The sequence below is a fragment of the Bordetella petrii genome, from assembly GCF_017356245.1.
In the GTDB taxonomy this organism is placed as follows: Bacteria; Pseudomonadota; Gammaproteobacteria; order Burkholderiales; family Burkholderiaceae_B; genus Bordetella_A; species Bordetella_A petrii_D.
On the sequence record NZ_JAFMZZ010000001.1, the window covers coordinates 3,355,128 to 3,412,415 of the forward strand.

Annotated in this window: 49 protein-coding genes and 1 pseudogene (2 of these 50 running past the window's edge); 27 read left to right on the top strand and 23 right to left on the bottom strand. The window is 67.0% G+C overall.

Annotated elements, in window-relative coordinates; all coding sequences use genetic code 11:
* Positions 1-555: the 3' portion of a phosphopyruvate hydratase gene (gene eno, locus J2P76_RS16095; RefSeq protein WP_207408684.1), read on the top strand. The gene continues 732 nt to the left of window position 1, outside the view; the window shows 555 of its 1,287 coding nt (coding positions 733-1,287); its start codon lies off the left edge, out of view; it ends in the stop codon at positions 553-555.
* A 66-nt stretch (positions 556-621) separates the two neighbouring features.
* The gene (gene ftsB / locus J2P76_RS16100) at positions 622-957 is read left to right on the top strand and encodes a cell division protein FtsB (protein ID WP_207408685.1); all 336 of its coding nucleotides are present in this window, start codon (positions 622-624) and stop codon (positions 955-957) included.
* Positions 958-970: 13 nt separating this feature from the next.
* Here ftsB and J2P76_RS16105 read toward each other — a convergent pair whose 3' ends face one another.
* The 10 genes from J2P76_RS16105 to J2P76_RS16150 all read right to left on the bottom strand — a co-directional run bounded on the left by J2P76_RS16105 (position 971) and on the right by J2P76_RS16150 (position 10,678).
* Entirely contained in the window at positions 971-1,672 is a 702-nt protein-coding gene (locus J2P76_RS16105; protein ID WP_207408686.1) for a TadE/TadG family type IV pilus assembly protein, read from the bottom strand.
* A 67-nt stretch (positions 1,673-1,739) separates the two neighbouring features.
* Positions 1,740-2,657: an Hsp33 family molecular chaperone HslO gene (gene hslO / locus J2P76_RS16110; protein WP_207408687.1), complete on the bottom strand. Its 918-nt coding sequence runs from the start codon at positions 2,655-2,657 to the stop codon at positions 1,740-1,742.
* Positions 2,658-2,692: 35 nt separating this feature from the next.
* The gene (locus J2P76_RS16115) at positions 2,693-3,214 is read right to left on the bottom strand and encodes a gamma carbonic anhydrase family protein (protein WP_207408688.1); all 522 of its coding nucleotides are present in this window, start codon (positions 3,212-3,214) and stop codon (positions 2,693-2,695) included.
* Between the two features lie 21 nt (positions 3,215-3,235).
* Complete coding sequence (locus J2P76_RS16120; protein WP_207408689.1) at positions 3,236-4,900, bottom strand: acyl-CoA synthetase; 1,665 nt, start codon at positions 4,898-4,900, stop codon at positions 3,236-3,238.
* 137 nt (positions 4,901-5,037) lie between these two features.
* Positions 5,038-5,913, bottom strand: coding sequence for a UDP-2,3-diacylglucosamine diphosphatase (locus J2P76_RS16125; RefSeq protein WP_207408690.1), 876 nt, complete (start codon positions 5,911-5,913; stop codon positions 5,038-5,040).
* Between the two features lie 83 nt (positions 5,914-5,996).
* Positions 5,997-6,506: an RDD family protein gene (locus J2P76_RS16130; RefSeq protein WP_207408691.1), complete on the bottom strand. Its 510-nt coding sequence runs from the start codon at positions 6,504-6,506 to the stop codon at positions 5,997-5,999.
* Positions 6,507-6,629: 123 nt separating this feature from the next.
* The gene (locus tag J2P76_RS16135; RefSeq protein WP_207409264.1) at positions 6,630-6,824 is read right to left on the bottom strand and encodes a hypothetical protein; all 195 of its coding nucleotides are present in this window, start codon (positions 6,822-6,824) and stop codon (positions 6,630-6,632) included.
* Positions 6,825-6,999: 175 nt separating this feature from the next.
* Positions 7,000-8,454 carry a THUMP domain-containing class I SAM-dependent RNA methyltransferase gene (locus tag J2P76_RS16140; protein WP_207408692.1) on the bottom strand — a complete coding sequence of 485 codons (1,455 nt, stop codon included), beginning with the start codon at positions 8,452-8,454 and terminating at the stop codon, positions 7,000-7,002.
* Positions 8,455-8,485: 31 nt separating this feature from the next.
* Positions 8,486-8,908, bottom strand: coding sequence for a CopD family protein (locus tag J2P76_RS16145; protein WP_207408693.1), 423 nt, complete (start codon positions 8,906-8,908; stop codon positions 8,486-8,488).
* Positions 8,909-9,226: 318 nt separating this feature from the next.
* Complete coding sequence (locus tag J2P76_RS16150) at positions 9,227-10,678, bottom strand: bifunctional 2-methylcitrate dehydratase/aconitate hydratase (RefSeq protein WP_207408694.1); 1,452 nt, start codon at positions 10,676-10,678, stop codon at positions 9,227-9,229.
* Positions 10,679-10,835: 157 nt separating this feature from the next.
* On the opposite strand from J2P76_RS16150, the gene J2P76_RS16155 reads away from it, so the two are divergent.
* The 3 genes from J2P76_RS16155 to prpF all read left to right on the top strand — a co-directional run bounded on the left by J2P76_RS16155 (position 10,836) and on the right by prpF (position 15,416).
* Positions 10,836-11,549 carry a GntR family transcriptional regulator gene (locus J2P76_RS16155; RefSeq protein ID WP_207408695.1) on the top strand — a complete coding sequence of 238 codons (714 nt, stop codon included), beginning with the start codon at positions 10,836-10,838 and terminating at the stop codon, positions 11,547-11,549.
* Positions 11,546-14,161 (top strand): Fe/S-dependent 2-methylisocitrate dehydratase AcnD, encoded by a 2,616-nt coding sequence (acnD, locus tag J2P76_RS16160; protein WP_207408696.1) that lies wholly within the window; start codon positions 11,546-11,548, stop codon positions 14,159-14,161. Before J2P76_RS16155 ends, acnD begins: the two co-directional genes overlap by 4 nt.
* A 73-nt stretch (positions 14,162-14,234) precedes the next feature.
* Positions 14,235-15,416 carry a 2-methylaconitate cis-trans isomerase PrpF gene (gene prpF / locus J2P76_RS16165; RefSeq protein ID WP_207408697.1) on the top strand — a complete coding sequence of 394 codons (1,182 nt, stop codon included), beginning with the start codon at positions 14,235-14,237 and terminating at the stop codon, positions 15,414-15,416.
* Positions 15,417-15,601: 185 nt separating this feature from the next.
* Here prpF and prpC read toward each other — a convergent pair whose 3' ends face one another.
* The 3 genes from prpC to J2P76_RS16180 form a co-directional block, all read right to left on the bottom strand.
* Entirely contained in the window at positions 15,602-16,798 is a 1,197-nt protein-coding gene (gene prpC / locus J2P76_RS16170; RefSeq protein WP_207408698.1) for a bifunctional 2-methylcitrate synthase/citrate synthase, read from the bottom strand.
* Between the two features lie 62 nt (positions 16,799-16,860).
* Positions 16,861-17,754 carry a methylisocitrate lyase gene (gene prpB, locus J2P76_RS16175; protein ID WP_207408699.1) on the bottom strand — a complete coding sequence of 298 codons (894 nt, stop codon included), beginning with the start codon at positions 17,752-17,754 and terminating at the stop codon, positions 16,861-16,863.
* Between the two features lie 218 nt (positions 17,755-17,972).
* A complete protein-coding gene (locus tag J2P76_RS16180; protein WP_207408700.1) occupies positions 17,973-18,962 on the bottom strand; it encodes a malate dehydrogenase in 990 nt (329 codons plus the stop codon).
* A gap of 298 nt (positions 18,963-19,260) precedes the next feature.
* On the opposite strand from J2P76_RS16180, the gene J2P76_RS16185 reads away from it, so the two are divergent.
* From J2P76_RS16185 to J2P76_RS16215, 7 genes are all read left to right on the top strand, one after another.
* Complete coding sequence (locus J2P76_RS16185) at positions 19,261-20,040, top strand: GntR family transcriptional regulator (RefSeq protein WP_207408701.1); 780 nt, start codon at positions 19,261-19,263, stop codon at positions 20,038-20,040.
* A 121-nt stretch (positions 20,041-20,161) separates the two neighbouring features.
* A complete protein-coding gene (sdhC, locus tag J2P76_RS16190) occupies positions 20,162-20,575 on the top strand; it encodes a succinate dehydrogenase, cytochrome b556 subunit (protein WP_012248742.1) in 414 nt (137 codons plus the stop codon).
* Entirely contained in the window at positions 20,576-20,959 is a 384-nt protein-coding gene (gene sdhD, locus J2P76_RS16195; protein WP_207408702.1) for a succinate dehydrogenase, hydrophobic membrane anchor protein, read from the top strand.
* 3 nt (positions 20,960-20,962) lie between these two features.
* Entirely contained in the window at positions 20,963-22,741 is a 1,779-nt protein-coding gene (gene sdhA, locus J2P76_RS16200) for a succinate dehydrogenase flavoprotein subunit (RefSeq protein WP_207408703.1), read from the top strand.
* A gap of 13 nt (positions 22,742-22,754) precedes the next feature.
* On the top strand, positions 22,755-23,471 hold the full coding sequence (locus J2P76_RS16205) for a succinate dehydrogenase iron-sulfur subunit (RefSeq protein WP_012248745.1): 717 nt from the start codon (positions 22,755-22,757) through the stop codon (positions 23,469-23,471).
* A gap of 21 nt (positions 23,472-23,492) precedes the next feature.
* Positions 23,493-23,753 carry a succinate dehydrogenase assembly factor 2 gene (locus J2P76_RS16210; RefSeq protein WP_207408704.1) on the top strand — a complete coding sequence of 87 codons (261 nt, stop codon included), beginning with the start codon at positions 23,493-23,495 and terminating at the stop codon, positions 23,751-23,753.
* A 20-nt stretch (positions 23,754-23,773) separates the two neighbouring features.
* Positions 23,774-25,084, top strand: coding sequence for a citrate synthase (locus J2P76_RS16215; RefSeq protein WP_207408705.1), 1,311 nt, complete (start codon positions 23,774-23,776; stop codon positions 25,082-25,084).
* A 122-nt stretch (positions 25,085-25,206) separates the two neighbouring features.
* Here J2P76_RS16215 and J2P76_RS16220 read toward each other — a convergent pair whose 3' ends face one another.
* The gene (locus J2P76_RS16220) at positions 25,207-26,121 is read right to left on the bottom strand and encodes a LysR family transcriptional regulator (RefSeq protein ID WP_207408706.1); all 915 of its coding nucleotides are present in this window, start codon (positions 26,119-26,121) and stop codon (positions 25,207-25,209) included.
* A 135-nt stretch (positions 26,122-26,256) separates the two neighbouring features.
* On the opposite strand from J2P76_RS16220, the gene J2P76_RS16225 reads away from it, so the two are divergent.
* Genes J2P76_RS16225 through J2P76_RS16240 form a run of 4 tightly spaced genes read left to right on the top strand, consistent with a single transcriptional unit; the run spans position 26,257 to position 30,983 of the window.
* Positions 26,257-27,228, top strand: a complete 972-nt coding sequence (locus J2P76_RS16225) for a Bug family tripartite tricarboxylate transporter substrate binding protein (protein WP_242697390.1) — start codon at positions 26,257-26,259, stop codon at positions 27,226-27,228.
* A 14-nt stretch (positions 27,229-27,242) separates the two neighbouring features.
* Positions 27,243-28,793, top strand: a complete 1,551-nt coding sequence (locus J2P76_RS16230) for a M81 family metallopeptidase (RefSeq protein WP_207408708.1) — start codon at positions 27,243-27,245, stop codon at positions 28,791-28,793.
* Between the two features lie 32 nt (positions 28,794-28,825).
* Positions 28,826-29,989, top strand: coding sequence for a DSD1 family PLP-dependent enzyme (locus J2P76_RS16235; RefSeq protein ID WP_207408709.1), 1,164 nt, complete (start codon positions 28,826-28,828; stop codon positions 29,987-29,989).
* 10 nt (positions 29,990-29,999) lie between these two features.
* Positions 30,000-30,983: an ornithine cyclodeaminase family protein gene (locus J2P76_RS16240; RefSeq protein ID WP_207408710.1), complete on the top strand. Its 984-nt coding sequence runs from the start codon at positions 30,000-30,002 to the stop codon at positions 30,981-30,983.
* A gap of 9 nt (positions 30,984-30,992) precedes the next feature.
* On the opposite strand, the gene J2P76_RS16245 is transcribed toward J2P76_RS16240, so the two are convergent.
* Positions 30,993-31,445, bottom strand: coding sequence for a DUF2214 family protein (locus tag J2P76_RS16245; RefSeq protein ID WP_207408711.1), 453 nt, complete (start codon positions 31,443-31,445; stop codon positions 30,993-30,995).
* Positions 31,446-31,628: 183 nt separating this feature from the next.
* On the opposite strand from J2P76_RS16245, the gene proP reads away from it, so the two are divergent.
* Positions 31,629-33,161: a glycine betaine/L-proline transporter ProP gene (gene proP, locus J2P76_RS16250; protein WP_207408712.1), complete on the top strand. Its 1,533-nt coding sequence runs from the start codon at positions 31,629-31,631 to the stop codon at positions 33,159-33,161.
* 79 nt (positions 33,162-33,240) lie between these two features.
* On the opposite strand, the gene J2P76_RS16255 is transcribed toward proP, so the two are convergent.
* Positions 33,241-35,529: an NADP-dependent malic enzyme gene (locus tag J2P76_RS16255; RefSeq protein ID WP_207408713.1), complete on the bottom strand. Its 2,289-nt coding sequence runs from the start codon at positions 35,527-35,529 to the stop codon at positions 33,241-33,243.
* Positions 35,530-35,797: 268 nt separating this feature from the next.
* Positions 35,798-38,461: an alpha-ketoglutarate dehydrogenase gene (gene mdeB / locus J2P76_RS16260; RefSeq protein WP_207408714.1), complete on the bottom strand. Its 2,664-nt coding sequence runs from the start codon at positions 38,459-38,461 to the stop codon at positions 35,798-35,800.
* Positions 38,462-38,587: 126 nt separating this feature from the next.
* Between mdeB and J2P76_RS16265 the strand changes: the two genes are divergently transcribed.
* From J2P76_RS16265 to odhB, 4 genes are all read left to right on the top strand, one after another.
* Positions 38,588-39,055: an Lrp/AsnC family transcriptional regulator gene (locus J2P76_RS16265; RefSeq protein WP_242697391.1), complete on the top strand. Its 468-nt coding sequence runs from the start codon at positions 38,588-38,590 to the stop codon at positions 39,053-39,055.
* Between the two features lie 61 nt (positions 39,056-39,116).
* Positions 39,117-41,183: an OPT family oligopeptide transporter gene (locus J2P76_RS16270; protein WP_207408716.1), complete on the top strand. Its 2,067-nt coding sequence runs from the start codon at positions 39,117-39,119 to the stop codon at positions 41,181-41,183.
* A gap of 359 nt (positions 41,184-41,542) precedes the next feature.
* Positions 41,543-44,416 (top strand): 2-oxoglutarate dehydrogenase E1 component, encoded by a 2,874-nt coding sequence (locus J2P76_RS16275; protein WP_207408717.1) that lies wholly within the window; start codon positions 41,543-41,545, stop codon positions 44,414-44,416.
* Between the two features lie 45 nt (positions 44,417-44,461).
* Positions 44,462-45,679: a 2-oxoglutarate dehydrogenase complex dihydrolipoyllysine-residue succinyltransferase gene (gene odhB, locus J2P76_RS16280; protein ID WP_207408718.1), complete on the top strand. Its 1,218-nt coding sequence runs from the start codon at positions 44,462-44,464 to the stop codon at positions 45,677-45,679.
* Positions 45,680-45,822: 143 nt separating this feature from the next.
* Here the strand turns inward: odhB and J2P76_RS16285 are convergent.
* From J2P76_RS16285 to J2P76_RS16310, 6 genes and pseudogenes are all read right to left on the bottom strand, one after another.
* Positions 45,823-46,449 (bottom strand): annotated as a pseudogene (locus J2P76_RS16285) (ABC transporter ATP-binding protein); the annotation flags it as partial.
* A gap of 51 nt (positions 46,450-46,500) precedes the next feature.
* Positions 46,501-47,481, bottom strand: coding sequence for an isoaspartyl peptidase/L-asparaginase family protein (locus J2P76_RS16290; RefSeq protein WP_207408719.1), 981 nt, complete (start codon positions 47,479-47,481; stop codon positions 46,501-46,503).
* The gene (locus J2P76_RS16295; protein ID WP_207408720.1) at positions 47,478-48,359 is read right to left on the bottom strand and encodes a MurR/RpiR family transcriptional regulator; all 882 of its coding nucleotides are present in this window, start codon (positions 48,357-48,359) and stop codon (positions 47,478-47,480) included. Before J2P76_RS16295 ends, J2P76_RS16290 begins: the two co-directional genes overlap by 4 nt.
* Before the next feature lie 169 nt (positions 48,360-48,528).
* Positions 48,529-49,179: a CoA transferase subunit B gene (locus J2P76_RS16300; RefSeq protein WP_207408721.1), complete on the bottom strand. Its 651-nt coding sequence runs from the start codon at positions 49,177-49,179 to the stop codon at positions 48,529-48,531.
* Positions 49,180-49,191: 12 nt separating this feature from the next.
* Positions 49,192-49,890 (bottom strand): CoA transferase subunit A, encoded by a 699-nt coding sequence (locus J2P76_RS16305; protein ID WP_207408722.1) that lies wholly within the window; start codon positions 49,888-49,890, stop codon positions 49,192-49,194.
* A gap of 72 nt (positions 49,891-49,962) precedes the next feature.
* The gene (locus tag J2P76_RS16310) at positions 49,963-50,436 is read right to left on the bottom strand and encodes an acyl-CoA thioesterase (protein ID WP_242697392.1); all 474 of its coding nucleotides are present in this window, start codon (positions 50,434-50,436) and stop codon (positions 49,963-49,965) included.
* A gap of 111 nt (positions 50,437-50,547) precedes the next feature.
* Between J2P76_RS16310 and J2P76_RS16315 the strand changes: the two genes are divergently transcribed.
* From J2P76_RS16315 to J2P76_RS16340, 6 genes are all read left to right on the top strand, one after another.
* Positions 50,548-52,194: an electron transfer flavoprotein-ubiquinone oxidoreductase gene (locus tag J2P76_RS16315; RefSeq protein ID WP_207408724.1), complete on the top strand. Its 1,647-nt coding sequence runs from the start codon at positions 50,548-50,550 to the stop codon at positions 52,192-52,194.
* A 6-nt stretch (positions 52,195-52,200) separates the two neighbouring features.
* Positions 52,201-53,031 carry an NAD-dependent epimerase/dehydratase family protein gene (locus tag J2P76_RS16320; RefSeq protein WP_207408725.1) on the top strand — a complete coding sequence of 277 codons (831 nt, stop codon included), beginning with the start codon at positions 52,201-52,203 and terminating at the stop codon, positions 53,029-53,031.
* A gap of 283 nt (positions 53,032-53,314) precedes the next feature.
* Positions 53,315-54,295 carry a tripartite tricarboxylate transporter substrate binding protein gene (locus J2P76_RS16325; RefSeq protein WP_207408726.1) on the top strand — a complete coding sequence of 327 codons (981 nt, stop codon included), beginning with the start codon at positions 53,315-53,317 and terminating at the stop codon, positions 54,293-54,295.
* A gap of 14 nt (positions 54,296-54,309) precedes the next feature.
* Entirely contained in the window at positions 54,310-55,557 is a 1,248-nt protein-coding gene (locus tag J2P76_RS16330; protein ID WP_207408727.1) for a CaiB/BaiF CoA transferase family protein, read from the top strand.
* A gap of 129 nt (positions 55,558-55,686) precedes the next feature.
* Complete coding sequence (locus J2P76_RS16335) at positions 55,687-56,574, top strand: spermidine synthase (protein ID WP_347565326.1); 888 nt, start codon at positions 55,687-55,689, stop codon at positions 56,572-56,574.
* A 74-nt stretch (positions 56,575-56,648) separates the two neighbouring features.
* Positions 56,649-57,288, top strand: partial view of a DNA/RNA non-specific endonuclease gene (locus J2P76_RS16340; RefSeq protein ID WP_207408728.1) — the 5' portion only. The gene runs 269 nt beyond the window's last position; only the first 640 of its 909 coding nucleotides appear in the window; the start codon lies at positions 56,649-56,651; the stop codon falls past the right edge of the window.

A 57,288-nucleotide genomic window follows, 5' to 3' on the forward strand; every position in this document is an offset into this window, starting at 1 on the left:
AGTTCCGAGTTCTACCGCGACGGCAAGTACACGCTGGCCGGCGAAGGCGGCCTGTCGCTGTCGTCGCAGGAATTCGCCAACCTGCTGGCCACCTGGTGCGACAAGTACCCCATCATCAGCATCGAAGACGGCATGGCCGAAAACGACTGGGATGGCTGGAAGCTGCTGACCGACCAGCTGGGCAAGAAGGTGCAGCTGGTGGGCGACGACCTGTTCGTCACCAACACGCGCATCCTGAAAGAGGGCATCCAGAAGGGCGTGGCCAACTCGATCCTCATCAAGATCAACCAGATCGGCACCCTGACCGAAACCTTCGCCGCCATCGAAATGGCCAAGCGCGCCGGCTATACCGCGGTGGTGTCGCATCGCTCGGGCGAAACCGAAGATTCCACCATTGCCGATATCGCGGTGGCGACCAACGCCATGCAGATCAAGACCGGTTCGCTGTCGCGTTCCGACCGCATGGCCAAGTACAACCAGCTGCTGCGCATCGAAGAAGAACTGGCCGAAGTGGCTTCTTACCCCGGTCTCGACGCGTTCTACAACCTGCGTTAACCACGCCGGCCGGGCGCGGCGCGCCCGGCCCTTGCGGTTGGCCGCAATCGTTCAGGGTGTTCGCATATGCGCCTGTTGTTCCTGGTGCTGCTCGTCTTGCTGGGCCTGATCCAGTATCCGCTCTGGCTGGGCAAGGGCGGCTGGTTCAAAGTATGGGACCTGCAGCGCCAGGTGGCCGCGCAACACGAAACCAATGATGGCCTGCGCGCGCGCAACGCGGCGCTCGAGGCCGAAGTGCGCGACCTCGCCACCGGCGTGGGCGCCATCGAAGAGCGGGCCCGCAGCGAACTGGGCATGATGCGCGAAGGCGAAGTCTTCGTGCAGATCGTGCCGCCCGGCACGCCCGTGCCCCAGCCGGCGCCCGGCGCCACCAGCCAGCCGGCCGCGCCGCCGCGCCGCTGAGCCGGGGCGGTTTTCACGGCCCGTCGCGGGCGCAATCCCAGGTTCCGTACACCACCGGCCCTTGCCGCGCGGCGGGCGGCGCATGCCAGTCCACCGGGTGCGACTGCATCTCGATGCGAAGTTCCAGCCGCAGGGCCAGCAGCCCGCGCTGCAGGGCGCGTTGCGCGCAAGTGCCGGCGGGGCGCCCTGCCTGCCGCAGCAGCGCGCGGGTCAGGGGCGCCAGCGGCCGGTGCAGGGCGGTCAGGCGCAGGTGCAGGGTATTGGCATCGAAAATCGTCGGCCCGCCGGTCGCCGCGCCGCGCGCCGCGTGCTGCTCGGCCTGGTAATCGTTGCTGACGGCGCGGCGGCCGGCGGCGCCTGGCACGGCCAGGCCAGAGCGGGCATGGGCCTGGAACGCCGCGGCGCCGGGCTGCAGCACCTCGATGCGCCAGGGCGCCATGCCCGCCGCGCCGCCGTCCACGGGCGCGTGGCGCGGCCGCAGGGCCTGTTCAAACGCGTGGGCGATGGCCGCGGGCCGGCCGTGCTGCGTGGCGCCGGCGCGGGCGGCATCGACCAGGGCCACGTAGGCCCGCTGCCGCGCCAGGTGCCAGTGCGCGGCTTCGGCCGCCAGCACGCCCAGCAGCAGCAGCGGCGGGGCGGCCAGGGCGAATTCAAGCAGGGTGGCGCCGCGGCTGCGGCGCGGCCGGCGCAAGCGGGGCGGAATGAAATGGCGCATGGCCGGCAGTGTGCCCGCCGCCTGCCGGCCCCGTCGATTGTGGCAACTACCCTGGGGCGCCGATGTCCTAGTGGACGGTGGGCGGGTCCTGTTCGGGCATCGGCCGGGCCGGGGCAAACAGCCCCGAGCAGTCGACCGCGTCGAACTCATACGGCTTGCCGCAGAAATCACAGGTAACGCGCACCTTGCCCTGCTCGGCCAGGATGTCTTCGACTTCGCGTTCGCCCAGGGTGCGCAGCATGGAAGATACGCGCTCGCGCGTGCATGGGCAGTGCCAGCGCACCGGGCTGGGCTCGAAGGCGATCAGGGTTTCTTCCCAGTACAGCCGGTGGATCAGCGTGTCGATATCGGTGCGCACCAGTTCGTCGGGCTCGAGCGTGTCGGCCAGCACGATGGCGCGCGCAAGCGTGTCGGCGCTGCTTTCGGCGCGCGCCGCGCCGCCCTGGTCGGGCAGGCGCTGCACCAGCAGGCCGGCCGCGTACTGTGTGTCGGCCTGCAGCCACAGGCGGGTATCGAGCTGCTCGGACGCCTTCATGTAGTGCTGCAGGGCCTGCGCCACGGTGTCGCCTTCCAGGGGCACGATGCCCTGGTAGGTTTGCTGGCCCGGCACCTTGCGGCGCGGGTCCAGCACCACGATGAAGCGGCCCTGGCCGTCGGCATTGAGCAGGCTCTGCATGTCGCCGTCGGCGGGCACTTCGTGGCCCTCGCGTATTTTCACGGTGGCGCGCAGGCTCAGGTCCGACTGGCATTCGACCACCACCAGCGCGATCGGGCCGCTGCCCTGGATCTGCAGCAGCAGCGAGCCTTCGAACTTGATATTGGCCGCCAGCAGCGCCGCCGCCGCCATCAGTTCGCCCAGCAGGCGCTGGACGGCGGGCGGGTACTGGTGGTTTTCCTGGGCGGCCTGCCAGGTATCGTGCAGCCGTACGGCCTGGACCCGCACCGAGCGGTCTTCGAACAGGTATTTCTTGAGTTGATCGGTCATGGGGGAATGTTAGCCGATCGCCTGGCCCCGCCGCTTCAGCCGATGCGCTTGAGCGCCCGTTTGTAGTGCTGCGCGCGCGTTTCGTAGTGGCGCGTGTTCTTGTGCATGGTGGCGATTTCTTCGGCCGTGAGCTCGCGCACCACCTTGCCGATGCCGATGACCAGCGAATTGTCGGGGATCACCCGGCCCTCGGGAACGATGGCGCCCGCGCCCACCAGGCAATTGCGCCCCACCACGGCGTTGTTCAGCACGATGGCCTGCATGCCGATCAGGGCGCCTTCGTGGATGGTGCAGCCATGCAGCATGGCCTGGTGGCCCACGGTGACGCGCGGGCCCACGGTCAGGGGACAGCCTTCGTCGACGTGCAGCACGCTGGATTCCTGGATGTTGCTGCCGGCCTGGACGACGATGGGCGCGTTGTCGCCGCGGATGGACACATGCGACCAGATGCTGACGCCGGCCTGCAGGGTGACATCGCCAATGATGTCGGCGCTGTCGGCGACGTAGACGCTGGGATCGATGGCGGGCGTTTGTTCGTCGAGCTGGTAAATGGGCATGCAGCGGTCTCCGGTATGCAATCAGGCCTGGGCGGCCGCGGCCCGCGCTTCTTCGCGCTGGCGCAGCACCCTGCGCTGGATTTTACCGGTGGTGGTCATGGGCAGCTCGTCGATGAACTCGATTTCCTTCGGGTATTCATAGGGCGCCAGGCGGTCGCGCACGTGGTCCTGCAGGGCCTGGATGAGCTGGGCGCGGTCATGGCCGGCGTATTCGGGGGTCAGCACCACGTAAGCCTTGACCAGCGCGCCGCGCTCGGCGTCGGGCTTGGGCACTACTGCGGCATTGGCCACGGCATCGTGCCCCAGCAGGCAGTTTTCGATCTCGCCGGGGCCGATGCGGTAGCCGGCCGACTTGAACACGTCGTCGGCGCGGCCCGCGTACCACAGGTAGCCGTCGGCATCGATACTGGCCAGATCGCCGGTGCGGCACCAGTCGCCGGTAAACTTGGCCTGGGTGGCGGCTTCGTTGCGCCAGTACCCCAGGAACAGGATGGGGTCGGGAAAGCCATGGATATCGAGCCGGTTCAGGGCGATTTCACCGGTTTCGCCCGGCGCCACCGGGCGGCCCGCGTCGTCGATCACGGCCACCTGGTGGCCCGGATAGGGGCGCCCCATGCTGCCCGGCCGGGCCGGCCAGCGCAGGTGGCTGTTGCCCACCAGGTAATTCATTTCGGTCTGGCCGAACATTTCGTTGGGCGTGATGCCCAGCGCGGTCCGGCACCACGAAAACACCGTCTCGCCCACGCTTTCGCCGGCGCTCATGACCGAGCGCAGGGCCAGCCGGTAGCGGCCGGCCGGCTCGGGCACGGCTTTCATCATCATCTTGAGCGCGGTCGGGAACAGGAAAGTGTTGGTGACCTGGTAGCGCTCCATCAGCTCGAAAGCCCGCTCGGGTGTGAAGCGCCCGCGCGTGCCCACGATAGGGTGGCCGAAATACAGGGTGGGCAGCAGGGCGTCCATCATGCCGCCGGTCCAGGCCCAGTCGGCCGGCGACCAGAACACATCGTTGGGCTTGGGAAACCAGTCTTGCGAGGCCACGAAGCCCGGCAGGTTGCCGATCAGCACGCTGTGGGGCAGCAGGGCGCCCTTGGGGGCGCCGGTGGTGCCCGAGGTATACAGCAGGATGGCCGGGTCGGACGAGCGCGTCGGCACCGGCTTGAATTCGCCGGGCTGGCGGGCCAGCAGGCTGCGCCAGGGCAGGACGCGCTCATCGGCGAAGCCGATGCCGATGATCTGGTGCAGGTTGGGGCAGCTGTCGCTGATGGCCAGCAGATTGGCGCTGGAGGCGTAGTCGACGATGGCCACCCGGGCGTCCGAGTCGCGCAGGCGGGTTTCCAGGGCCTCGGGGCCGAACAGCGACGACAGTGGCACCACCACGGCGCCGACGCTGTAGATGGCCATGTGCGCCACGGCGGTTTCCGGGCGTTGTCCCAAAACCACACCGATCCGGTCGCCGCGCTCGACGCCCATTTTCACCAAGCCATTGGCCAGCTGGTTGGCCGCCTCGGCCAGGCGCGCATAGGTCCAGACTTCGCGGTTGCCGGCTTCGTCTTCGTAATAGATGGCGATGCGGCGGGCGTCGGAACTGCTGGCCGCCCAGCGGTGGCAGCAGGCTTCCGCAATGTTGAATTGGGTCGGCACCAGCCAGCGGAATGATTGGTAGAGCGCGTGATATTGGTCGTTCATGGCCCTATGTTGTAAGCGCGCCGGCGACTGTCCCCTGGGAATGCCGCCTGGGGCCGGGATGCCCCAAGTGCAAGCATGACCTAGAGGGCCGCGAACTGCAACATTCCCGTGCCGCTAACGGGGACGTATAAGGGTTTTTACGGGTGCTTGTTCTGCCGGCGCAAGGCCGAAGGCAGCGCCGGCAGCGACAGGGGCCTGCGGTTGCGCGCCGCGGCCGGCCCGGACTCGCGCCGGGCATGCTGAGCGGCCCAGTCCACCAGCACCAGCTGGCCGTCGTGCGACTCGGCCAGGGCCGACAGGCTTTCCACCCAATCGCCGTCGTTGCAGTACAGCACGCCACCCACCTCGCGCATCTCGGGCTTGTGGATGTGGCCGCACACCACGCCGTCCAGGCCCCGCCGCCGCGCTTCGCCGGCCAGGGCTTCCTCGAAATCGGTAATGAAGGCCACGGCGTTCTTCACCTTGTGCTTCAGGTACTGCGACAGCGACCAGTAGTGCAGGCCCACGCGGTGGCGCAGGCGGTTGAAATGGTGGTTCAGCCACAGGGCCGACTGGTACAGGGTGTCGCCCAGGTGGGCCAGCCATTTGCTGTGCTGGATCACGCCGTCGAACTGGTCGCCGTGCAGCACCAGCAGCCGCTGCCCGCGCGCCGTGACATGCACGTCTTCATCCAGGATCTCGATGTCGCCGAAGGCATAGCCGATGAATTCGCGTGCGAATTCATCGTGGTTGCCGGGCACGAACACCACCCGCGTGCCGTTGCGGGCCTTGCGCAGGATGCGCTGCACCACGTCGTTGTGGGCGCGCGGCCAGTGCCAATGCTTGCGCAACTGCCAGCCATCGACAATGTCGCCCACCAGGTACAGGGTGTCGGACTCGTTCTGTTCCAGGAAGTCCAGCAGGAAGTCCGCCTTGCACCCGACCGTGCCCAGGTGCAGGTCGGAAATCCAGAGTGTGCGCCAATGAGTGGGGCGGATTTCGTTCACGTGGGCGTTCCTCGGGGCTGTCGTCATGCCCAGGGATGTAACCATCCGGCCGTGACGCCGGTGTGAACGCAGGATGACGCTGTTGTGACGGATGCGTCCCTGTTGCCGCCTCAGGCCTTGCGCGGCGGCGCGTTGCGCAGGCGCGTGCCCAGCAGCCGGTCGTGCATGAACTGGCCGTCGGGGTCGAACCATGACCAGATGAAAATGGCGAAGGGCGCGGCCACGATGAACATGTCGACCGATTTCCAGCCCGTGGCGGCCGAGGCCGCGGCCACGATGCCGGCCCCCGCCAGCACGGGCGGCCAGGCCAGCAGGTAGCGCGCCATCAGGCGCGGCACCGAAGGCGGCCGGCCGTCGCGGTCGACCAGCCGGATGTTCCAGGTTTTCATGGGCAGTGTCTGGCCCTTGCGGCGCCAGCACAGCACGAAGTAGGCGCCGATGGCCAGGAACAGCCAGGCCTGGCGGGCGTGGCGCAGCATCAGCGCGTGGCGGCTCTGGGTCAGGGTGTCGAACAGGTAGCCGGCCAGGAACACCACGCCGAACAGCAGCACGGTTTCGTACATCATGCAGGCAAAACGGCGCAGCCGGCTGGGGGTCAGTGGGGTGGGGGTGTCGGTCATGGGGGCGTATTATCCCGCATCCTCGGCACGCATCAGGGCAAAAAAAACCCACCGTTGCGGGTGGGTCTTAAAAGGGGCTGTAGCAGCCCCCAAGGGGAAATCGGTACGTTGCGCGGGCTGGCCTCAGGCGGCCGAGTGCGCGGCCTTGGCGCCAGCGGCTTCGCGGGCGACCAGGGACTTGATGCCCTTGCCCAGCTTGCGCAGGCCCGAAGCCAGTGCGCGCATGGGGCGGGGGCGGAATTGTTCTTCGATGGCTTGCAGCATCAGCTGACGCTCGAGTTCGTCGGTCAGTCGGACGGTGGGGTTGACGTGGATCACGATAATTCCAGGGCTTGCGTAAATGTAAACTGCTACGGGTTAACCCGAATTTTAGGGTTAACCCTGAATTTATGCAAGCGCCTGGTGCATCGTGCGCATTCCTGGTGCCGATAATGCGTTAATTCGGCGCCTTGTGGCTTGATCGCCACAATAGGGGGGCCATGTTGCAGCTTTTTTACAACGCGGGGTCGGAGCGCTCGCGGTACCCCGCGGCCACCAGTTCGAAGCCGAACAGGCGGCAGTCCAGCGCGCCGTTGTACAGCGGCGTGCGCCGCAGCGGTTTCAGGCGCAGCCGCTGGGGTAGGTCGCGGTCGCTCGAAATGGCGTGCACCTGCCAGCCGGCGAATTCGTGCTTCAGGTGGGCCGACCAGGCTCGCCAGAGGTCAGTGTCATCGGCCGGCAGGCGTTCGCCGTAGGGCGGGTTGGTGACGATCCAGCCGTGCCCGGCCGGCGCCGGCACCTGGCAGGCGTCGCCCACTTCGAAGCGGATGGTGTCGGCGGTCAGCCAGGCGCGTTCGGCGTTGTTGCGCGCATATTCGATAGCCAGCGGATCCAGGTCGTAGCCCACCAGCGGGGCATCCAGGCCCGGCAGGATGCGCGCGCGCGCATCGTCTTTCAGGTCGTGCCAGCGGCGCGCATCGTGGCCGCGCAGCCGCTCGAAGCCGAACGGGCGCGAAATGCCCGCCGGCACGCCCAGCGCGATCCAGGCGGCCTCGATCAGGATGGTGCCGCTGCCGCAGAACGGGTCCAGCAGCGCGGCGGCGGGATCCCAGCCGGCCAGCGCCAGCATGCCGGCGGCCAGGTTCTCGCGCAGCGGCGCTTCGCCTTTGTCCAGGCGCCAGCCGCGCTTGAACAGCGATTCGCCAGACGTGTCCAGGTAAAGGGTGGCGGTGTGGCCGGTCAGGAACAGGTGCACGCGCGCATCGGGCCGCACCGTGTCGATGCTGGGCCGCTCGCCTTCCAGGTCGCGCAGGCGGTCGCAGATGCCGTCCTTGGCGCGCAGGTTGCAGTACTGCAGGCTCTGCACGGGGCTCTTGATGGCCGAGGTATCCACCCGCAGCGTCTGCTCGGCGCCGAACCAGCGTTCCCAGGGCACGCTGCGGGCCAGGTCGAGAATGTCGTCTTCGTGCGAGATTTCCGCGTGGGCCACTTGCAGCAGAATGCGCGTGGCCAGCCGCGAGTACAGGTTGGCGCGCTGCATGCCCGCCCAGTCGGCGCTGAAGTGGCAGCCCGCGCGGCCGGCGCGGGCATCGGCGAAGCCCAGGGCCTGCATTTCGGCGGTCAGCGCCGCTTCCAGGCCCTGGGGGCAGGGGGCGAAGGCGTCGAATGTTTCGGCTTCGCGCGGGGCGCGCGGCATGCGGCGGCGCACGGCCGGCTGTTCGGCCTGCGCGGCTTCGCTTTGCGGCTCGGCGTGCCGCCGGGGCCGCTCGGCGGGCGCCGGGACGGGGGCAGCCGGGGCAGGGTCGGCCCGGCGCCGTTCGGTTTTTTCGCGCGCCAGTTCCATTTGCGCGGCCGACCGCGCCCGCGCGCCGCTGCGCACGCGCTTGTTGCCGCGCTCGGCGGCATGGGCATCGCGCGCTGTTTTCTTGACCGTCAGCGTCTTGCGGCGGTCTTGTTCATCAGAGGACATACGAATCCAGGCCAGGGGCCGGGCAGGGGGGTCAGAAGGGCTTGAGCACTACCAGCAGCACCACCGCCACGAGCAGCAGGACGGGAACTTCGTTGAACCAGCGGTAGAACTTGTGCGAGCGCGTGTTGCGGCCCTGTTCGAATTTGCGCAGCATCACGCCGCAGGCATGATGGTAGCCGATGATGAGCAGCACGAAGAGCAGCTTGGCATGCATCCAGCCGTTGCCGGGGCCCATGCCGATGCCATAGCCCACGTACAGCCACAGGCCCAGCGCCACGGCGATGATGGCGAGCATGGTGGTGAAGCGGTACAGGCGGCGCGCCATGCTGACCAGACAGGACTGCACGGCGGGGTCGGGCTGCTGGGCCAGGTTCACGTACAGGCGCGGCAGGTAGAACAGCCCGGCGAACCAGGACGCGATAAAGACAATATGAAAGGCCTTGACCCAGAGCATGGCGGGCGTCCGATGCGGCGTAGTGATGACTGCATTGTAGTCAAGGATGGTGCGGGGCTGTCTTGTTCTGTTTATTGAGTTCTTGCGTCGCCTTGCCGTGGCGGGGTGGGGGCCGGTCGAAGCCCGTCGGGCTCGGGCGCATGCAGGCGCCCTCGGCCTGCTGCGCAGGCTGCCCCGCCGGTCAACTCGCCCAGCCCCCACCCCGCCACGGCAAGGCTGGCGGGATCTCGCAATGGCACAAGCGCGCCACGCGGCTTGCGGTTATTTGTACCTGTGCCGGACGGAGCTAGAAGAAACGAAAAGGCACTTGACCTCAAATCAGATCACGTACAAATCCACATATTCATGGACGGGCATGCCCTCGAGCGTCTGCTGGTCGAGCGAGGCCGCCAGGATCCGCGCCTGCTGCCGGGCCGGGAAGACGCGGGCCAGGTTGGTGCGGAACTTGGCCTCGAGCAGCGGGATGCCTTCCTGGCGGCGCCGCTTGTGGCCGATGGGGTATTCGCACACGACCTCGTCCAGCCGCGTGCCATCGTTGAATTCCACCGTCAGCGCATTGGCGATCGACCGCTTGTCCGGGTCGTGGTAATCACGCGTGAACGCGGGATCTTCAACGCACGCGATCTTGTCGCGCAGCGCGTCGATGCGCGGGTCGCGGGCGATATCGTCTTCATAGTCGGCGGCCGTCAGGCGCCCGAACAGCACCGGCACCGCCACCATGTACTGGATGCAGTGGTCGCGGTCGGCCGGGTTGTTCAGCGGCCCCTGCTTGTCGATGATGCGGATGCAGGCCTCGTGCGTGCGGATGGTGATCCGCCTGATATCGCTCGCCGACTTGCCGGCCGCCTGCAGCCGGCCGTGGATGTCCATGGCGCATTCCACCGCCGTCTGCGCATGGAATTCGGCCGGAAACGAGATCTTGAACAGCACGTTTTCCATGACATAGCTGCCATAGGGCCGCTGGAACTTGAACGGCTGGCCCTTGAACAGCACGTCGTAAAACCCCCAGGTCCGGGCGGTCAGCACCGAGGGGTAGCCCATTTCGCCGGTGCGCGCCATCAGCGCCAGGCGCACCGCGCGGCTGGTGGCGTCGCCCGCGGCCCAGCTCTTGCGGCTGCCCGCGTTGGGCGCATGGCGATAAGTGCGCAGGCTCTGCCCGTCGACCCAGGCCAGCGACACGGCATTGATGATTTCTTCGCGGCTCAGGCCCAGCATCTGCGCCACCACCGCGGTCGAGGCCACTTTGACCAGCACCACATGGTCCAGGCCCACCTTGTTGAACGAGTTTTCCAGGGCAATGCAGCCCTGGATCTCATGCGCCTTGATCATGCCGGCAAGCACGTCGCGCATGGTGAGCGGCGTCTTGCCCGCGGCCACCGCATTGCGCGACAACCAGTCGGCCGTGGCCAGGATGCCGCCCAGGTTGTCGGATGGGTGCCCCCATTCGGCGGCCAGCCAGGTGTCGTTGAAATCCAGCCAGCGGATCATCGTGCCGATATTGAACGCGGCCTGCACCGGGTCCAGCTGGAACTGCGTGCCGGGCACCTTGGCGCCGTTGGGCACCACGGTGCCCGGCACGATGGGGCCCAGCAGCTTGCGGCAGGCCGGGTATTCCAGCGCTTCCAGGCCGCAGCCCAGGGTGTCGATCAGGCAGTTGCGGGCGGTTTCATAGGCCAGGGCGCTTTCGATTTCATAGCCCAGGACATAGTCGACGATATCGACCAGAACCTGGTCCGGATCGGGACGGACGTTCGAGACAGGGGCGGACATGGTGGGCTCCTAGGTCGGGCCGGCGCGGCGCGTGAGGTGGCGCGCGGCGCCACGGCGTGAGTCATCAACAGCCGATTGCGGTTTGATTGTCGACAATCTAGCTCGAAAATATCGAAATGGCTATAATTTCCCCAGTCATAACGCATGAATTGTCGACATGGACACCAAAATCTTGACGCTGCCAGTGGCTGCCGAAGGCGAGGCCGAAACCCTGTCGGACCACGTTTTCCGCAAGATCCAGGCGGCCATCGTCAAGGGCGAAATCGCACCCGGCAGCAAAATGTCCGAGCCTGAACTCGCGCGCACGTACGGCATCAGCCGCGGGCCGCTGCGCGAGGCCATCCACCGGCTCGAAGGCCAGCGGCTGCTGGTGCGCGTGCCGCACGTGGGGGCGCGGGTCGTGTCGCTTAGCCAGCAAGAATTGTGCGAGCTGTACCAGATTCGCGAATCCCTCGAAGGCATGGCCTGCCGCCTGGCCGCCGAACGCATGACGCCCGCCACCGCCGGCGAGCTGCGCCGCGTGCTCGAGGCGCACGAGCGCGACGAGGCCTTCCAGGCGGGGCGCGGCTACTACCTGCAGGAAGGCGACTACGATTTCCACTACCGCATCGTGCAGGCCAGCGGCAACCAGATGCTGATCCGCCTGCTCTGCGACGAGCTCTACCAACTGGCCCGCATGTACCGCATCCAGTATTCGGCCACGCCCAACCGTCCCCGCCAGGCGTATGCCGAGCATCACCGTATCCTCGACGCCATCGCCGATGGCGACGGGGAACTGGCGGAACTCCTGATGCGCAGGCACATCCGCGCATCGCGTCTCAACATTGAACACCAGATCGCGCAGGGCAACCTGGCGCGCACCGAGGCATGAACACAAAATACCGCAAGCCCCTGCCGGGCACCCGCCTGGACTACTTCGATGCGCGCGCCGCCGTAGAAGCGATCGCGCCCGGTGCCTACGATGGCCTGCCTTATACATCGCGCGTGCTGGCCGAGAACCTGGTGCGCCGCTGCGATCCGGCGCTGCTCGACGACGCCCTGCGGCAACTGGTCGAGCGCCGCCGCGATCTCGATTTTCCGTGGTTTCCGGCGCGCGTGGTGTGCCACGACATCCTGGGCCAGACCGCGCTGGTGGACCTGGCCGGCCTGCGCGACGCCATTGCCGACAAGGGCGGCGACCCGGCCAAGGTAAACCCGGTGGTGCCGGTGCAATTGATCGTCGACCACTCCCTGGCGGTCGAGCACGGCGGCTTCGAGCCCGACGCCTTCCAGAAGAACCGCGCCATCGAAGACCGCCGCAACGAAGACCGCTTCCATTTCATCGAATGGACCCGGCAGGCGTTCCGCAACGTCGATGTGGTGCCGCCGGGCAACGGCATCATGCACCAGATCAACCTCGAGCGCATGTCGCCGGTCATCCACGCGCAAGACGGCGTGGCCTATCCCGACACGCTGGTGGGCACCGACAGCCACACGCCGCATGTCGATGCGCTGGGCGTCATCGCCGTGGGCGTGGGCGGCCTGGAAGCCGAAAACGTGATGCTGGGCCGGGCCTCGTGGATGCGGCTGCCGGACATCGTCGGCGTCGAGCTCACCGGCCGCCGCCAGCCCGGCATCACCGCCACCGACATCGTGCTGACGCTGACCGAGTTCCTGCGCAAGGAACGGGTGGTGGGCGCCTACCTGGAATTCTTCGGCGCGGGCGCGTCCAGCCTCACCCTGGGCGACCGCGCCACCATTTCCAACATGGCGCCGGAATACGGCGCCACCGCCGCGATGTTCTCCATCGACGGCCAGACCATCGACTACCTGAAGCTCACCGGCCGTGACGATGCGCAGGTCAAGCTGGTGGAAACCTACGCCCGCGCCGCCGGGTTGTGGTCCGACACCCTGAAGAACGCCCAGTACGAGCGCGTGCTGCGGTTCGACCTGTCCAGCGTGGTGCGCACGCTGGCCGGTCCGTCCAATCCGCATCGCCGCCTGCCCGTGGCCGACCTGGCCGGGCGCGGCATCGCCGGCCCGGCCGAAGTCCAGCCCGGCCTGATGCCCGATGGCGCCGTCATCATCGCCGCCATCACCAGCTGCACCAATACCAGCAATCCCCGTAACGTCATCGCCGCCGGCTTGCTGGCGCGCAACGCCAACCGCGCCGGCCTGGCCCGCAAGCCCTGGGTGAAAACCTCGCTGGCGCCCGGCTCCAAGACCGTGGCCCTGTACCTGGACGAAGCCGGCCTGACGGCCGAACTCGAACAGCTGGGCTTCGGCGTGGTGGCGTTCGCCTGTACCACCTGCAACGGCATGTCGGGCGCGCTGGATCCGGCCATCCAGCAGGAAATCATCGACCGCGACCTCTATTCCACCGCCGTGCTGTCGGGCAACCGCAATTTCGACGGGCGCATCCATCCCTACGCCAAGCAGGCTTTCCTGGCGTCGCCGCCGCTGGTGGTGGCCTATGCCATCGCCGGCACCATCCGCTTCGACATCGAGCAGGACGTGCTGGGCACCGACGCCGGCGGCAAGCCGATCCGCCTGAAAGACATCTGGCCCAGCGACGAAGAAATCGACGCGGTGGTGCAGGCGGCGGTCAAGCCGGAGCAGTTCCGCAAGGTCTACGAGCCCGTGTTCGGCATCCGCGACCAGCGCCGCGAAACCGCCAGCCCGCTGTACGAATGGCGCGCCGCCAGCACGTACATCCGGCGCCCGCCGTACTGGGAAGGCGCGCTGGCCGGCGAGCGCACGATGCGCGGCATGCGCGCGCTGGCGGTGCTGGGCGACAACATCACCACCGACCATCTTTCGCCGTCCAACGCCATCCTGCCCGACAGCGCGGCCGGCGAATACCTGGCGAAAATGGGCCTGCCCGAAGAAGACTTCAACTCGTACGCCACCCACCGCGGCGACCACCTGACCGCGCAGCGCGCCACCTTCGCCAACCCCAAGCTGTACAACGAAATGGTGCGCAACGACGACGGCAGCGTGCGGCAGGGTTCGCTGGCGCGCGTCGAGCCCGAAGGCAAAGTCATGCGCATGTGGGAAGCCATCGAAACCTACATGCAGCGCAAGCAGCCGCTCATCATCGTGGCGGGCGCCGACTACGGCCAGGGCTCCTCGCGCGACTGGGCCGCCAAGGGCGTGCGGCTGGCCGGCGTGGAAGTCATCGTTGCCGAGGGCTTCGAGCGCATCCACCGCACCAACCTGCTCGGCATGGGCGTGCTGCCGCTGGAATTCAAGCCCGGCACCAACCGCGTCACGCTCGAACTGGACGGCACCGAGACCTACGACGTGGTCGGCGAGCGCCAGCCGCGCGCCGACCTGACGCTGGTCGTGCACCGCCGCAACGGGCAGACGGTGCAGGTGCCCGTCACCTGCCGCCTGGACACGGCCGAAGAAGTGTCCATCTACGAAGCCGGCGGCGTGCTGCAGCGTTTTGCGCAAGACTTCCTCGAAGCCGAGTCCGCGCAAACCGCCCGCCGCGCCAGCTGATTTTCCATACAGCCGGGGCGTCCGCCGGGCGCCCCGCGTTTTTTCTCGATACTCCGTTTTCCAGGACAGCATCATGGCCCATGCACCCCAGATCAGGATTCCCGCCACCTACATGCGCGGGGGCACCAGCAAAGGCGTGTTCTTCAAGCTGGCCGACCTGCCCCAGGCGGCCCAGGTACCCGGCCCCGAGCGCGACGCGCTGCTGCTGCGCGTGATCGGCAGCCCGGACCCCTACGGCAAGCAGATCGACGGCATGGGCGCGGCCACTTCCAGCACCAGCAAGACGGTCATCCTGGCCAAGAGCAGCCGGCCCGACCACGACGTCGACTACCTGTTCGGCCAGGTGTCCATCGACCAGCCTTTTGTCGACTGGAGCGGCAATTGCGGCAACCTGTCGGCCGCCGTCGGCCCCTTCGCCATCGCCAACGGCCTGGTCGACCCGCAGCGGGTGCCTGCTGACGGCATCGCCATCGTGCGGATCTGGCAGGCCAATATCGGCAAGACCATCATCGCCCACGTGCCCATGACCGGCGGGGCCGTGCAGGAAACCGGCGATTTCGAGCTCGACGGCGTCACTTTCCCGGCCGCCGAGGTGCAGATCGAATTCATGGATCCGGCCGACGAAGGAGACGCGGGCGGCTCGATGTTTCCCACCGGCAACCTGGTCGACGAACTCGAAGTGCCGGGCGTGGGCACCTTCAAGGCCACCTTCATCAATTCCGGCATCCCCACCATTTTTCTGGAAGCGGCGGCGCTGGGCTACACCGGCACCGAACTGCAGGACGATATCAACGGCGACGCCGCCGCGCTGGCGCGCTTCGAAACCATCCGCGCCCATGGCGCGCTGCGCATGGGCCTGATCGGTTCGCTGGAAGAGGCTGCCAGCCGCCAGCACACGCCCAAGGTGGCCTTCGTGGCCGGGCCGGCCGACTACACCGCATCCAGCGGCAAGCGGATCGGCGCCGGCGATGTCGACCTGCTGGTGCGGGCGCTGTCGATGGGCAAGCTGCACCACGCCATGATGGGCACGGCTTCGGTCGCCATCGCCACGGCGGCCGCAGTGCCCGGCACCCTGGTGAACCTGGCCGCAGGCGGCGGCGAGCGTGACGGCGTGCGCTTCGGGCACCCGTCAGGCACGCTGCGCGTGGGCGCGCAGGCCCGCCAGGTCGACGGCGAATGGACGGTGACCAAGGCCGTCATGTCGCGCAGCGCCCGCGTGCTGATGGAAGGCTGGGTGCGCGTGCCTGGCCGGTGAACGCAGTGCCGGCATGCCCAGGTGTCAGGCTCCCGGCAGGGTGCCTGACACCGCACGACTGAGACAGCCTTTGCCCACTTCGACGTCTGACACCTGTGGAGTCAGACACCTGCGAACTACACCGGCAAGCCAAAAAAAAGCCTGGGCGCGAGCCCAGGCTTTTGCATGTGCTTGCCTGCCGGCGCTTACTTGCGCTTTTCCAGGGGCACGTATTTCTGGTCTTCGGGGCCCACGTAGTTGGCGGTGGGGCGGATGATCTTGTTGTCGACGCGCTGTTCGATGATGTGCGCCGACCAGCCCGCGGTGCGCGCGATGACGAACAGCGGGGTGAACATCGCGGTGGGCACGCCCATCATGTGATAGCTGACGGCCGAGAACCAGTCCAGGTTGGGGAACATCTTCTTCACGTCCCACATCACGGTTTCCAGGCGTTCGGCGATGTCGAACATCTTGGTGCTGCCGGCCTTCTTCGACAGCTTGTGCGCGACTTCCTTGATGACCTTGTTGCGCGGGTCGGACACCGTGTATACCGGATGGCCGAAGCCGATGATGACCTCTTTGGCCTCGACGCGGCGCCGGATGTCGGCCTCGGCTTCGTCGGGGCTGTCGTAGCGCTTCTGCACTTCGAAGGCCACTTCGTTGGCGCCGCCGTGCTTGGGCCCGCGCAGCGCCCCGATGGCGCCGGTAACGGCCGAATAGATGTCGGAACCGGTGCCGGCAATGACGCGGCCGGTGAAGGTCGATGCGTTGAATTCGTGCTCGGCGTACAGGATCAGCGAGGTGTGCATGGCGCGCACCCAGTCGTCGGACGGCTTCTTGCCGTGCAGCAGGTGCAGGAAGTGGCCGCCGATGCTGTCGTCGTCGGTTTGCACGTCGATGACGCGGCCGTTGTGGCTGTAGTGATACCAGTACAGCAGCGCCGAGCCCAGGTTGGCCATCAGGCGGTCGGCGATGTCGCGCGCGTCGGGGATGTTGTGGTCGTCTTTTTCGGGCAGCACGCAGCCCAGCACGGATACGGCCGTGCGCATCACGTCCATAGGGTGGCTGGCGGCGGGCAGGCATTCCAGGGCGTCCTGCAGCTGGGCCGGCAGGCCGCGCATCGAGCGCAGCTTTTCTTTGTAGGCTTTCAGTTCGGCCTTGGTGGGCAGCTTGCCGTGCACCAGCAGGTGGGCGATTTCTTCGAACTCGGCGGTGCCGGCGAAATCCAGGATGTCATAGCCGCGGTAGTGCAGGTCGTTGCCGGTGCGGCCGACCGTGCACAGGGCCGTGTTGCCGGCCACCACGCCGGACAGCGCCACGGATTTCTTGGGCTTGAACCCGGCCTTTTCCTCGGTGGGCGCACTTGCTTTCTTGGCGGCCGGCTTCTTTTGCGAGGTGCTCATGTCTCTGACTCCTTGCCCGTCGGGGCGTAGATGGGGCGTAAACAAAAAACAGGAATGCGGGCCTACTTGCCTTTGCCCTGCTGGAACAGCGCATCCAGCTGCGATTCGAAAGCGTGGTAGCCGATGCGGTCGTAGAGTTCGTCGCGGGTCTGCATGGTGTCCAGCACGTTTTTCTGGTGGCCGTCGCGGCGGATGGCCTGGTAGACGTTTTCGGCGGCCTTGTTCATGGCGCGGAAGGCCGACAGCGGATACAGCACCATGGCCACGCCCACGCTGCCCAGCTCTTCCACCGAGAACAGCGGCGTCTTGCCGAACTCGGTAATGTTGGCCAGTACCGGCACCTTGACGGCCTTGGCGAAGCGGTCGTAGGTGGGCAGGTCGTAGGCGGCTTCGGCGAAGATGGCGTCGGCGCCGGCTTCCACGCAGGCCAGCGCGCGCTCGATGGCGGCATCGACGCCGTGCGAGGCGATGGCGTCGGTGCGGGCGATCAGGTAGAAGTCGGAGTCGGTGCGCGCGTCGGCCGCGGCCTTGACGCGGTCGGCCATTTCTTCGGTGCTGACGATTTCCTTGCCCGGCCGGTGGCCGCAGCGCTTGGCGCCGACCTGGTCTTCGATGTGGCAGGCGGCCGCGCCGAACTTGATCAGGCTTTTCACGGTGCGCGCAATGTTGAACGCCGACGGGCCGAAGCCGGTGTCGATGTCGACCAGCAGCGGCACGTCGCACACGTCGGTAATGCGGCGCACGTCGGTCAGCACGTCGTCGAGCGTGTTGATGCCCAGGTCGGGCAGGCCCAGCGAACCCGCCGCCACGCCGCCGCCCGACAGATAAATGGCGCGGTATCCGGCGCGCTTGGCCAGCAGGGCATGGTTGGCGTTGATGGCGCCGATGATCTGCAGGGGACTTTCTTCGGCCAGCGCCTGGCGGAAGAGGGCGCCGGGAGAGGCGGGTCGGGTCATGGGCGAGTCTCCGTGGAAGGCACGGGGCGCTCGCTCAGGCGCCCAGGCCAGATTGATATAGCGGCAACGAGGACAGTTCAGTTGTTCAAAGCGGCGCCACAGCACTCACGCCGCATGAACCAGGCGCCCCGCAAGCGGGGACGCGCGGATCCGGCTTCGCCGGTCCGCGGCGTCGCCCCCTTGAGGAGAAGCGCGCAGCGCTTCCGGGGCGGGTCACACTATTTCAGCAGGTCTTTCACGCCGTCGCGCTCTTCGAGCAGCTCTTTCAGCGTGAAGTCGAGGCGTTCGCGCGAGAAGGCGTCGATTTCCAGGCCTTCGATGCGTTTGTATTCGCCGTTTTCGGTGGTGACCGGCACGCCGTAGATGATGCCTTCGGGGATGCCGTAGGAGCCATCGGACGGAATGCCCATGGTGACCCACTTGCCGTTGCTGCCCAGCACCCAGTCGCGCACGTGGTCGATGGCGGCGTTGGCGGCCGAGGCGGCCGACGACAGGCCGCGCGCTTCGATGATGGCGGCGCCGCGCTTGCCCACGGTGGGGATGAACGTATCGCGGTTCCAGGCGTCGTCGTTGATCAGCTTGGACAGGCTCTGGCCGCCGACGGTGGCGAAGCGGTAGTCGGGGTACATGGTGGGCGAGTGGTTGCCCCACACGACCAGCTTTTCGATGTCGGCCACGGGCTTGCCGGACTTGGCGGCCAGTTGCGACAGCGCGCGGTTGTGGTCCAGGCGCAGCATGGCGGTGAAGTTCTTGGCGGGCAGGTCGGGCGCCGACTTCATGGCGATGTAGGCGTTGGTGTTGGCGGGGTTGCCCACCACCAGCACCTTGACGTTGCGGCTGGCCACGTCGTTCAGGGCCTTGCCCTGGGCCGTGAAGATCTGGGCGTTGACGCTGAGCAGGTCTTTGCGTTCCATGCCGGGGCCGCGCGGGCGGGCGCCCACCAGCAGGGCGACGTCGGCGTCTTTGAAGGCGGTGCGCGGATCGCTGTGGGCGGTGATTTCCTGCAGCAGCGGGAAGGCGCAGTCATCCAGTTCCATGATGACGCCCTTCAGGGCCTTTTGCGCTTTTTCGTCGGGGATTTCCAGCAGTTGCAGAATGACCGGCTGGTCTTTGCCCAGCATCTCGCCGGAGGCGATGCGAAACAGAAGGGCGTAACCGATTTGGCCGGCGGCGCCGGTGACGGCGACACGCATGGCGGGCTTGGACATGAAGGTTCTCCGTAATGAGTTCGGTGAGACAAAAATCTCGCCAATCAGTGTAATCGCTGGGCACGCTCGGGCGTGCCGCCGGACAGCCGGCAGGTAGCTTTGAATCCTAGATGGAATTTACGTATACGTCAATCGCTCTTATATCTTATATAAGACATAAGACGTTGGACAACGCCAGCCGCGTTATGCCACAATGATGCGTTTGCCCGGTACGCCCGTCCGCAGCGCGGACGCCATGGCAGCGCCAGCGCCGTTTCGCGCGGGCCGCGCCGCCGAACAAGCACATACAACGACTTCCATGGCAGACCCCAGGCCCGATCCCGCACCACGCCATCGCGCCGCCCGCACGGCGGGCGAAGGGGCCGCTTTCAGTCCGCTTTACCGCCAGATCAAGGGCCTGCTGGTGCAGAGCCTCGAGCGCGGCGAATGGAAGCCCGGCGAACTCATCCCCAGCGAAATCGACCTGGCGGCCCGTTTCCAGGTCAGCCAGGGCACGGTGCGCAAGGCGGTCGATGAGCTGGCCGCCGAACACCTCTTGCTGCGCCGGCAGGGCAAGGGCACCTTCGTGGCCACGCACCACGAGGCGCGCGTGCGCTACCGCTTCCTGCGCCTGGCCGCCGACGAAGAAGGCGAGGGCGGGCGCGCCGAAAGCCGCATCCTCGAATGCCGGCGCCTGCGCGCGCCGGCCGAGATCGCCCGCGCGCTCGAACTGCGCGCCGGCGAAACGGTGGTCACCATCCGCCGCCAGTTGTCCATGAACCACCGGCCCACTGTCATCGACGACATCTGGCTGCCCGGTTCGCTGTTTCGCAGCCTGACCCTCGAATTGCTGGCCGCCAACAAGGCGCCGCTGTATGGCCTGTTTGAAACCGAATTCGGCGTCAGCATGGTGCGCGCCGACGAAAAGCTGCGCGCCGTCGCGGCCCCGGTCGAAATCGCCGGCCTGCTGGGCGTGGAGCCCGGCGCGCCGCTGCTGCAGGTCGACCGCGTGTCCTATACCTACGGCGACCGGCCGGTAGAGATCCGCCGCGGCCTCTACCTCACCGATCGATACCACTACCGCAATAGCCTGAATTGATGAGCTTTTTTCCTACGATTTGATACCAACCCGTTCTCTGGGCGAAAATAACGCGTTTGCCTGCAAGGGCGAATCCAATTTCGCTGTCACGAATCCCTAGCACCGTAACACCGAGGCCGTCATGTCCGACACCGCTGCCAAGCCACGTCCGCAGTTCCGCAATATTGGCATTGCGCAAATTGCCCGCTACCGCCTGCCCCTGGCGGGCAAGCTGTCCATTCTGCACCGCGTCAGCGGCGCGCTGCTGTTCCTCTGTCTTCCCTTGGTCATCCTGCCGCTGTTCGCGGCCAGCGTGGCCTCGCCGGAAAGCTATGCGCAGGTGGCGCAATACGCGGGCAACCCCCTGGTGAAGCTGGTCCTGCTGGTCCTGGTGTGGGGCTACCTGCACCACTTCTGCGCCGGCATCCGCTACCTGGTGCTGGACCTGCACATCGGCATCGACAAGGTCTCGGCCCAGAAAAGCGCCGGCGTGGTTTTCGGTGTCAGCCTGGCGCTGACCCTCGTGTTCGCCCTCAAATTGTTCGGAGCTCTGTAAATGGCCGCTACCAAGAACTATGGCCCCACACGCCTGGTCGTGGGCGCCCATTACGGCGTCGTCGATTTCATCGCGCAGCGCCTTACCGCCGTCATCATGGCGGTGTACACGCTGGTGCTCATCATCGGCATGCTGGTCATGCCGTCGTTCTCGTATGAAAACTGGAAGGCGCTGTTCACCTTCCACGTCTATGCCCTTCCGCTGGGCCAGATCCTGGCCACACTGTTTTTCTTTGCGCTGGCGTGGCACGCCTGGATCGGCGTGCGCGACATCTGGATGGATTACGTCAGGCCCGCGGGCGTGCGCATGCTGCTGCAGGTGCTGACCCTCCTCTGGCTGGTCGGTTCGGTCGTCTATTTCGCGCAAATCCTCTGGAGTATCTAAGCCGTGGTCTCTGTCATGAATTCCCTGCCGCGCCGCCAGTTTGATGTGGTGGTCGTCGGCGCCGGCGGAGCCGGCATGCGCTGCTCGCTGCAACTGGCCCAGGCGGGCCTGTCGGTGGCGGTCCTGTCCAAGGTTTTCCCCACGCGCTCGCACACCGTGGCGGCCCAGGGCGGCGTCAGCGCGTCGCTGGGCAACATGAGCGAAGACAACTGGTACTGGCACATGTACGACACCGTGAAGGGGTCGGACTGGCTGGGCGACCAGGACGCCATCGAATTCATGTGCCGCGAAGCGCCCAATGCCGTGTACGAACTCGAGCATTTCGGCATGCCGTTCGACCGCAATGCCGACGGCACGATCTACCAGCGTCCATTCGGCGGACACACCGCCAACTTTGGTGAAAAACCCGTGCAGCGCGCCTGTGCGGCTGCCGACCGCACAGGCCACGCGCTGCTGCACACCCTGTATCAGCGCAACGTGGCGGCGCGCACCCAGTTCTTCGTCGAATGGATGGCGCTGGACCTGCTGCGCAACGAAGCCGGCGACGTGGTCGGCGTCACCGCGCTCGAAATGGAAACCGGCGACATCTACATCCTGGAAGCCAAGACCACGGTGCTGGCCACCGGCGGCGCGGGCCGCATCTGGGCGGCTTCCACCAACGCCTTCATCAATACCGGCGACGGCCTGGGCATGGCGGCGCGCGCGGGCATTCCGCTGCAGGACATGGAATTCTGGCAATTCCACCCCACCGGCGTGGCCGGCGCGGGCGTGCTGATCACCGAAGGCGTGCGCGGCGAAGGCGGCATTCTGCTGAACAAAGACGGCGAACGCTTCATGGAGCGCTATGCGCCCACCCTGAAAGACCTGGCGCCGCGCGACTTCGTGTCGCGCTCGATGGACCAGGAAATCAAGGAAGGCCGCGGCTGCGGCCCCGACGGCAGCTACGTGGTGCTCAAGCTCGACCACCTGGGCGCCGACGTCATCAACAAGCGCCTGCCGTCCATCCGCGAAATCGCCATCAAGTTCGGCAACGTCGACCCCATCAAAGAGCCGATCCCGGTCGTGCCCACCATCCACTACCAGATGGGCGGCATCCCGGCCAACTACCACGGCCAGGTGCTTACGCACGTCAACGGCGAAAGCAAGATCGTCAACGGCCTGTACGCCATCGGCGAATGCGCGGCGGTGTCGGTGCACGGCGCCAACCGCCTGGGCACCAACTCGCTGCTCGACCTGATCGTGTTCGGCCGGGCCACCGGCAACCACATCGTGGCCTCGCATCCCGAGCGCCAGCATGCGCACCAGCCGGTGCCCAAGGAAGCCGTAGATTTCTCGATGGACCGCGTGGCCAAGCTGGAAGCCCGCACCTCGGGCGAAAAGACGCAGGACGTCGCCAATGCCATCCGCGTGTCGATGCAGCGCCACTGCGGCGTGTTCCGCACGCTGGACCTGCTCAACGAAGGCGTGGGCCAGATCGAAGACCTGGCCAAGCAGGCCGAGCATGTCTATTTCAAGGACAAGTCCAAGGTGTTCAACACCGCCCGCATCGAGGCGCTGGAACTGACCAACATGATCGAAGTGGCGCGCGCCACGGTCAAGTCGGCCGCCAATCGCCACGAAAGCCGTGGCGCCCATGCACTGGACGACCACCCCGAGCGCGACGACGTGAACTGGCTGAAGCACACCCTCTGGTATTCCGATGGCAGCCGCCTGGATTACAAGCCCGTTCAAATGAAGCCCCTGACGGTCGAGTCCTTCCCGCCCAAGGCGCGTACTTTCTAAGCAGGATGCTGTTATGAGCACCAAGAGAATCGTCAAATTCGAGATCTACCGCTACGACCCGGACAAGGACGAGCGCCCGTACATGCAGAAGCTGGAAGTCGAACTCCAGCCCACCGACAAGATGCTGCTCGATGCGATCATCCGCATCAAGAACGACGTCGATGACAGCCTGGCCCTGCGCCGTTCGTGCCGCGAAGGCGTGTGCGGTTCCGATGCCATGAACATCAACGGCAAGAACGGCCTGGCCTGCACCACCAACCTGCGCGAGCTGAAAGAGCCCATCGTGCTCAAGCCGCTGCCCGGCCTGCCCGTGATCCGCGACCTGATCGTGGACATGACGCACTTCTTCAACCAGTACCACTCGATCCGTCCGTACCTGATCAACGACACGCCGCCGCCCGAGCGCGAACGCCTGCAGTCGCCCGAGGCCCGCGAAGAGCTCGACGGCCTGTACGAATGCATCCTGTGCGCCTGCTGCTCGACGTCGTGCCCGTCGTTCTGGTGGAACCCCGACAAGTTCGTCGGCCCGGCCGGCCTGCTCCAGGCCTACCGCTTCCTGGCCGACAGCCGCGACGAAGCCACGGGCGAACGCCTGGACAACCTGGAAGACCCGTATCGTCTGTTCCGCTGCCACACCATCATGAACTGCGTCGACGTCTGTCCGAAGGGGCTGAATCCGACCAAGGCGATTGGCAAGATCAAGGAACTGATGGTCCGCCGGACGGTCTAGTTAAACGGTGCAGAGATCGATATGGGCAGTCTGACTGAACTCGAACGGACGCGTCTGCGGTGGCGGGCGCGCCGGGGCCTGCTCGAAAACGACCTGATCATCACCCGGTACCTGGACGCATACGAAACGCAGCTCACCGATGACGATGTCGACGCTCTTGCCCAGCTTTTCGAGCTGGGCGACAACGATCTGCTCGATCTGCTGTTGGCGCGCAAAGAGCCCGAAGGGGCGCTCGATACGCCGCGGCTGCGCACTATCATCGGACAAATGCGCGAGCTCTGATTAATTGTGAGGAAATAGCGATGAACCTGTCTGACAAAAAAGCCACTCTATCGTTCTCGGACGGCTCCCAGCCTATCGAGTTTCCCGTGTACAAGGGCACGGTCGGCCCGGACGTCATCGACATCCGCAAGCTGTACGGCCAGACGGGCATGTTCACGTTCGACCCCGGTTTCATGTCGACCGCGGCGTGCGAATCGGCCATTACGTACATCGACGGCGACAAGGGCGAACTGCTGTATCGCGGCTATCCCATCGAGCAGCTGGCCGTCAATTGCGACTTTCTCGATATCTGCTACCTGATCCTGAACGGCGAGCTGCCCAATGCCGGCCAGAAAACCGATTTCGATTCGCAGGTGACGCACCACACGATGGTGAACGAGCAGCTGCATTTCCTGCTGCGCGGCTTCCGCCGCGACGCCCACCCCATGGCCGTCCTGACCGGCCTGGTGGGCGCGCTGGCGGCGTTCTACCACGACTCCACCGACATCACCAACCCGCAGCACCGCCACATTTCGGCCATCCGCCTGATCGCCAAGATGCCCACCCTGGTGGCCATGGCGTACAAGTATTCGCAAGGCCAGCCGTTCATCTATCCGCAGAACGACCTGTCGTACACCGGCAACTTCCTGCGCATGATGTTCGCCACGCCGTGCGAAGAGTACAAGGTCAATGAAGTCGTCGAGCGCGCGCTCGACCGCATCTTCATCCTGCATGCCGACCACGAACAGAACGCTTCCACCTCTACCGTGCGCCTGTGCGGCTCGTCGGGCACCAACCCGTTCGCGGCCATCTCGGCCGGCGTGGCGTGCCTGTGGGGCCCGGCCCACGGCGGCGCCAACGAAGCGTGCCTGCAGATGCTCGAAGAACTGCAAGCCAACGGCGGCGTGGCCAAGGTTGGCGAGTTCATGGAAAAGGTCAAGGACAAGAACTCGGGCGTGCGCCTGATGGGCTTCGGCCACCGCGTGTACAAGAACTACGACCCGCGCGCCAAGCTGATGCAGGAAACCTGCAAGGAAGTGCTGCAGTCGCTGGGCCTGGAAAAAGACCCGCTGTTCAAGCTGGCCATGGAACTCGAACGCATCGCCCTCGAAGACGACTACTTCGTGCAGCGCAAGCTGTACCCGAACGTCGACTTCTACTCGGGCATCGTGCAGCGCGCCATCGGCATCCCGACCTCGCTGTTCACCGCCATCTTCGCGCTGGCGCGCACGGTGGGCTGGATCGCCCAATGGAACGAAATGCTGTCCGACCCCGACTACAAGATCGGCCGTCCGCGCCAGCTGTTCACGGGCGCGGTCACGCGCGACGTGCCCCCGATGGGCAAGCGCTGATCCATTCCTTCCGCGCCGGGGCCCGACGGCCGCCGGCGCACCCGGATGGTGTTGCTGCCGCCGGTGTCCTGCGCGGCTCTCTTCGAGAGCCACGCAGGCCCGGCGGCAGTGCCGTCTGGCGCCTACGAGGCCGCCTGCATCCAGGGCGCGCGGCCGCCGAGTTCATGCAGGTGCTGAAGAAAATGCTCGGTGCGCGCGGAGCGGGCCTTGCGCGACGCCACCAGCGCCACGATGTCGGCGTCGGGCAGGCGCCAGCCCGGCAGCAGTTCGACCAGCCGACCCTGGCGCAGCAGGTCGGCAACGTCCCACTCGGACCGCACCAGGATGCCCATGCCCGCCAATGCCCAGTGGCGCGCCGCGCCGCCGTCGTTGCAGGCAAGCACCGGATCGATGCGCACGGTGGCCGTGGCGCCGTCGTGGTGGCGCAGGCGCCACAGCGTGACGTCCTCGTCGTTCTCGCGCAGCGCGATGCAGTCGTGGTCGTGCAGGGCATCCGGATGGGCCGGCGCGCCGCGCCGCTTCAGATATGACGGCGCGGCGCACAGCACCCGCCGGTTGGGCGCCAGCCGGTGCATGACGAGCGCCGAGTCGCGCAGTTCGCCAATATGGACCAGCACGTCCCAGGTGTGCGCGGCCAGGCTGCCCGGCCGGTCGGACAGGGTCAGCGTGGCGGTGACTTCGGGGCACTGGCGCCGGAAGCGCGCGATGGCCGGCGCGACGTAGCGCTGCCCGAAGCCCAGCGGCGCCAGCACGCGCAGGTGGCCGGCCACCTGTCCGCGCCGGCTGGCCAGCGCGTCGGCCAGCCCGCCCAGGTCGGCGCAGATGCCGCGCGCCCGCTCGGCCAGCAGCTCTCCTTCGTCGGTCAGCGCCATGCGCCGCCCCGAGCGGTCGACCAGGCCGATGCCCAGCCGGCGTTCCAGCCCGATGAGACGCTGGGTGACCGCCGAGGGCGTGACATCCAGTTTGCGCGCCGCGTCCGCCAGCGAGTTGGCCGAGGCCAGCGCCAGGAAGAAAAGCAGGTCGTCGCTGCTCAGCATATTAAGTTTCTTCTTAATAAACTATTAAGTTGGTATTAAACACCAGTACGGACAGGTGCCGCATACTCGACGCAGGCCAATCTTTCAATAATGCCTTGGGGGCCGCCCGTCGGCGTCCCATTCACGGAGACTACCTTGCGACGCCTGCTTTCATTCCTGCTGTTCCTGTTCGCCGCCGGCGCGGCCCCCGCCCATGCCGCCACCGACTGGCCCGCCAAGCCTGTCACTGTCATTGTGGCGTCGGCCGCGGGCGGTTCCGCCGACGTGCTGACGCGCCTGGTGCTCAAGCACCTGTCCGCCGCCACCGGCGCCAACTTCGTCGTCGAGAACCGACCGGGCGCCGCCGGCGGCATCGGCATGGCGCAGATCGCGCGCGCCGCGCCCGACGGCTACACGCTGGGCTACGGCAACATCAACACGCTGGCGGTCAATCCCGCCCTGTTCAACAAGCTGCCCTACGACGCCGTCAAGGATTTCACGGTGGTCGGCCGCATGTTCAACGTCTATAACCTGCTGGTGGTCGGCGCCGACTCGCCCGTCAAGAGCGTGGCGGACCTGATCGCGCTGGCGAAGTCCAAGCCTGGCGGGCTGTCTTACGGCGCGGCCGGCATCGGCAGCAGCGGCCACATGGGCGGCGAGCTGTTCAAGCACATGGCCGGCATCGACACCATGTTCGTGCCGTACAACGGCGACCCCGCCTCGCTGGCGGACCTGGCGGGCGGCCGCATCGACTATTCCTTCACCAACGCCTCGGTGGCCTGGCCGCTGGTGCAGGGCGGCAAGCTGCGCGCGTTGGCGATCACCAGCGCCGAACGCGTGCCGTTCTTTCCCGACCTGCCCACGCTGGCGGAATCGGGGCTGCCGGGGTACGAAAATGTATCGTGGGGCGGCCTGGTATTTCCCAAGGGCACGCCCGACGCCATCGTCGACAAACTGTCCGCGGCATTGCAGAAGGTGCTGGCCAGCGACGCGCTGCGCGACGACCTGGGCAAGCTGAGCGCGCGGCCCGGCGAAGGCGGCCGTGCGGACTTCGCGCGCTATATCGCCGCCGAGCAGAAAAAGTGGGCCGAGCTGATCAAGGCGGCCCACATCGAGAAACAGAACTGACCGCCGCATCCGCCATGACCGCCGCACCCGCCACGCCCCGCATTGCCATCCTGGGATTCGCCATCGAGTCCAACCGTTTCGCGCCGGTGTCGGGGCGCGCCGATTTCGAATCGCGCGCCTACCTGGCGGGCGCGGCGCTGCTGGCCGACGCCCGCAGCGCCGCGCCCGCCATGACCCCGGAGATTCCCGCCTTCGTGCGCCGCATGGACGAGCGCGGGCCGTGGACGCCGGTGCCCATTCTGTTCGCCAACGCGGAATCCGGCGGGCCGGTGGAGCATGGGTTCTTCCTGGATACGCTGGCCGAGTTCGAACGGGGCCTGCGCGCCGCGCTGCCGCTGGACGCGGTCTATGTATGCGAGCACGGCGCGGCCATCACCACCGAAGAGCAGGACCCGGACGGCCTGGTGTTCCAGCGCGTGCGGGCCATCGTGGGCCCCGATGTGCCGGTGGTCGCCACCGTGGACTTGCATGCGAACGTGTCGGACCGCATGGTCGACGAGGTGGACGTGCTGATTTCGTACCGCCGCAATCCCCACACCGACATGGCCGAGCGCGGCGCCGAGGCGGCCGATGTGCTGGGCTTGCTGATGGACGGCCTGTGCCCCGCGGTGGCGCATGTGCGCATGCCGGTGGTGGCGCCGCCCACGCAATTGCTGACGGCGCCCGGCACCGGGCCGTACGCGGACATGATCCAGGCCGCCGAGGCCATGGACGATCCGCGCCTGGTGAACATTTCGGTGGTGGGCGGCTTCGCCTACGGCGACACAGGCAAGAACGGGCTGACGGTGCTGGTGACGACCAAGGGCGACGCCGACTATGCGCGCGCCACCGCGCATGCGCTGGCGGAGCACGCGTGGCGCGAGCGCGCGGCCTTTACGCCGGAGCTGGTGCCCCTGGCGCGGGCGGTTGAACTGGCGCGCCGGGCCGGCGCGGCGCCCGGCGCGCCCGCGGTGCTGCTGGCCGATGTGGCCGACAACCCCGGCGGCGGCGCGCGCGGCAATACGCCGTTCTTGCTGCGCGCTCTGATCGAAGGCGGCGTCCAGGGCGCCATCCTGGGCGTGGTGACCGACCCCGCCTTGGCGGCCCAAGCTCATGCCGCCGGCGAGGGCGCGTCGATCGAGGCCCGCTTCAACCGCGACGAGACGACGGTGTATTCCGACGCCTACGCGGCGCCGGCCACCGTGCTGAAGCTGCACGGCGGCCGCGGCGTGGGCCGGCGCGGCCAACTGGCCGGCTGCAGCTTCAACCTGGGTCCCAGCGCGCTGCTGCAGGTGGGGGGCGTGCGGGTGGTGGTCATCACCAACCGGCACCAGTGCCACGAGCCGATGTTCTTCGAGATGTTCGGCGTGGATATCGCCGCCGCCCGCACCGTGGTGGTGAAGTCGCGCGGCCACTTCCGCGCCGCGTTCGACGAGTTCTTCCCGCCGCGGCATATCTATAACGTGGATGCGCCGGGGCTGACCTCGCCCATGCTGGGCCGTTTCGATTTCCGCAACCTGCCGCGGCCGGTGGTGCCGCTGGACGCGCTGGCCGACTGGGCGCCGCATGCGCGAGTGCGGACCTGATCCAGGAATTCCTGCTACACCGGAGAAACTAGATGACGAGCGACAAGGCGGCCGCGGCCGCCAATCTCGAAGAGCTGGACACGCCATGCCTGCTGCTGGACGAGCTGCGCATGCAGGCCAACATCGAGCGCCTGAAGACCCGCATGGCGCGCCTGGGAGTGACATTGCGCCCCCACCTGAAAACGCCCAAGTCGATCGACGTGGCGCGGCGGGTGATGGAGTCGCCCGAGGGGCCCGCCGCGGTCTCGACGCTGCAAGAGGCCGAGCAATTCGCGCGCGCCGGCGTGCGGGACATTCTTTACGCGGTGGGCGTGTCGCCCGCCAAACTGGACCGCGTGCTGGCGCTGCGCGCCAACGGCGCGGACCTGACCGTCGTGGTCGACAGCGTGGCCGGCGCGCAGGCCGTGGCGGCGCGGTCGCACGCGGCCGGCGCGCCGATTCCGGCGCTGATCGAGATCGATTCCGACGGGCATCGCGCCGGCGTGCGGGCCGACCAGGCCGAATTGCTGTGCGCCATCGGCCGCGCGCTGGAGCAGGGCGGCGCGCAGCTGCGCGGCGTTCTGACGCATGCCGGAGAGTCGTACAGCTCGCCCGATGAGAACGCGATCCGCGCCATGGCCGAACGCGAGCGCCGCGCCGCGGTGGACGCCGCCCAGGTGTTGCGCGCGGGCGGCCTGCCGTGCCCGGTGGTCAGCGTCGGGTCGACGCCGACCGCCATGTTCGCCGAGAACCTGGACGGCGTGACAGAGGTGCGGGCCGGCGTGTTCGTATTCTTCGATCTGTTCATGGCCGGCCTGGGCGTGTGCCGGCAGGACGACATTGCGCTGTCGGTACTGACCACGGTGATCGGCCACCAGCCCGAGAAAGACTGGATTCTGGTGGACGCCGGCTGGATGGCGATGTCGCGCGACCGCGGCACCGCCGGCCAGCCGGTCGACCAGTACTACGGCGTGGTGTGCGACGAGCAGGGCAGGCCGCTGGGCGACCTGGTGCTCAAGCAGACCAACCAGGAGCAGGGCATCGTCATGCGCCGCCCGGGTACCGGCGCGCCGCTGCCGCAGCTACCGCTGGGCACGCGCCTGCGCATTCTTCCCAATCATGCCTGCGCCACCGGCGCGCAGCACGACAGCTACCAGGTGGTGCGCGGCGCCTCGCCCGCGGTGATCGCGTGCTGGCCGCGTTTCCGCGGCTGGTGAAGGAAAAGCCATGACGACCGAAGACGATACGCTGCTGGTCCTGGACATGCACGCGGTGGACAGGCTGCTGGGCATGGAACAGGTATCCGAAGCCGTGGCCGAAGCCTTCCTGCTGCACAGCCGCGCGCAGGGGCGGGTGTTTCCGGTGATCCGCGAGCGGCTGCACACCGGCGGCGTGTTCGGCATCAAGGCCGGCGACGTGGCCAGCCAGGACCTGCTGGGCTATAAGGCCGCCGGCTTCTGGCCGGCCAACCGCCAGGCCGGCGGCGAGCCGCACCAGGCTACGGTCATGCTGTTCGACCCGGCGACGGGGCGGCCAACCTGCCTGCTGGACGGCAATGCCATCACCACCATGCGCACCGGCGCGGCCGGCGGCCTGGGCCTGGCCCGGCTGGCGCGGCCCGACAGCGTCTCGCTGGCGTTGTTCGGCTCGGGCGTGCAGGCCGCGGTTCAGTTGCGTTTTGCGCTGCGCGCACTGCCGGGGTTGCGCCGGGTGCGCTATATGACGGCCGAAGGCAAGCCGGATGCCCGCTTTGCGGCCCGCTTCGAGGGCCAGGTCGAGCTGCTGCACAGCGCCGACGGCGATGCCGCGGTGGCCGACAGCGATGTAGTGATCACGGCCACGCCGGGAGCCCGCATCTTGTTCAACGCCGATGCCGTGCGGCCCGGCACGCACGTGACCGCCGTGGGCGCCGACACCAAGGGCAAGCGCGAACTGCCCGAGGGCCTGCTGCCGCGGGCCCGGGTATTTGTCGACGATGCGGCGCAGTCGCGCCAGATTGGCGAACTGCAGTGGGCGCCGGACACCCCCTGCACCGAGATCGGGGCGGTGCTGGACGGCGCCGCGCCGGGCCGCGCGGCGCCGGAAGACATCACGCTGTTCGACATGACCGGCATCGCGCTGCAGGATCTGACGGTGGCGCGCATGCTGTACCGCCGCGCGCGGGACGAGGGCGTGGGCGCCGCGCTGCCCTGGCCGTGGCGCGCGGGTTGAGCGCCGCGGCTACATGCCGATGCCGCGCGCCATCAGCGCGGCGAACAGCGGCAGCAGCACGAACAGGTGGGTTTCCAGCATGACCCAGCGGCGGGCGCGCTTGATATCTGTGTCGGCCGGGACGTAGCCGGGCTGTTGCCGCGCCTGCTTCTGCCAGCGCAGGAAGGTCAGCGTGGGCGGAATGGAACAGAGTCCGATGATGACGAACAGCGCGATCTTGGCGTGGAACCAGGGGTTGGCCATGTAGAAGGCGACGCCTTTCACACCCAGGGTCAGGCGCAGCAGTCCGGTAATCAGCACCGCCAGGGCCGATACCAGGTACAGGCGGTCGTACAGCGCCAGGCGCCTGACGGTGTCCGGCGGCAGGCCCGGGCGCAGCAGCACGGCCTCGGCGGTCATGATGACGATGAGTACAAAAATGGCCAGGTAGTGAAACCAGGCGAGCAGAGCGTCTTGCAGCATGGTGGCTCCAGAGGGCGGGGTACTGAGTTTGTACCATTACCAGCATGGCAACCCGGGGCGCGCATCAAGAGCGGCCGGTCCAGAAGTAGAATTTGCGGGTGGCGGGCGCAATGGGCCAGGCGCGCCGGCGTTGGCCAACAGCCCAGAAGCCCTTTCTTCTGCACAACGATAGGAAGCCGATTCATGACACAGTCATCTGAAGCGTCACAGCAGGCCCGGCCATTGCAGATTGGCGATATCACGGTCATTGACAATACCAAGCTCAAGAAGGCCGTGACGGCCGCCGCGCTTGGCAACGCGATGGAGTGGTTCGACTTCGGGGTCTACGGCTTCGTCGCCTTCGCGCTGGGCAAGGTGTTCTTCCCCGACGCATCGCCCACTGTCCAGATTGTCGCCGCGCTGGGCACGTTCTCGGTGCCATTTCTGGTACGGCCGCTGGGGGGCGTTTTTTTCGGCGTCATGGGAGACCGCTTCGGCCGGCAAAAAGTCCTGTCGCTGACCATCATCATCATGGCGGTCAGCACCTTTTGCATCGGCCTGATCCCGTCATACCGGTCGATCGGGCTGTGGGCTCCCGTTCTGCTGCTGTTGTGCAAACTCGCCCAGGGGTTTTCCGTGGGCGGCGAATACACCGGGGCGGCCGTCTTTGTGGCCGAGTATGCGCCCGACCGGCGGCGCGGGTTCCTGGGCAGCTGGCTCGACTTCGGCTCCATCGCCGGTTTCGTGCTGGGCGCCGGCCTGGTGGTGCTGCTGCAGACCATCCTGGCGGAACAGGCATTCCTGGACTGGGGCTGGCGCATGCCGTTTTTCGTGGCCGGACCGCTGGGGCTGCTGGGGCTGTACCTGCGCCATGCCGCCGAAGAAACGCCCGCCTTCACGCAGCAGCTGGAAAAAATGGAAAAAGAAGACCGGGACGCCGTGCAGGAGCGGCCCACCGTGTCTTTCCGGGAAATCTTCTCGAAATACCGCAAGGCCCTGCTGATTTGCGTGGGCATGGTGCTGGTGACCAACATCACCTATTACATGCTGCTGACCTACATGCCCACGTATCTGTCCGGCAGCCTGGGCTATTCCGAAGAACACGGCGTGCTGATCATCGTCGTGGTGATGATAGGGATGCTGTTCGTGCAGCCCGTGGTGGGATTCTTCAGCGACAAGGTCGGGCGCAAGCCTTTTCTGCTGACCGGCAGCCTGGGCCTGCTGGTGCTGTCGGTGCCGGCTTTCCACTTCATCGGCAGCGACAATACCGGCCTGATTTTCCTGGGGCTGCTGTTCATTGCCGTGCTGCTGAACTGCCTGACCGGCGTGATGGCCTCGACGCTGCCGGCCTTGTTTCCCACGCGCATTCGCTACAGCGCGCTGGCAAGCTCGTTCAATATAGCCATCATTATTGCCGGCCTGACGCCGACCCTGGCCGCCTGGCTGGTGGAAGAAACGGACAACCTGCTGATGCCCGCCTTTTATCTGATGGCGGCATCCGTGATCGGGCTGGTGACGTCCTTTTTTCTGCCCGAGACGGCAAACCGGCCGCTGCGCGGCGACACGCCCAGCGCGTCCAGCCACCGCGAGGCCAAGATCCTGCTGCAACAGGCCTACGACCATATCGAAGAAAGGGTGGGCGACGTCGAGGCCGAAATTGCGGCGCTGGAAGAAAAACTCGAGGCGTTGCGGCAACGCCGCCAGCAGCTGGCCGACCGCCATCCCGACCTGGACTGAGGCGGGCGGCCGCGGCGCCGTCCGCCCGCCCGACCGAAGCGCGCGCGGCGGCGCGGCGCGCCGCGCGCTTCGGAGCGGATCAGGAACGCTGCCTGGCGGCTTCTTGCTGCGCGTCCACCACTGCCAGCGCTGTCATGTTGACGATGCGGCGCACCGTGGCGCTGGTGGTCAGGATGTGCACCGGACGGGCCGCGCCCAGCAGGATGGGGCCCATGGCGATGCCGTTGCTGCCGGTCATCTTGAGCATGTTGTAAGTGATGTTGCCGGTATCCAGGTTCGGCATGACCAGCAGGTTGGCCGGCCCCTTCAGCTTGCTGTCGGGGTAGGCCAGCACGCGGATTTTTTCCGACAGCGCGGCATCGGCGTGCATTTCGCCGTCGACTTCCAGCTCGGGCGCGCGTTCTTCGACCAGGCGGCGCGCCTCGGCCATCTTGAGCGACGACTCGGTCATGCGGCTGCCGAAGTTGGAGTGCGACAGCAGGGCGATCTTGGGCACCACGCCGAAACGCAGCATTTCATCGGCGGCCTGCACCGTGATGCTGGCGACTTCTTCGGCCGACGGGTTTTCGTTGACATGCGTGTCGGCGATGAACAGCGTCTGGTCGGGCAGCATCAGCACGTTCAGCGCGGCATAGGTCTGGCCGGGCTTGCGGCCGATGATCTCGTCCACGTACTTGAGCTGGTTGTCGTACTTGCTGGCCACGCCGCACAGCAGCGCGTCGGCGTCGCCGCGGCGCAGCAGCATCGCGCCGATCAGCGTGTTGTGCTTGCGGATCATCGCCTTGGCGATGGCCGGCGTGACGCCTTCGCGGCCCTTGAGCTGGTAGTAGGCGTTCCAGGTTTCGTTGAAGCGATTGTCGTCTTCGGGATCGACGATCTCGATGTTCTGGCCGGCCACCAGGCGCAGGCCGGCTTTCTTGACGCGCATCTCGATGACCGAAGGGCGGCCCACCAGAATGGGGCGCGCCAGATTTTCGTCGACCACCGTCTGCGCCGCGCGCAGTACGCGCTCGTCTTCGCCGTCGGCGTAGATGACGCGCTTGGGCGCCTTCTTGGCCTGGGCGAACAGCGGGCGCATCAGCTGGCCCGAGTGATAGACGAAGCCCATCAGCTTCTGGCGGTAGGCCTCGATGTCTTCGATGGGGCGCGCGGCCACGCCGGAATCGACGGCGGCCTGGGCCACGGCCGGCGCGATCTGCACGATCAGGCGCGGGTCGAAGGGCTTGGGGATGATGTAGTCGGGGCCGAATGACAGTTCCTGCCCGGCATAGGCGCGCGCGACTTCATCGTTCTGCTCGGCCTGGGCCAGTTCGGCGATGGCCTTCACGCACGCCAGCTTCATTTCTTCGGTGATGCGCGTGGCGCCGGCGTCCATGGCGCCGCGGAAGATGAAGGGGAAGCACAGCACGTTGTTGACCTGGTTCGGGTAGTCGGACCGGCCGGTGGCGATGATGCAGTCGGGGCGCGCGGCACGCGCCACTTCGGGGCGGATCTCGGGCTCGGGGTTGGCCAGGGCCAGGATCAGCGGCTGGTCGGCCATGGTCTTGACCATCTCGGCGGTCAGCACGCCGGCGGCCGAGCAGCCCAGGAACACGTCGGCGCCGTTGACCACATCGGCCAGCGTGCGGGCGTCGGTCTTTTGCGCGTAGCGTTTCTTGTTGGCCTCCATGTTCTCGTCGCGGCCGTCCCAGATGACGCCGCGCGAATCCACGACATAGATGTGCTCGCGCTTGATGCCCAGGTGCACCAGCAGGTCCAGGCAGGCAATGGCCGCGGCGCCCGCGCCCGATACCGCCAGCTTGACCTGGGAGATGTCCTTGCCGACCACTTTCAGGCCGTTCAGGATGGCGGCCGACGAGATGATGGCGGTGCCGTGCTGGTCGTCATGGAAGACGGGTATCTTCATGCGCTCGCGCAGCTTCTTCTCGATGTAGAAGCATTCGGGCGCCTTGATGTCTTCCAGGTTGACGCCGCCCAGCGTGGGCTCGAGCGCGGCGATGATGTCGACCAGCTTGTCAGGGTCGTTTTCGGCCAGTTCGATGTCGAACACGTCGATGCCGGCGAATTTCTTGAACAGGCAGCCTTTGCCTTCCATGACCGGCTTGGCGGCCAGCGGGCCGATGTTGCCCAGCCCCAGCACGGCGGTGCCGTTGGTGATGACGCCCACCAGGTTGGCGCGCGAGGTGTATTTCGACGCCGCATCGTCGCCCTGGTCGAAAATGGCCATGCAGGCGGCGGCCACGCCCGGCGAGTATGCCAGCGACAAGTCGTCCTGGTTGGCCAGGGTCTTGGTGGGCACTACCGAGATTTTGCCGGGAGTAGGGTAGGCGTGGTAGTCGAGCGCCAGTTTGGTAAGAGTTTCGTCCATGCTGATGAGAGGCCTTGCGGCACGGCTGACAAAGTAGAAGACGGGCCGCCAGGGCCCGTCCCGAAAATGCGAAGGCGTCTATTTCAACAGAAAGTAGCCGTAGATGTTTGCTGCGGTGCAGCGTAAAACCTGTGTGGCGTGGATATTGCCAGGTGTCCGACTCCCGCAGGGTGTCGGACGCCGTACGATTGAGACGGCTGCGGCTTACTTCGGTGTCAGGCGCCTGGCGGAACCTGACACCTGGTAGTCCGGCGCCGGGCGGCGTCGCTCAGATCAGCCAGGGGGGATCCACGCGTTCGGCGGCGCCCAGTTTTTCCCGCAGGGCCTGCCGCGCGGGTGCGATGCCGGGGTCTCGGGCGGCCAGCAGGTCCAGGGCCTGCAGCGCGATCCAGTCGGCGCCGACTTCGAAGAAGTCGCGTAGCCGGGCCCGGGTGTCGCTGCGGCCGAAGCCGTCGGTGCCCACGGTGCGGTAGGGGGCGGCGATCCAGGCGCGGATCTGTTCGGGCACGGCGCGCACGTAGTCGCTGGCGGCCACGACCGGCGCGTCGCCGGGCAGGCATTGTTCGATCCAGGCCGGCGGCGTGTCCAGGCCCAGGGTGCGCGCGCGCTCGCAGGCGCGGCCGTCGCGGGACAGTTCCGAGTAGCTGGTCACGCTCCAGACCTCGGCCCGCACGCCATGCCGCAGCAGGTGTTCGGCCGCCTGCAGGGCCTCGCCCAGCATGGGGCCGGCGCCCAGCAGCCGCACCTGAGCCGCGCCTTGCGCGGCGCGCACGCGGTGCATGCCGCGCAGAATGCCCTGGCGGGCATCGTCGGCGGGCAGGCTGGGCTGGGGCAGGTTTTCGTTGGTGACGGTCAGGTAATAGAACTCGTCGCACTGCTCGTCGAGCATGCGCTGCATGCCGTATTCCAGGATTACCGCCACCTCGTAGGCATGGGCCGGATCGTAGGCGCGGCAATTGGGCACGGCGGCGGCCGCCAGGTGGCTGGAGCCGTCTTGGTGCTGCAGGCCTTCGCCGCCCAGCGTGGTGCGGCCCGAAGTGGCGCCGATGAGAAAGCCGCGCGCGCGCTGGTCGGCGGCGGCCCAGATCAGGTCGCCGATGCGCTGGAAGCCGAACATCGAGTAGTAGATATAGAACGGCAGCATGGGCAGGCCGTTCACCGAATAGCTGGTGCCGGCCGCGGTCCATGATGAAATGGCGCCGGCTTCGGTGATGCCTTCTTCCAGGATCTGCCCGTCGAGCGCTTCGCGGTAGTACAGCACCGAGCCGATGTCTTCGGGTTCGTACAGCTGGCCCTGGGCGGAATAAATGCCGATCTGGCGGAACAGGTTGGCCATGCCGAAGGTGCGCGCCTCGTCGGCCACGATGGGCACGATGCGGCTGCCCAGCGTTTCGTCTTTGAGCAGGCCCCCCAGCATGCGCACGATGGCCATGGTGGACGACATTTCCTTGCCGTCGGCCTGCAGCGCGAAGCGGGCCCACTGCGCGGCCGGCGGCGCGGGCAGGCGCGGCGCCTGGGTGCGGCGGCGCGGCAGGTGGCCGCCCAGCGCCGCCCGGCGCGCCTGCAGGTAGCGCAGCTCGGCGCTGTCGGCGGCCGGCTTGTAGAACTTCAGGGCCAGGCAGTCGGCATCGGAAATCGGCAGGGCGAAGCGGTCGCGGAACGCCAGCAGGGCCTCGTCGTCCAGTTTTTTCTGCTGGTGCGTCGTCATCTTGCCCTGGCCGGCCGCGCCCATGCCGTAGCCCTTCTTGGTCTGCGCCAGGATCACCGTGGGCTGGCCGCGGTGGCGCACGGCGCGGTGGTAGGCCGCATGGATCTTCACGATGTCGTGCCCGCCGCGGCGCAGGCGGTCGATGGCTTCGTCCGACCAGTCGGCCACCAGGGTGGCCAGCTCGGGGTTCTGGTTGAAGAAGTGGGCGCGGTTGTAGGCGCCATCGTTGGCCGCGAAGGTCTGGAACTGGCCGTCCACGGTATGCGCGAAGGCGCGCGCCAGCGCGCCGCCCGTGTCGCGCGCCAGCAGGGCGTCCCAGTCGCCGCCCCAGACCAGCTTGATGACGTTCCAGCCGGCGCCCGCGTACAGGGTTTCCAGCTCGTCGATGATGCGGCCGTTGCCGCGCACCGGTCCGTCCAGCCGCTGCAGATTGCAGTTCACGACGAACACCAGGTTGTCGAGTTTTTCCCGCGCGGCCAGCGTCAGGGCGGCAATGGATTCGGGTTCGTCCATTTCGCCGTCGCCGAAAATGCCCCAGACCTTGCGGTCGGAAGGCTGCGCCAGCGAGCGATGTTCCAGGTAGCGCATGAAGCGGGCCTGGTAGATGGCATTGATGGGCCCGATGCCCATCGACCCGGTGGGGAACTGCCAGAAGTCCGGCATCAGCCATGGGTGCGGGTACGACGACAGGCCGCGCAGGCCGCCGGCGCGCGCGGCGATTTCCTGGCGGAAGTGGGCCAGTTCGTCTTCGCCCAGGAAGCCTTCCAGATAGGCGCGCGCATAAACGCCGGGCGCCGAGTGCGGCTGCAGGTAGACCAGGTCGCCGGCGGCGCCGTTGCCCGGGGCGCGGAAAAAATGATTGAAGCCCACTTCGAACAGATCGGCGGCCGAGGCATAGCTGGCGATATGCCCGCCCAGCTCGCCGTGCGCCTGGTTGGCGCGCACCACCATGGCCAGGGCGTTCCAGCGGTTGATCGAGGCGATGCGCTCTTCGATGGCCAGGTCGCCGGGGAAGGGCGGCTCGTCGCGCAGCGGGATGGTGTTCAGGTAGGCGCTGCGCGTCTGGCCGGCCGCGCGCACGCCCAGCGCGGCCGCCTGGGCCAGCAGCTGGTCCAGCACATAGGCCGCGCGCGGGACGCCGGCCGCCTGCGCCAGGGACTGCAGGGCTTCGCGCCATTCGGCGGTTTCGGCGGGGTCGGCGTCCTGGGGCGCGGCGTCGGTCATGGCGGCAATGTCTCCGGTGAAGCGCCCATGCTATCGCTTTCGTCCTGGCATGAGTGATCGAAAATGCGCCAGGAAAGCCGTATCAACGGCATAATGTGCCGCAATAGTCATTTTCAGTGGATGAATATGCCGGCTCCGCTCGACAGTACCGACCGCCGCATTCTGGCTATCCTGCAAACCGACTCCAGCCTGACCAATGTCGAACTGGCGCGCCGCGTGCATCTGTCGCCCTCGCCCTGCCTGGCCCGGGTCAAGGCGCTGGAGGCGGCCGGAGTGATCCGCGGCTACGTTGCCCTGGCCGATCCGCTGCAGCTGGGCCTGAGCCTGAATGTGTTCATCCAGGTCAGCCTGGAGAAGCAGGTCGAACCTGAACTCGAGCGCTTCCAGAACGCCATGGCCGAATGCCCGGAAGTGATGGAGTGCTATTTGATGAGCGGCGATTCCGATTACCTGCTGCGCGTGGTCGTGCCCGACATGCAGGGCCTGGAGCGCTTCGTCGTCAGCCGCCTGTCGCGCATCCCGGGGGTGCGCAACATCCGTTCGGGGTTCGCGCTGAAGCAGGTCAAATACCAGACCGCGCTGCCGCTGGGCTGAAGGGCGCCGGCAAAACGGGCGGCGTAGAATCGGCGGATTGACTGCCTGGAGCCGCTACCCCATGACCGACCCCGCCCGCGTTCCCGATTCGATCACGCTGCCCGAGCTGACCGTGCGCGGGGTAATCATCGGCGCCCTGATCACGGTGGTGTTCACCGCGTCGAACGTGTTCCTGGGCCTGAAGGTCGGGCTTACCTTCTCGTCGGCCATTCCGGCGGCGGTGATCTCGATGTCGGTGCTGCGGCTGTTCAGCAACGCCAACATCCTGGAAAACAACATGGTGCAGACGCAGGCCTCGGCCGCGGGCACCTTGTCGGCCATTATTTTCATTCTGCCGGCGCTGGTCATGATGGGGCACTGGCAGGGCTTTCCGTTCTGGCAGACGCTGGGCATCTGCGCGGCCGGCGGCATGCTGGGCGTGATGTTCACCATTCCGCTGCGCCACATCATGGTGGTGCAGAGCGACCTGCCGTATCCCGAAGGGGTGGCGGCGGCCGAGATCCTGCGGGTGGGCAGCGGCGGCGGCGAATCCGGCAAGCCGGCCGGGCCGGCCGCGCCAGCCAGACCCGCGCCCACCGGCATGGCCGACATCATCAGCGGCGCGGGCGTGGCCGCCGCCGTCAGCTTCGCCGGCAACGGCCTGCGCATCCTGGGCGACGGGGTCAGCCTGTGGCCCACGATCGGCGCGGCGGTGTTCCGCCTGCCCATGGGGTTTTCGCTGGCGCTGCTGGGCGCCGGCTACCTGATCGGCATCGTGGCCGGCCTGGCCATGCTGACCGGGCTGGTGATCGCCTGGGGAGTGGCCGTGCCGGTGCTGACCTCGCTGGGCACCATGCCGGCGGGCCAGTCGGTGGCCGACTACGCCACCGGCCTGTGGAGTTCGCAGGTGCGCTTCATCGGCGCCGGCGTGATCGGCGTGGGCGCCATCTGGACACTGGCCACGCTGTTCATGCCCATGGTGCGCGGCATCAAGACCTCGTTCGCGGCGTTCGCCCCGGCCGGCCGGGCCGCCCAGGGCGCCGCGCCGCGCACCGAGCAAGACCTGCCGGCGCGCTGGATTTCACTGGTGACGCTGGTGCTGGTGGCCATCCTGGTAGCCACCTTTGCCGTGTTCCTGCGCGCCGAGCCCGTCACGGCCGGCAGCGTGGCCATGCTGGTGGCCTATTCCGTGGCGTTCGCCTTCATTTTCGGCTTCCTGGTGGCGGCGGCCTGCGGCTACATGGCCGGGCTGGTGGGCTCGTCCACCAGCCCGATCTCGGGCGTGGGCATCGTGGCCATCGTGCTGGTGTCGCTGCTGGTGCTGGCGCTGGAAAGCGCCGGCGGGCTGCTGAGCACCCCTGACGGCGTGCAGATGGCCATCGCCCTGGCCATCTTCACCACCTCGGCGGTGGTGGCGGTGGCTTCGATCTCGAACGACAACCTGCAAGACCTGAAAACCGGCTGGCTGGTGGGGGCGACCCCCTGGCGCCAGCAGGTGGCGCTGCTGATCGGCTGCGTGGTGGGCGCGGCCGTGATCTCGCCGGTGCTCGAACTGCTGTACAACGCCTACGGCTTTGCCGACGCGCTGCCGCGCCCGGGCATGGATCCCGCCGCCGCCCTGTCGGCGCCCCAGGCCACGCTGATGCTGGCCATCGCGCGCGGCATTTTCACCCACCAGCTGAACTGGGCCATGATCCTGATCGGCATGGCGGTGGGGCTGGGGCTGATCCTGGTCGACCAGGTGCTGAAGCGCACTTGCGCCGTCGCCCGCATGCCGGTACTGGCGGTGGGCATCGGCATTTACCTGCCGCCCACGGTCAGCGCGCCGCTGGTGGTGGGGGCGGTGCTGGCCTGGCTGCTCGAACGCGCGCTGCGCCGGCGGGCCCGCCGCGCCGGCCAGCCTTACGAGACGCATGCCGAACTGCCCAACCGGCGCGGCACCCTGCTGGCCTCGGGCCTGATCGTGGGCGAGAGCCTGGTGGGCGTGCTGATGGCGGCCATTATCGGCGCCACGGGCGAAGAGGCGCCGCTGGCCCTGGCGGGCGAAAGCTTCGCCAACGCCGCTTCGTGGCTGGGGCTGGCGGTATTCGCGCTGGTGGCCGTGCTGTTCTACCGCCGCACCCTGGCCGCCGCCCCGGCGCGCGCCTAGGGCCTGGCCACATTGAAAGCGGCCGGCGAACCGGCCTGCACGGCGGTTCGTGGTTTTCGCGTCACAGGGCGGCGCGCCGCCGGCCGCGCCGATGCCGTGCAATGGCGGCTCGTAGCGGGCATCATGGCGGATGTTGCGCCGGCCATGCTGCCATGGAATGGCGCCATGCCCTGGAGTAGGGCCGGCCGCGGCGCGGCGACAAGACAGGCGCAAATCGTAAGGGTTATACTTTCAGGCCATACGGCTTTCAAGGCTTGTACGCGCCTTCTGCCCCTGCTATCCGCTAAACGGGAAGCCCGTGTCGCGGAAGGTTTTCCTGCATCGTATCGAGTGAAGCACTCGTCAAGGTGAAGCAATATATGTCTTCCGAATCAGAATCCCTTTCCAATTCGTATTTGTTCGGCGGCAACGCCCCTTACGTCGAAGAACTGTACGAGTCCTATCTCGACAATCCCGGCTCGGTGCCCGACAACTGGCGCGAATACTTCGACCAGCTGCAGCACGCGCCCGCCACCGACGGCCAGGAATCCACCCGCGACCAGGCGCACGCGCCCATCGTCCAGTCGTTCGCGCAGCGCGCCCGCACCAATGGCTTCGTGCAGCAGTCGTCGGGCCAGCCCGACCTGTCGATGGCCAGCAAGCAGGTGTCGGTGCAGTCGCTGATCGCCGCCTACCGCTCGCTGGGTTCGCGCTGGGCCGACCTCGATCCGCTCAAGCGCCGCGAACGCCCGCCCATTCCCGAACTGGATCCCTCGTTCTACGGCCTGACCGAAGCCGACCTGGACCAGACCTACTCGGCCACCAACACCTACTTCACGACCGCCAGCACCATGACGCTGCGCGACATCCTGAAGGCGCTGCGCGACACCTATTGCCGCAGCATCGGTGCCGAGTTCACCCATATTTCCGATCCGGCCGCCAAGCGCTGGATCCAGGAGCGCCTGGAAAAGAGCTTCGGCGCCGCCACCTACAGCGTCGAGGAAAAGCGCCACATCCTGCAGCAGCTGACCGAATCCGAAGGCCTCGAGCGCTTCCTGCACACCAAGTACGTGGGCCAGAAGCGCTTTTCGCTGGAAGGCGGCGAAAGCTTCATCGCCTCGATGGACGAAGTGGTGAACCACGCCGGTGAGTCCGGCGTCCAGGAAATCGTGGTCGGCATGGCCCACCGCGGCCGCCTGAACCTGCTCGTGAACATCATGGGCAAGATGCCCGGCGACCTGTTCGCCGAGTTCGAAGGCAAGCACGCCGAAGGCCTGACCGACGGCGACGTGAAATACCACAACGGCTTCTCCAGCGACCTTTCCACGCGCGGCGGCCCGGTGCACTTGTCGCTGGCCTTCAACCCGTCGCACCTGGAAATCGTCAACCCGGTGGTCGAGGGCAGCGTCCGCGCCCGCCAGGAACGCCGCGGCGACCAGGAAGGCAAGCAGGTGCTGCCGGTGCTGGTGCACGGCGACGCGGCCTTCGCCGGCCAGGGCGTGGTCATGGAAACCCTGAACCTGGCGCAAACCCGCGGCTACGGCACGGGCGGCACGCTGCACATCGTCATCAACAACCAGATCGGCTTCACCACGTCCGACCCGCGCGATTCGCGTTCCACGCTGTATTGCACCGACGTGGTCAAGATGATCGAAGCCCCGGTGTTCCACGTCAACGGCGACGACCCGGAAGCCGTGGTGTTCGCCACCAAGCTGGCGCTCGACTACCGCATGCAGTTCAGCCACGACGTGGTGCTGGACATCGTCTGCTTCCGCAAGCTGGGCCACAACGAGCAGGACACCCCGTCGCTGACCCAGCCGCTCATGTACAAGAGCATCGGCCACCATCCCGGCACGCGCAAGCTGTACGCCGACAAGCTCACCACGCAGGGCGTGCTGGCCGAGGGCGAAGGCGACCAACTGGTGAAAGACTACCGCCAGCTGATGGAAGACGGCCAGCGCACCATCGAGCCGGTGCTCACCGACTACAAGAGCAAGTACGCCATCGACTGGTCGTCCTTCATGGGCGCCAAATGGACCGACCAGGCCGACACCGCGGTGCCGCTGGCCGAGCTCAAGCGCATCGGCGAACGCATCACCACGGTGCCCGAAGGCTTTACCGTGCACCCGCTGGTGAACAAGCTGCTGAACGACCGCCGCAACATGGCCAAGGGCGAACTGAACCTTGACTGGGGCATGGGCGAACACCTGGCTTTCGCCACCCTGGTGGCCTCGGGCTACGCGGTGCGCATCACCGGCCAGGACTCCGGCCGCGGCACGTTCACGCACCGCCATGCCGTGCTGCACGACCAGAACCGCGAACGCTGGAACGACGGCACCTACGTGCCGCTGCAGAACGTGTCCGACGGCCAGGCGCCGTTTACCGTGATCGACTCGGTGCTGTCCGAAGAGGCGGTGCTGGGCTTCGAATACGGTTATTCCAGCGCCGAACCCAACACGCTGACCATCTGGGAAGCGCAGTTCGGCGACTTCGTCAACGGCGCGCAAGTGGTCATCGACCAGTTCATCAGCTCGGGCGAGGCCAAGTGGGGCCGCCAGTCGGGCCTGACGCTGATGCTGCCGCACGGCTACGAAGGGCAGGGCCCGGAACACTCGTCGGGCCGCATCGAGCGCTTCCTGCAGCTGTGCGCCGACAACAACATCCAGGTGGTGCAGCCCACCACGGCCTCGCAGATTTTCCATCTGCTGCGCCGCCAGATGATCCGGCCGTTCCGCAAGCCGCTGGTGATCTTCACGCCGAAGTCGCTGCTGCGCAATAAAGATGCCGGTTCGCCCCTGACCGAACTGGCCGGCGGCAGCTTCCGCCCGGTGATCGGCGAGCTCGACGAAACCATCGATCCCGCCAAGGTCAAGCGCGTGCTGGCCTGCTCGGGCAAGGTCTACTACGACCTGGTCCATGCGCGCCGCGAGCGCGAAGCCAACCACGTGGCCATCGTCCGCGTCGAGCAGCTGTACCCGTTTGCCCACAAGTCGTTCGAAACCGAGCTGCGCAAGTACGGCCAGGCGACCGAGGTCATCTGGGTGCAAGACGAACCGCAAAACCAGGGTCCGTGGTTCTATGTCCAGCATCACTTGTACGAGAACATGGCCGACGGCCAGAAGCTCGGCTATGCCGGCCGCCCGGCTTCCGCGTCGCCTGCGGTCGGCTATCTGGCCAAGCACCAAGAGCAACAAAAGGCCCTGATCGAACAGGCTTTCGCCGCCAAGTACAAAGGCTTCATGCTGACCAAGTAAGGTCCGCCGCCGACATCGAACCCCTATTCAACGGAACCCATTACCATGGCTATTACTGACGTCGTTGTTCCCCAATTGTCCGAATCCGTGTCGGAAGCGACCCTGCTCACCTGGAAGAAGCAGAAGGGCGCCGCGGTCGAGGCCGATGAAATCCTGATCGAAATCGAAACCGACAAGGTCGTGCTGGAAGTGCCGGCGCCCGCTTCGGGCGTGCTGGCCGATATCGTCGAAGGCGACGGCAGCACGGTCACTTCGGGGCAACTGATCGCCAAGATCGACACGGCCGCCAAGGCTGCCGCGGCCGCCGCGCCGGCCGAGGCGCCCAAGGCCGAGCAGGCCGCCGAAAAGGCCGCCGCCGCGCCGGCGCCGGCCTCGACGGCTTCGGCGGGCGTGGCTTCGCCGGCCGCCTCGAAGATCCTGTCGGAAAAGGGCGTGGACGCCGCTTCGGTGGCGGGCACGGGCCGTGACGGCCGCGTTACCAAGGCCGATGCGCAAGCGGCCAGCGCCGCGCCGGCCAAGGTTGCCGCCGCCCCGGCCGCGCCCGCCACGCTGTCGCTGGACGGCCGCCCCGAGCAGCGCGTGCCCATGAGCCGCCTGCGCGCCCGCATCGCCGAGCGCCTGCTGCAGTCGCAGCAGGAAAACGCCATCCTGACCACGTTCAACGAGGTCAACATGCAGGCCGTCATCGACCTGCGCAACAAGTACAAAGAGAAGTTCGAGAAAGAGCACGGCATCAAGCTGGGCTTCATGTCTTTCTTCGTGAAGGCCGCGGTTGCCGCGCTGAAGAAGTTCCCGCTGATCAACGCTTCGATCGACGGCAAGGACATCATCTACCACGGCTATTTCGACATCGGCATCGCGGTGGGCAGCCCGCGCGGCCTGGTGGTGCCGATTCTGCGCAATGCCGACCAGCTGTCGATCGCCGAGATCGAGAAGACCATTGCCGATTTCGGCAAGCGCGCGGCCGATGGCAAGCTGGGCATTGAAGAAATGACGGGCGGCACGTTCTCGATTTCCAATGGCGGCGTGTTCGGTTCGATGCTGTCCACGCCCATCATCAACCCGCCGCAGTCGGCCATTCTGGGCGTGCACGCCACGAAGGACCGGGCGGTGGTCGAAAAGGGCCAGATCGTCATCCGTCCGATGAACTACCTGGCGCTGTCGTACGACCATCGCATCATCGACGGCCGCGAAGCCGTGCTGGGGCTGGTGGCCATGAAGGATGCGCTGGAAGATCCGCAGCGTTTGTTGCTGGATCTGTAATTTGCTGCCTGGCGGGCAAAAGGGAATGTGTTCTTGTGCCGCGCCGGGCCGGGGCCTGTGGGCCTTGGCGTGGCGGGCCCTGTCGGCCGGTCTGGCCGCGGGCGCGGCCAGACTTCCCTTCGCCTACCTCGTCAGGCGGGGCNCTGCGCCTGGATGGTCACGTCCAGCGCCGTGGTGGGCTCGTCGGCGATCAGCAGCTGCGGCTTGCATGACAGCGCCATGGCGATCATGACCCGCTGGCGCATGCCGCCCGACAACTGGTGCGGGTAGCGGTCCAGCACCTGGCGCGCTTCGGGAATGCGCACGCGGTCCAGCATGCGCAGCGCCTCGGCGCGCGCGCTGGCGGCGTCCTTGCCCTGGTGCACCCGGATCGATTCGGCGATCTGGTCGCCGGCCGTGAACACCGGGTTCAGCGAAGTCATGGGCTCTTGAAAGATCATGGCGATGTCGGCGCCGCGGATGCCGCGCATCGTGGCGCCCGGCGCGCGCGCCAGGTCGACGATGGCGCCGTTGCGCCGGCGCAGCAGCATGCTGCCCGAGGCGATCTTGCCGCCGCCGTGCTCCACCAGCCGCATCAGCGCCAGCGACGTGACCGACTTGCCGGAACCGGATTCGCCCACGATGGCCAGCGTTTCCCCCCGGTCGACGTGGAACGACAGGTTGCGCACCGCATCCACCGTGCGTTCCGACGTGGCGAAACGCACGCTCAGGTCGTCGACCTGCACGACGCGATTGTCTGGCAGCGCCAGGCTGCTTGCGCGCTCAACCATATTGCTTCATCCCCTGCAGGCTGCCATGCGGGCAGCGTATTGGCGCGGCGCTCATCGATAGATGGCCGCCACGGGAGGCTCGCCCACGCGGGCATGGCCTCGGTACATTCCTTCCGTGTTGAACGGCAGGACCACATTGCCGTGGGTGTCGACGGCGATCAGGCCGCCCTTGCCCTGGATGGCGGGCAAGGTGTCGAACACCACGCGGTCGGCGGCCGCCTGCAGCGAGGCGCCGCCGTATTCCATTTGCGCGGCCACGTCGTAGGCAGCCACCGCGCGGATGAACATTTCACCGGTGCCGGTGGTGGATACGGCGCAGCTGCGATTGCTGGCATAGCACCCGGCGCCGATCAACGGGGCATCGCCCACGCGGCCGACCTGCTTGTTGGTGATACCGCCCGTGGACGTGGCGGCCGCCACGTTGCCCTGCGCATCCACCGCCACCGCCCCCACGGTGCCGAACTTCTTGTCGGCATCCAGCGGATCGGCCGGCGCGGGCTGGCCGCGCGCCACCAGGGCCTGGCCGTCGTGGTCGAGCACCGCGGCGTCGGGGTTCTCGCGCTGCACGCGCAGCAGCTGTTCGCGCCGCGCGTCGGTCGAGAAGTACGACGGGTCGACCAGTTCCAGGCCTTGCGCGCGGGCGAAATCCTCGGCGCCCGGGCCCACGAAAAATACGTGCTTGCTGTGTTCCATGACGGCGCGCGCGGCCAGCACCGGGTTGCGCACGCAGGTCACGTTGGCGATGGCGCCGCAGCGCAGGGTGGCGCCGTCCATGATGGACGCATCGAGTTCGTGCGTGCCCGCGCTGGTGAACACCGCGCCGTGGCCGGCGTTGAACAGCGGGCAGTCTTCCAGGCGGCGCACCGCCTCGGTCACCGCGTCCAGCGCGCTGCCGCCGGCAGCCAGCACCGCCTGGCCGGCCGCCAGGATGCCGTTCAGGGTCGCCAGGTATTCCTGCTCTTTCTCGGGGGACATCGCGGCGCGCGACATGGCGCCTGCGCCCCCGTGGATGGCGATAACCGGCTGAATCATCTTTTTCCTGCTCCTGCACCATGGAAAAGCCACGGCATGACGGATTGGGTCACGCCGGCCGCGGCCTGGATTGAATTCTTGGCCCGATGGGCCACCGCCGCTCCCAGCCCTTCCACCAGCCCCAGGGCGGCCGTCTCGGAGTTGGACGACAGCTGGCGCGACGTGTGGGCATACAGCGCCACCGTAGCCACGGGCGCCAGCGGCGAAGTAGGTTTGTCGGTCAGCACCAGCACGGGCACACCGGCCTGCTGCGCCGCCCGGCCCAGCGTGACCGTGTCGGCCAGGTAGCGCGGAAAGCCGATGGCGATGATCAGGTCGCGCTCGGTCATGCGGGCCAGCTGGCGGGCCGCGTGCGACACCCCGCCCGGGCCGGCCAGCGAATCGCAGGCGTGCAGGTGCATGCACAGGCTGCGCTGCAGCAGCCCGGCCAGGAAGCCGCTGGCGCCGAACCCGATGATGAAGACCCGCTCGGCCGCCAGCACGATGTCGACGGCCCGCTGGCAGGCATCGGCATCCAGGGCCTGCAGCGTGCGCTGGGCGTTGCGGATGTCTTCTTCCAGCGTGGCGGCCATGACTTGCGCGGCCGTGGCGGAATGCGCCAGTTCGACGCGCAGCTTTTCCACCGGCTCGAGCGCCGACTCGAACCCGCGCGCCAGTTCGGCGCGGAACTGCGGGTAGCCCGGCAGGTCGAGCGCGCGGGCAAAGCGGTTGGCCGAGGCCACCGACACGCCCACGGCGGCGGCGAACTCGTCGATGGTCATGGTGGCCACGCGGAACTGGTGGGCCAGCACATATTCCGCCATGCGGTGCTGGGCGCGGCTGAGGCTGGGCTGCGCACGGGCGATCCGGGCGGCGACGGACGGACTGGCCTGGGTCATGGGTGGATGGGCTGCTGCAAGGCCGGTGGTCCGGCACGAATGTAAATTTGTTTACACAGTAATTTTAGATAAGAAAATTGATTTTCATACTCCGGGATTACCCTCGCCGCGCCGGGCCATGAAAAAACCCTGCCGAAGCAGGGTTTCTTGTGCCGACGCAGGCCCGCGGCTACACGCCGGAGACATCCAGCCTGGCCTGGGTCTTGGCCTTGATTTCATCGACCGTGACGCCGGGAGCCAGTTCGCGCAGCTTCAGGCCGCCTTCGGCGACTTCCAGCACGCCCAGGTCGGTGATGATCAGGTCGACCACGCCCACGCCGGTCAGGGGCAGCGTGCACTGCGGCAGCAGCTTGATGTCTTCGGTGCCGTCTTTCTTCTTGGCCACGTGCTCCATCAGCACCACCACCTTGCCCACGCCCGCCACCAGGTCCATGGCGCCGCCCATGCCCTTGATCATCTTGCCGGGGATCATCCAGTTGGCCAGGTCGCCGGTTTCGGACACCTGCATGGCGCCCAGGATCGCCAGGTTGATCTTGCCGCCCCGGATCATCGCGAACGAATCGGCCGAAGAAAAGATGGACGAACCGGGCAGCGTGGTAACCGTCTGCTTGCCGGCGTTGATCAGGTCGGCGTCGACCTGGTCTTCGGTGGGGAACGGGCCGATGCCCAGCAGGCCGTTTTCGGATTGCAGCCACACTTCGATACCGGCGGGCACGTGGTTGGCCACCAGGGTGGGCAAGCCGATGCCCAGGTTCACGTAGAAGCCGTCTTGCAGCTCGCGCGCGGCGCGCGCGGCCATTTCATCGCGGGACCATGCCATGTCGTGTTCTCCTTAGGCCGGGCGGGTGGTGCGTTGTTCGATGCGCTTTTCCGGCTGTGCGTTCAGCACGATGCGGTGCGCGTAGATACCGGGCAGGTGGATCTGGTCGGGATCGAGCGACCCCGTGTCGACGATTTTCTCGACTTCCACCACGGTGATCTTGCCGGCCATGGCCACGTTGGGATTGAAATTGCGCGCGGTCTTGCGGAACACCAGATTGCCGCTGCGATCGGCGATATACGCCTTGACCAGCGACACGTCGGGCACCAGCGAACGTTCCATGACGTACTGATGGCCGTCGAATTCGCGCAGCTCTTTGCCGTCGGCCACGATAGTGCCCACGCCGGTGCGCGTGAAGAACGCCGGGATGCCCGCCCCGCCGGCGCGCAGCTTTTCCGCCAGCGTGCCCTGCGGCGTGAATTCGAGCTCGAGTTCGCCGGCCAGGTATTGCCGTTCGAACTCTTTGTTTTCGCCCACGTACGAGGCGATCATCTTGCGGATCTGGCGGGTATTGAGCAACTGGCCCAACCCGAAGCCATCCACCCCCGCGTTGTTGCTGATGCATGTCAGGTTCTTGACGCCGGAATCGCGCAGGGCGGCGATCAGCGCCTCGGGGATGCCGCAAAGGCCGAAACCGCCCACGGCGATCATCTGGCCGTCTTCGACGATGCCTGCCAGCGCCTCGGCGGCGCTTGCATAAACTTTGTCCATCTGTCCAGCTCCTAAGGTTCGAATTTGGATAGGCGCGGCTGCATGCGGGTGGCGCGCCCCGTTCGTTTTTATTTAATTTGAGCCGATTTTAACGGCTTGCGCGGCGGACACGCACTGCCGCCCCAGTTGTTCGAGTACGCCGGGCGGCCAGGGCTGCGAGCGGTTGGCCGCGTAATCCATCCAGACCAGCACGGTGCGCCCGCGCGCATACGGGCCGGAATCGTCGCCCACCTTGTCGAGCAGCACTTCGGTTTCCAGGCTGGAGCGGCCGATCCGGGTGACCCGGTGCGTGACCCGCACGTCGGCCGGATAGATGAACGACCGCAGGAAGTCGCACGAGGCGTGCGCCAGGATGAAGCCCTGCCCCGGCGGCGGCGACCAGTCCGGGCCGCGCAGCATCTGTATGCGGGCCTCTTCCATCATGCGGAAGTACACGGTGTTGTTCATATGGTTGAAGGCGTCGGCATCGCCCCAGCGCATGGGCACGTCGGCCTGATGCCAATCGCCGACTTCGAGAACGCGGACGGGTTTCTGATCCCAGGTCAACGGGAGCTCCTGACAGTGAACGGGGCGCCGGGGCACGAGCCGGCCGGCTGCAATACAATCGCCGATAATACTTCCTTGCATCACCAGAAGGCACTAGAGGGGATAGGTGTAATGTCCGAACGCGAGTCAATGGAATATGACGTGGTGGTTGTCGGCGGCGGGCCGGCCGGCCTGGCCGCCGCGTTGCGCCTGAAGCAGCTGGCCACCGAGCAAAACCGCGAACTGAGCGTGTGCGTGCTCGAAAAAGGCGCCGAACTCGGCGCCCACATCCTGTCCGGCGCAGTCATGGACCCGCTGGCGCTCACCGAGCTCATCCCCGACTGGAAAGACAAGGGCGCGCCGCTGAACGTGCCGGTCACCCAGGACCAATTCCTGTTCCTGACCCGCACGGGCGCGCGCAAGACGCCCAACTGGATGCTGCCGGCCTGTTTCCAGAACCACGGCAACTACATCGTGCGCCTGGGCGACGTGGTGAAATGGATGGGCGAGCAGGCCGAGGCGGCCGGCGTCGAGATCTTCCCCGGCTTTGCCGCGGCCGAAGTGCTGTACGACGACAACGGCGCCGTGCGCGGCGTGGCCACCGGCGATATGGGCGTGGCGCGCGACGGCTCGCACACCGACCACTACCAGCCCGGCATGGAACTGCTGGCACGCTACACGATCTTCGCCGAAGGCTCGCGCGGGCAGCTGGGCCGCCAGCTCATCGAACGCTACAAGCTCGACGACGGCCGCGATCCCCAGGCCTATGGCATCGGCCTGAAAGAAATGTGGGAAGTCGATCCGGCCCAGGCCCGGCCCGGCCTGGTCATGCATACGGCCGGCTGGCCGCTCGATGCCGACACCTATGGCGGCTCGTTCCTGTACCACCTGGACAACAACCTGGTGGCGGTCGGCATGGTGGTGGGCCTGGACTACGCCAACCCCTGGCTCTCGCCGTTCGAAGAATTCCAGCGCTACAAAACCCATCCGGCCATCCGCGGCATCTTCGAGGGCGGCAAGCGCATTGCCTACGGCGCGCGCGCCATCACGGCCGGCGGGCTGCTGTCGCTGCCCAAGCTCACCTTCCCGGGCGGCGCGCTGGTCGGCTGCGAAGCCGGCTTCCTGAACGCGTCGCGCATCAAGGGCAGCCATGCCGCCATCAAGACCGGCATGCTGGCCGCCGAGGCCGCGTTCGACGCCGTGGCGGCCGACCGCCGGCAAGACGAACTCTCGGCCTACCCGGCCGCGTTCGAGGCATCGTGGCTGCGCACCGAGCTGAACAAGGCGCGCAATTTCAAGCAGTGGTTCAAGAAAGGCCAGACCATCGCCACCCTGATGACCGGCATCGAACAGCTGGTGCTCAAGGGCAATATCCCCTGGACGCTCCATCGCACCAAGCCCGACCACGCCTGCCTGCAGCCGGCCTCGGAATGCGCGCGCATCGACTACCCGAAGCCCGATGGCAAGCTGACCTTCGACAGGCTCAGCTCGGTGTTCATCTCGAACACCAACCACGACGAAAACGAGCCGGTCCATCTCACCCTCAAAGACCCCACCGTGCCGGTGGCGGTGAACCTGGCCAAGTATGGCGGCCCCGAGGCTCGCTACTGTCCGGCCGGCGTGTATGAGTTCGTCAAAGACGACCACGGCGACGACCGCCTGCAGATCAATGCGCAGAACTGCGTGCACTGCAAAACCTGCGACATCAAAGACCCCACCCAGAACATCGTGTGGGTGGCCCCGCAGGGCGGCGAAGGCCCCGTCTACAGCGGCATGTAGGCCGGCATGGCCCAGCGCGTCCTGCTGGCCGGCTGCGGCGACCTGGGCCTGCGCCTGGCGCAGCGCCTGCAGGCGCGCGGCGCCGAAGTCTGGGCGCTGCGGCGCCAGCCGCCCGCCGCCGGCCACGGCGGCATCCACTGGCTGCGCGCCGACCTGACCCAGCCCGCCACCCTGGCCGGCCTGCCCGCCGGCATCACCCACCTGGCCTATTTGCCCGCCCCCGGCGCGCGCGATCCGGCCGTCTACCAGGCCGTGTTCCGCGCCGGCCTGCCCGCGCTGCTGGCGGCGCTGGACACGCGCGCCCTGCGGCGCGTGCTGTTCGTGTCCTCGTCGGCGGTGTATGGCGACAACCATGGCGGCTGGGTCGACGAAACCACCCCGCCCGCTCCCGCCGGCTTCAACGGCCGCGTCCTGCTCGATACCGAAAACTGGCTGGCCGGCCAGGGGCTGCCTTCGGTCAGCCTGCGCCTGGCCGGGCTGTATGGCCCGGGCCGGCTGCAACTGATCGAGCGCCTGCGCGCCGGCACGGCCCGCGCGCCGCGCCATCCGCCGCACTGGGCCAACCGCATCCACATCGACGATGCGGCCGCGGCCGCGGCCCATCTGCTGGCGCATCCGCACCCCGAAGCCGTCTATATCGGCTGCGACGACACGCCGCTGCCGCTGCACGAACTGTATGCCCACCTGGCCCGCCTGGCGGGCGCGCCCGAGCCCGCCGAAGGGCCGGCGCCGGCCGCCGTGGGCAGCAAGAAACTCAGCAACGCGCGCCTGCGCGCCAGCGGCCTGGCGCTGCAATGGCCCGACGCGCGCGCGGGCTACGCGGCGCTGCTGGCCTGAAGCCTCCTCCGAAGCGCTGCTGTTGCCAGGCTTGCCAGGTGTCTGACTCCGCAGGTGTCAGACACCGTACGATTGGTGCAGGCATGCTACACAACGGTGTCTGACACCTTGTATCTTGGCACTTGTGGTGATTAGCTATCACCACAGCGGTTCCGGTGAGCTTGTTCTGGCACCGAAAGCGTGGACTTTGCTCCGCAGATGAAGCCCCGGAACCGCCCCCTGTAAGCCAGCTGAACACTGAACGGTAGCCTAGGGCCAGGACCCTGCATGTACAAGGTAAGNCATGAAAGCATGGACCCAGGCGGCCGCGGCCGCCACCCTGGCCCTGGCCACCCTGCTGGCGCCGTCCGCCAGCCAGGCCCAGCCCGCCTACCCCGCCCGCAGCGTCACCCTGGTCGTGCCCTTCCCGCCCGGCGGCACCACCGACATCCTGGCGCGCCTGCTGGCCAACGAACTCGGCCAGCAGTGGAAGCAGACCGTCGTCGTGGAAAACAAGCCCGGCGCCAGCGGCACCATCTTTTCCGAACAACTGGCCCGCAGCGAGCCCGACGGCTACACGCTGATGCTGACCGCCACGCACCACGTCATCAACCCCAGCCTGTACAAGAACCTGCGCTACGACACCCGCAAAGACTTCACCCCCATTGCCGAAGTGGCCGCGGTGCCCAACGTGCTGGTCGTGAACCCCTCATTTCCCGCCCAGAACGTGCAGCAACTGATCGCCTATGCCAAGGCCCACCCGGGCAAGGTGAACTTCGGCTCGTCCGGCACAGGCGGCGCCAACCACTTGTCGGGCGAGCTGTTCAAGTCCATGGCCGGCATCGACATGGTCCACATCCCATACAAGGGCGCGGCGCCGGCCCTGAACGACCTGCTGGGCGGGCAGATCCCGGTCATGTTCGATTCCGTGCCCGGCGTGCTGCAGCACATCCAGGCCGGCAAGCTACGCGCCCTGGGCGTTACCTCGCTGAAGCGCTCGGCGGCCCTGCCCGACGTGCCCACCCTGGACGAAGCCGGCGTCAAGGGCTTCGAAGCCATGGCCTGGTTCGGCCTGTACGCGCCCGGCAACATGCCGCCCGCACTGTCGAAGCAAATTTCCACCGCCGTGCTGGCCGCGCTGCAAAGCCCGCAGATCAAGCAGCAATTCGCCAAGCAGGGCGCCGAGCCCGGCACCATGAGCCAGCCCGAGTTCGCCAGCTTCGTGAACACCGAAATCGACAAATGGGCCAAGGTCATCGCCGACGCCCACATCAGCATCCAGTAAAGGAACGCCGCAACATGCCGGACGCAGCAACCGCCGCCACCCCCGGCGCCCTGTCGCACATCAGGGTGCTGGACCTGTCGCGCATCCTGGCCGGGCCCTGGTGCACCCAGAACCTGGCCGACCTGGGCGCCGAAGTCATCAAGGTCGAACGCCCCGGCAGCGGCGACGACACCCGCGCCTGGGGCCCGCCCTGGACCCGGGACGCGCACGGCCACGACGCCGCCGACTCTACCTATTACGCCGCCGCCAACCGCGGCAAGAAGTCGGTCACCATCGACATCGCCAGCCCCGACGGCCAGCGCCTGGTGCGCGAACTGGCGGCCCGCAGCGACGTGGTGGTGGAAAACTACAAAATCGGCGACCTGAAGCGCTACGGGCTGGACTACGACAGCCTGCGCGCCGTGAACCCGGGGCTGGTGTATTGCTCTATTACCGGCTACGGGCAAAGCGGGCCCAGCGCCCGCAAGCCCGGCTACGATTTCGTCTTCCAGGCCATCGGCGGCCTGATGAGCATTACCGGCGAGCACGACAGCCTGCCTGGCGGGGGCCCGCAGAAAACCGGCATCGCCATCGCCGACGTCATGACCGGCATGTACGCCACCATCGCCATCCTGGCCGCCCTGAACCACCGCGGCGAATCCGGCCGGGGCCAATACATCGACATGGCCCTGCTGGACTGCATTGTGGCCCTGGGCGGCAACCAGATCACCGGCTACTTCGCCAACGGCAAGATCCCGCACCGCTACGGCAACGCGCACGCCAGCCTGGTGCCCTACCAAGTGTTCACCGTGGCCGACGGCGAAATCGTCGTCGCCGTGGGCAACGACGTGCAGTGGCAGCGCTACTGCGACGCCATTCAGCGCCCCGACCTGGCGGCCGACGCCCGCTGGGCCAAGGTCAAGGGCCGCATCGTCGGCCGCAATGAACTGGTGCCCGAACTGGCTCGCACCATGCTGACGCGCGGCGCCGAAGAATGGATCGCCCGCCTGGAAGCCGCGGACGTGCCCTGCGGGCGCATCAACAACTACGAACAGGTCTTCCAGGACCCGCAAGTGCAGTACCGCGGCTTGCGCGTGGACATGCCCAAGCCCGACGGCGGCATCGTATCCACCATTGCCAGCCCGCTGCGCCTGTGCGGCACCCCGGTCAAATACCAACTGCCTCCGCCCGCCGTGGGCGACAGCACCGATTATGTATTGGGGCAGCTGCTGGGCTATGGGCAGCAAGACATCCAGGCGCTGAAACAGAAAAAGGTGGTTTGAGCGGCATTCGAGCGATGACACCGGTGTCTGACACCCTGCGGGAGTCAGACACCACAGCCCATACCCAGGTGTCTGACTCCCGCAGGGTGTCAGACACCGAAACCCGCAACAACCTCCGCAGGATATGATGTGCCATCCCCATCCGGCACGCCTTCCATGTCCCGCATCCGCCAGCTTCTCGCCCTGCTCCTGGCCTGCGCCGCCCTGCTGCACCCCGCCGCCCACGCCGCCCCCCAGCTGCTGCACAGCGAGCCTTCGCAATTCGGCAAGGTCCTGGTCTTCGAAGAAAACGGCGAGCGCTGCATGAACTTCAACAGCATGGTCGACTTCGGCCGCCAGACCTGCATGAGCCTGGATCACCCCGGTGAACTGGTGTTTTCCTACACCCGCATGATGATCGGCTCGCTGTACGCCAGGCCCGCCCCTGAAACCATTCTGATCGTCGGCCTGGGCGGCGCCACCCTGCAGAACACCCTGGCCAGGCTGCTGCCCGACGCCACCATCGACACCGTCGAAATCGACCCCGCGGTAGGCAAGGTGGCGCAGGCCTACTTCGGCTACCAGCCCGGGCCCAGGCAGCGGCTGTTCATCGAAGACGGCCGCGCCTACATCGAACGCGCACACCGCGAAGGCCGGCAATACGACATGGTGATGCTGGACGCCTTCGACGTGGACTACATCCCCGAACACCTGATGACGCTGGAATTCCTGCAGCACGTCAAAGGAATACTGGCGCCAAACGGCATCGTGGTGGCCAACACCTTCACCAACAGCCAGCTATACCAGCGCGAATCCGCCACCTATGCGGCCGTGTTCGGCGCATTCTTCAACCTGAAGGAAGGCAACCGGGTCATCATCGCCGTAAACGGCGCCCTGCCCGACGACGACACGCTGGCCCGCAACAGCAAGGCGCTGGCCGGCAAGCTGAAGCCCCTGGGCATCGACCGCGAACGCACCCTGGACCAGTTTGTGCGCATTGACGGCGTCAGCAGCGATATTGCCGTCTTGAAGGACTGAGCTTTCGCGTCATCTACAATGCCTGGCCATATCGGCTGCCTGAAAACGCAGCCGATCAGCAGCCCACAGGTAGCATGACACGCGCGAAGAAACCCGTTTCCCGAAAAAGAAAACCCGCGGCAAGAAGCCGCAGCCAGCCGGCCCACAGCCTGACACGGTTCCTGCGGGCATTCGTGGTTTCATCCCTGGCCAGCTTCGGCGCCGCCACCTACATGCTGAATCCGCAATGGCGGATTCCCGTCTCGGTAGAAAGTGTTCTTGCGCGGCTGCAATGGCCGCCGCGCGAACAAGCCGCCCCGGTAGCCGTGCCCACCGGAGCAAGCATCCAGACCCGCTTCGCGGCCTGCCCCCAGTTCTTTCCGGGTGGACATCCGCCCGCCGTGCCCGCCGCCCCGAAACTGCGCGAAGTGTGCTTTTCCAACTTCGCCGTGCTGCATAACGGGCAAACCAAGACGCCGGTATTCGTGGCAGAACGCCTGAACCGCAAGATGCTGATCCAGGCCCAGGGGCTGCAGCGCACCGACAGGTTCTATGCCGAAGCCAGAATCCCGCGCGCGAAACGCGCCGAACTGGACGATTACCAGGGGTCGGGCTATTCGCGCGGGCATATGGCGCCGGCGGCGGACATGTCCACGCCCGAAGCCATGGCGCAGAGCTTTTCCCTGGCCAACATGGTGCCGCAGGATCAGAGCCAGAATGCCGGGCCCTGGAGCC

Coding starts and splice junctions, on each gene's coding strand:
- ftsB (WP_207408685.1), top strand. CDS start 622: ATGCGCCTGTTGTTCCTGGTGCTGCTCGTCTTGCTGGGCCTGATCCAG.
- J2P76_RS16105 (WP_207408686.1), bottom strand. CDS start 1,672: ATGCGCCATTTCATTCCGCCCCGCTTGCGCCGGCCGCGCCGCAGCCGC.
- hslO (WP_207408687.1), bottom strand. CDS start 2,657: ATGACCGATCAACTCAAGAAATACCTGTTCGAAGACCGCTCGGTGCGG.
- J2P76_RS16115 (WP_207408688.1), bottom strand. CDS start 3,214: ATGCCCATTTACCAGCTCGACGAACAAACGCCCGCCATCGATCCCAGC.
- J2P76_RS16120 (WP_207408689.1), bottom strand. CDS start 4,900: ATGAACGACCAATATCACGCGCTCTACCAATCATTCCGCTGGCTGGTG.
- J2P76_RS16125 (WP_207408690.1), bottom strand. CDS start 5,913: ATGACGACAGCCCCGAGGAACGCCCACGTGAACGAAATCCGCCCCACT.
- J2P76_RS16130 (WP_207408691.1), bottom strand. CDS start 6,506: ATGACCGACACCCCCACCCCACTGACCCCCAGCCGGCTGCGCCGTTTT.
- J2P76_RS16140 (WP_207408692.1), bottom strand. CDS start 8,454: ATGTCCTCTGATGAACAAGACCGCCGCAAGACGCTGACGGTCAAGAAA.
- J2P76_RS16145 (WP_207408693.1), bottom strand. CDS start 8,908: ATGCTCTGGGTCAAGGCCTTTCATATTGTCTTTATCGCGTCCTGGTTC.
- J2P76_RS16150 (WP_207408694.1), bottom strand. CDS start 10,678: ATGTCCGCCCCTGTCTCGAACGTCCGTCCCGATCCGGACCAGGTTCTG.
- J2P76_RS16155 (WP_207408695.1), top strand. CDS start 10,836: ATGGACACCAAAATCTTGACGCTGCCAGTGGCTGCCGAAGGCGAGGCC.
- acnD (WP_207408696.1), top strand. CDS start 11,546: ATGAACACAAAATACCGCAAGCCCCTGCCGGGCACCCGCCTGGACTAC.
- prpF (WP_207408697.1), top strand. CDS start 14,235: ATGGCCCATGCACCCCAGATCAGGATTCCCGCCACCTACATGCGCGGG.
- prpC (WP_207408698.1), bottom strand. CDS start 16,798: ATGAGCACCTCGCAAAAGAAGCCGGCCGCCAAGAAAGCAAGTGCGCCC.
- prpB (WP_207408699.1), bottom strand. CDS start 17,754: ATGACCCGACCCGCCTCTCCCGGCGCCCTCTTCCGCCAGGCGCTGGCC.
- J2P76_RS16180 (WP_207408700.1), bottom strand. CDS start 18,962: ATGTCCAAGCCCGCCATGCGTGTCGCCGTCACCGGCGCCGCCGGCCAA.
- J2P76_RS16185 (WP_207408701.1), top strand. CDS start 19,261: ATGGCAGACCCCAGGCCCGATCCCGCACCACGCCATCGCGCCGCCCGC.
- sdhC (WP_012248742.1), top strand. CDS start 20,162: ATGTCCGACACCGCTGCCAAGCCACGTCCGCAGTTCCGCAATATTGGC.
- sdhD (WP_207408702.1), top strand. CDS start 20,576: ATGGCCGCTACCAAGAACTATGGCCCCACACGCCTGGTCGTGGGCGCC.
- J2P76_RS16205 (WP_012248745.1), top strand. CDS start 22,755: ATGAGCACCAAGAGAATCGTCAAATTCGAGATCTACCGCTACGACCCG.
- J2P76_RS16210 (WP_207408704.1), top strand. CDS start 23,493: ATGGGCAGTCTGACTGAACTCGAACGGACGCGTCTGCGGTGGCGGGCG.
- J2P76_RS16215 (WP_207408705.1), top strand. CDS start 23,774: ATGAACCTGTCTGACAAAAAAGCCACTCTATCGTTCTCGGACGGCTCC.
- J2P76_RS16220 (WP_207408706.1), bottom strand. CDS start 26,121: ATGCTGAGCAGCGACGACCTGCTTTTCTTCCTGGCGCTGGCCTCGGCC.
- J2P76_RS16230 (WP_207408708.1), top strand. CDS start 27,243: ATGACCGCCGCACCCGCCACGCCCCGCATTGCCATCCTGGGATTCGCC.
- J2P76_RS16235 (WP_207408709.1), top strand. CDS start 28,826: ATGACGAGCGACAAGGCGGCCGCGGCCGCCAATCTCGAAGAGCTGGAC.
- J2P76_RS16240 (WP_207408710.1), top strand. CDS start 30,000: ATGACGACCGAAGACGATACGCTGCTGGTCCTGGACATGCACGCGGTG.
- J2P76_RS16245 (WP_207408711.1), bottom strand. CDS start 31,445: ATGCTGCAAGACGCTCTGCTCGCCTGGTTTCACTACCTGGCCATTTTT.
- proP (WP_207408712.1), top strand. CDS start 31,629: ATGACACAGTCATCTGAAGCGTCACAGCAGGCCCGGCCATTGCAGATT.
- J2P76_RS16255 (WP_207408713.1), bottom strand. CDS start 35,529: ATGGACGAAACTCTTACCAAACTGGCGCTCGACTACCACGCCTACCCT.
- mdeB (WP_207408714.1), bottom strand. CDS start 38,461: ATGACCGACGCCGCGCCCCAGGACGCCGACCCCGCCGAAACCGCCGAA.
- J2P76_RS16265 (WP_242697391.1), top strand. CDS start 38,588: ATGCCGGCTCCGCTCGACAGTACCGACCGCCGCATTCTGGCTATCCTG.
- J2P76_RS16270 (WP_207408716.1), top strand. CDS start 39,117: ATGACCGACCCCGCCCGCGTTCCCGATTCGATCACGCTGCCCGAGCTG.
- J2P76_RS16275 (WP_207408717.1), top strand. CDS start 41,543: ATGTCTTCCGAATCAGAATCCCTTTCCAATTCGTATTTGTTCGGCGGC.
- odhB (WP_207408718.1), top strand. CDS start 44,462: ATGGCTATTACTGACGTCGTTGTTCCCCAATTGTCCGAATCCGTGTCG.
- J2P76_RS16290 (WP_207408719.1), bottom strand. CDS start 47,481: ATGATTCAGCCGGTTATCGCCATCCACGGGGGCGCAGGCGCCATGTCG.
- J2P76_RS16295 (WP_207408720.1), bottom strand. CDS start 48,359: ATGACCCAGGCCAGTCCGTCCGTCGCCGCCCGGATCGCCCGTGCGCAG.
- J2P76_RS16300 (WP_207408721.1), bottom strand. CDS start 49,179: ATGGCATGGTCCCGCGATGAAATGGCCGCGCGCGCCGCGCGCGAGCTG.
- J2P76_RS16305 (WP_207408722.1), bottom strand. CDS start 49,890: ATGGACAAAGTTTATGCAAGCGCCGCCGAGGCGCTGGCAGGCATCGTC.
- J2P76_RS16315 (WP_207408724.1), top strand. CDS start 50,548: ATGTCCGAACGCGAGTCAATGGAATATGACGTGGTGGTTGTCGGCGGC.
- J2P76_RS16320 (WP_207408725.1), top strand. CDS start 52,201: ATGGCCCAGCGCGTCCTGCTGGCCGGCTGCGGCGACCTGGGCCTGCGC.
- J2P76_RS16325 (WP_207408726.1), top strand. CDS start 53,315: ATGAAAGCATGGACCCAGGCGGCCGCGGCCGCCACCCTGGCCCTGGCC.
- J2P76_RS16330 (WP_207408727.1), top strand. CDS start 54,310: ATGCCGGACGCAGCAACCGCCGCCACCCCCGGCGCCCTGTCGCACATC.